Raw genomic sequence first — 56,952 nt, 5'->3', positions numbered from 1 at the left:
TCACGTTTTCTGTAGTGGCCGCAGCGGATTTTACCCAACCGACGCTGGAGCGCATCAAGGAAACCGGGAAAATCCGTATTGGCTACGGATCGACCGCCCCGTTTTCGTTTACGACTGACGATGGCCAGATCAGTGGCTATTCGATTGATCTTTGCAAACGCGTTGCGGAGACGCTGAAAACGCGGCTCGACATGGCGACGATCGATGTCGTTCTTCTGCCGCGCACTCCCAGCAACCGCGTTCAGTTGCTGAACAACGGTGAAATCGACATTGAATGCAACACCAGTACCAACACTTCAGAGAGACGGAAAAGCGCGAATTTTGCGCTTAGCCATTTCTACGGTGCCACGCGTTATGTGTCGCTGACGAAGAACAACTTGAATACGCTTGACGATTTGAAGGGGCGCTCCGTGAGCGTTGCACTGGGCACCGTCAATGTCAGTGATATCAATGAAGCCAATCGCACGAAAAAACTGAACGTCTCCGTCGTGCCGGTCGATAGCATTCAGGGCGCTTTCGACATGGTAACCGATGGGCGCGTTTCCGCCTTTGCGATGGATGAGGTTTTGCTGCGCACCATGATTGCGCGGGCGAAAAATCCCGATGAATACCGGATTTCGACGGACAAATTGACCGAGGCGCAGCCTGTCGGCTTCATGATGCGCGTGCATGACAAGGAGTTCGCTGCGGCAGTGAACGGGGCCCTTGCCGAAATCTACAAAAGCCCGGAAATGTCTGAGATCTACAAGCGTTGGTTCGAAAGCCCTGTGCCCGGAATAGGCGTTAACATCAACCTACCCATGAGTGACAGGTTGAGAAGCGCGTTTGCAAATCCGACCATGGAACCATAAGTCGTCCAAACCACAGGGTCGGGACGCGACCCTGTGGTATTTATCCGTGCTTAAACGCTTTCAAGTGCAATCGCGATGCCCTGTCCGACGCCAATGCACATTGTCGCCAGCGCCTTGCTTTTACCGGTCAGACAAAGCTCAATTGCAGCCGTGCCTGCAATGCGGGCACCGCTCATGCCGAGCGGATGCCCAAGCGCGATGGCTCCGCCGTTGGCGTTCACGCGCGCATCATCATCGGCAATGCCCAGTTGACGTAGTGTAGCAAGCCCTTGTGACGCAAAGGCTTCGTTCAACTCGATGACATCAAGTGCTTCTTGGCTCCAGCCCAGCCGTGCCAGGAGCTTTTGTGAAGCCGGTGCCGGTCCGATGCCCATCACACGCGGAGGAACGCCTGCGGTCGCGCCACCGACTATGCGGGCGATGGGTGTCAGACCATACTTCTCGACCGCCGCCTGCGACGCAATAATCAAAGCCGCTGCACCGTCATTGACGCCAGACGCGTTTCCGGCGGTAACCGTTGCGCCTTCCATGCGGTTGACTGGCTTCAACTTGGCTAGAGCCTCAATGCTCGTTTCGCGCGGATGCTCATCCTTGCTGACAATGATTGGGTCGCCTTTGCGCTGGGCAATGCTGACGGGCGTTATCTCCTTGGCCAGCCTGCCATTTGCCTGTGCTTTCGCGGCCTTTTGCTGGCTGTGCACTGCAAATGCGTCCTGAGCGTCTCGGGAGATGCTGTAGTCAATGGCAACGTTATCACCTGTCTCAGGCATGGAATCCACACCATAAAGCGATTTCATCGCCGGGTTTACAAAGCGCCAGCCGATGGTCGTGTCGTAGATTTCGGCTTTGCGGGAAAATGCGGCGTCTGCCTTGGGCATCACAAATGGCGCGCGGCTCATGCTTTCGACGCCGCCCGCGATCATCAGTTCCGCTTCACCGGCCTTGATGGCCCGAGCCGCGGTGATGACCGCATCCATGCCGGAGCCGCAAAGACGGTTCATGGTGGTTCCGGTGACAGATACCGGCAAGCCAGCCAGGAGGAGCGACATGCGCGCCACGTTGCGGTTGTCTTCACCGGCCTGGTTTGCGCATCCGAAAATCACATCATCGACCGCTTCCCAGTCCACTCCAGGGTTGCGGGCCATCAGTGCTTTCAGTGGTACAGCGCCGAGATCATCAGCCCGAACCGATGATAATGCCCCGCCAAAACGGCCAATGGGGGTTCGAATATAATCGCATATGAATACGTCAGTCATCGTTCTACCTTACAATTCGGGTGCGACAAGATCGGCAACGTCGCCATCAACATGCAGCTTGGCGCCGGTCATAGCTTGCAGGTCGTCAAAGCTTATGCCGGGAAGTTTCTCACGAAGGACAAAATGGCCGTCCGTTACGTCCACCACCGCATGGCTGGTGTAAATGCGCGTGATGCAGCCGACGCCGGTCAGGGGGAATGCGCATTTTTCCACGAGCTTCGGCTCACCTTTCTTGGTGACATGCTCAGTGATGACAAAGACCTGCTTTGCCCCGTGCACAAGATCCATAGCACCGCCGACGGCGGGAACACCTTTGGAACCCACCCGCCAGTTTGCGAGGTCTCCGTTCTGCGCCACCTGATAGGCTCCCAGAATGGCGACATCCAGATGGCCGCCGCGCACCATCGCAAAACTATCCGCATGGTGGAAGAATGCAGCGCCGGGTTTCAGAGTGACGGCCTTCTTTCCGGCATTGATCAGATCCCAGTCTTCCTCGCCCTCTGCAGGCGCTTCACCGAAATTCAGGATGCCGTTTTCCGTATGAAAAATCGCTTCTCTTCCAGGTGGCTGGTACTGCGCCACCATTTCAGGAAAGCCGATGCCCAGATTGACATAGGCGCCATCGGCAATGTCTTGCGCGGCACGCCATGCGATCTGTGCGTTGGAAAGCTTGATGTCTTCAAATGTGTTGAGTGGCTGAGCTTCGGTCATGCGTAGGACGCTCCTGCACGGATCAGAATTTCTTCCTGTTGAGGGTTCTCAATCTGTACGACGCCATCCACAAATATTCCTGGCGTCACCACGTGCTCCGGATCGATCCCTCCGGCGGACACCAGTTCTGATACCTGTGCGATCGTCGTCTTTGCCGCCATGCACATCAATGGATTGAAGTTGCGGCCAGCCTTGGCATAGGTCAGGTTGCCGTGGGTATCGCCGACTTGAGCCTTCACGATGGCAAAATCTGCTTTCAGCCAGCGTTCCTGCACATAATGGCGTCCATCAAACTCGGCTATCGGCTTGCCATTCGCAAGTTCGGTGCCGTAGCCGGTGGGGGTGTAGAATGCCGGAATGCCGGCCCCTGCGGCACGAATGCGTTCGGCAAGCGTGCCTTGCGGCACGAGTTCAAGCTCAATCTCTCCAGCCAGATATCTGTCTGTAAAGGCCCGTGGATCAGAGGAACGGGGGAAAGAGCAGATCATCTTGCTCACCATGCCCGCGTCAATCATCGCCGCAATGCCGATCCGTCCATTTCCGGCGTTATTGTTGATGACGGTCAGGTTTTTCGGCCCCTTGTCGATCAGAGCGTGGATCAACTCGATGGGTGCGCCGGACCCGCCGAAGCCACCGATCATCACCGCCGCTCCATCTCCGATACCAGACACCGCATCGGCTGCGCTCCTGATGGTCTTGTCCATAAAATCCTCCCAAACAGCTTTGAAACCAGTTTTGGCTTTGGAGCAGGTAAGACCGAAATATCCTCGACCGCAAATGGTTTGTGCGTTATATGATATTTGTTCGTATATCGCACAAATGGATTGCTGCCATGGCCAATGAAAGAGACTTGATGAGTGGGCTGGCAAAGGGCCTTCGCGTTCTAGAAGCCTTCAGGGTTGAGCAGCCTCGCTTGTCGATTTCACAGGCGGCCGATGCTGCGGGTCTGGACCGTGCCACGACCCGACGCTGCCTGCTGACATTGGCTGAGCTAGGTTACGCTGCTTATGACGGCAAATATTTCACGGTCACGCCAAAGGTCTTGCGGCTGGGTACAGGCTGTCTTGCAACCATGCCCCTGCCACGCATCGTTCAGCCGGTTCTCGACAAATTGTCCGAAGCGATAGGCCAAAGCACCTCTGTTTCCATTCTGGATGAGACAGAAATTGTCTATGTCGCCCGGGCAGCACAGCGCAGCGTCATGTCTATTTCGCTTATGCCCGGCTCACGATTGCCAGCCTACTGCACGTCCATGGGGCGCGTCCTGTTGGCCGCGCTGGATCGTGAGGAGCAAACAGCCGTTCTGGAGAAATCGGACCGACGAGCCAGAACTGCGCTGACATTGATCGAGATCGATGCTTTGATGGAGGAACTGGTTTCGACCCGCCAGCGCGGTTATGCGCTGATCGACCAAGAGGTCGAACTGGGTTTGCGCTCGATTGCCGTGCCGGTCCACAATATCAGGGGACAGACGGTGGCGGCGCTGAATGTGGGGCTGTCTGCATCGGCGGCGTCCATGGAAGACCTTGTCGAGCGTTATCTGCCAGCGCTGCTGAGCGTTCAGTCCGAGCTCGCCAGAATGCTGGCCTGATCTGCTGATCCCGCCCTATTTGAGACGGAATACTGCTCTGCAAGTCGCCAGGCCCGTGGCGTCATGCCGGTTTCCCGCAGGAAAAAACGAGAGAAATAGGCAGGGTCGCTGAAGCCGAGTCCACTGGCGACCATCTGCACCGTCGAGACGGTAAACAGCAATTCCTGTTTGGCAATATCCAATTGCCGTTGGGCGATCAGTCTCTGAAGGCTCACTCCGAATTGCTGTCGCAAAAGGCGGTTCAGGTGGGTCTGGGATAGGCCAAGTTTGTCGGCATAAAACTGTGTGTCCTTATGTTCGCGCACGTGACGGGCAATCAGGCTGAGCAAAAGATCCAGGCGACCGCTGGTCTTGTCCGTTTCCTTGTCTTGAAAACTCAGTTGTACGCCGCGTGACAGATGGACGATCAACGTCGTGATCAGCCCCTCCATCATTGCATGCCGTGCTGTGTGGCCGCTGGAAAATTCCCCCCAGATCAAATCGCAGCAGTCCGTTATCCTCTGTTGTTGCGGGTTGCCGATGAGTGACAGGATAGATGGCCGCGCCAGATACTGACGTGCGGCCGCCTGCGCTGACGGTGAAAGCGCGGTTGGAATAAGGGTAATAATGATGCCCGCAATATCACGGGAAAAACGAAAGCCGTGTTCGAACCCTGGCGGGACGATGGCGATGGAGGGCGGCTTGATGGCTATGACGTCGCCGTTCAGCGTGGCGTCGCCCTCTCCCCCGGAAACGCAGAGAATCTGCAAGAAACTCTCATGGCGGTGCAGGCCGATTTCGAACCGATGCAGGCTGCTGCGCGAAAAAAGCGTTTCGCAATGGAAGCGAAACGGCACCTGTTGCGCGGTCGCTTCACCGTAAAGCTGGTCGTGTATCTGTCGTGTCATCGAAACAGGCCCGTAGTCCGTAATGGTCGAATAGTGCAATGCTTGATCTAAAATGTCCATTGATCGTGAGGCTTGGAAGCCGCAATTTCGGAGCAAGAGATCAAGTGGGAGGAAGCAATGCGCACACAGGTCGTCATTATCGGCTCCGGTCCAGCCGGACTGCTGCTCGGGCAAATCCTGTCCGGTGCGGGCATCGACAACATCATTCTGGACCGTGCCGGCAAGGATTACATTTTGAGCCGCGTCCGCGCGGGCGTGCTTGAAGAAGGCACAGTCCATCTGTTGGAAAAGGTCGGGGTAGCAACGCGGCTTCACGCCGAGGGCCTGCCGCATGATGGTTTTGCGCTGGCATTTGATGGTCGCGACCATCGCATTGATCTGCATGATCTAACGGGCGGCAAACGGGTCATGGTCTACGGTCAGACGGAAGTCACGCATGATCTGATGGATGCGCGGGACAAATCCGGAGCGCAAACGATCTATGAGGCTGCCAATGTCGAGCCACACGACTTTGATGGCAAAAAGCCCTATGTTACCTATGAAAAGGATGGAGTAACCCACCGTATCGACTGCGACTTCATCGCTGGATGCGACGGCTTCCACGGCGTAAGCCGCAAAGCTGTTCCGAAAAATGCGATCCAGGAGTTCGAGCGGATCTACCCTTTCGGATGGCTTGGCATTCTCGTCGACGCGCCGCCGGTCGATCACGAACTGGTCTATGCAAACCATCCTCGCGGATTTGCACTGTGTTCCATGCGATCTCCAACCCGCAGCCGCCATTATATCCAGTGTTCACTCGACGATAAGATCGAAAACTGGAGTGACGATCTTTTCTGGGATGAGCTGAGAAAGAGGTTGCCCACGCAACACGCAGAGGCTTTGATAACCGCTCCGTCATTCGAAAAATCGATCGCGCCGCTTCGCTCCTTTGTTGCCGAACCCATGCGCTTCGGGCGCATGTTTCTGGCCGGGGACGCAGCTCACATAGTGCCACCGACGGGTGCAAAGGGTCTCAACCTCGCAGCAAGCGATGTGCATTATCTAAGCGAAGCTCTGATCGAATATTACAATGAACGCTCCGAAGCGGGTATCGATGGCTATTCGGCGCGTGCCCTGTCGAGAGTATGGAAGGCAGTTCGTTTCTCCTGGTGGATGACCAACATCATGCACCGCTTTCCAGACACTGGCGACTTCGGTCAAAAAGTTCAGGAGGCAGAACTGAACTATCTTGTTCAATCACGGGCTGCCTCTACCGCGCTGGCTGAGAACTACGTTGGCCTGCCCTATTAAGAGCGTGCCGATAACAGCGCGGCTGCCGCTTCACGGATAGTCTGCATCAAGAGAGCGAGTGGCAGGGACGGCTGCGTGTCGGCGCGGATGGTCAATCCAACCGGCCCGCTCGTGTCAGCCGTATCCAGTGGCAGCGCAGCAATGGTGCCGTCGGCAATGTCGGCGGCCACCACACCTTCCGAGATAATCCAGATAGCGTCTGTCGCACGCAAGAATGCGCGGCCGAACGCGTCGGAAACCGTTTCAATTCTGGTTGGTAAGGCAGCAACTCCGTGGGCCAGCAGAAACTGGTCGACGATGGGGCCGATCACAGAATTGCGGGTGGGGGTCAATATCGGAAACTCATGGAGCTTTTCGAAGATGTTTGCGGTGTCCACTAGGAGGGGATGGCTGGCCCGAACCGCAAAGCGCACTTTTTCCGAATAAAGATGCTCGAATGAAAATCCCGTCATCTTCTCAGGTGCGGCAAGACGCCCGACCACAAGATCAAGATCGCCAAGGCGGAGTTGCTCTAGCAGGACAGCGTTTTCGCCGGTTACGATTTTGACGGTGCTGCCGGTACTTTCCTTCAAAAAGCTGACCATCGCCTCAGGCATGATGCTGACGGATACGGTTGGCAGCGCTCCGATCCTCACGGGCGTCCCGATCTTTGCAGCCTCGGGTGAAACGGAATCGACTGCTTGGCGCAGCGCTGTCACCGTTGCGCCAGCATGTTTGAGAAAAATTTCGCCAGATCGGCTGAGCTTGATGCCCCGGCCATCGCGCTCGAAGAGGGAGACCCCGAGAACCTCTTCCAATTCACGAACAGTTTTTGTGATCGCTGGCTGGCTCACGCTGAGAATAGCGGCAGCCCGCCCGACGCTTTTCTGCCGCGCTATTTCCACGAACGTTCGGATATGCCGAAACTTCAAGCGTGCATCGATCATGAATTATAATCTACTGGTTATGATTACTGCCAATAAACTCATTTTACTTAACCGTTCGGATCTTGCAATGTCTGAACAGGAGGAACGTGACATGCAGTTTTTGTTGTCGGGAAGCCGTGCGATCCATTATCGCGCACTCGGTTTGGGCGAGGGCAAGCCTGTCATCGTTTTCATCAACTCGCTCGGTACAGATTTCCGCATCTGGAACGCCGTCATGGGCGAGCTTGGCGATCACTACGGCTATGTGCTTCATGACAAGCGCGGCCACGGCCTGTCCGATCTTGGCTCCACGCCCTATTCCATTGATGATCACGTCGATGATGTCGTCGCGCTGCTGGGTCATCTCTCTGTCGATAAGGCCATCATCTGGGGTCTTTCCGTCGGTGGCCTGATTGCGCAGGGTCTTTATGCGCGGCGTCCCGATCTCGTCTGCGCCCTTGTGCTCAGCAACACGGCCCATAAGATTGGCAGTGCCGACATGTGGAACGACCGCATCGCGCACATCCATCGTGACGGTATTGCACCGCTTGCTGATGGCGTAATGGAGCGGTGGTTCACGCCAGCATTTCGGCGGGAAGACAATGCCGATTTTCTCGGCGCGCGCACCATGCTCGTGCGGCAAGACCGGCATGGCTATGCCGCCACATGTGCCGCCATCAGAGATTGTGACTTCACCGATGTGGCGAAAACCATCTCGGTTCCCACGCTTTGCCTGGCGGGGGACGGGGATGCCTCCACACCGCCGGAGCTTGTTCGTGCGCTTTCCGCGTTGGTGCCGGGCAGTCAGGTCACCATGATTGAAAACTGCGGGCATATACCGTGTATCGAGCAGCCGCAGGCCTATTCCAGCGCTGTCGACGCTTTCCTGAAATCCTTGCCGGAGGTTTGACCATGGCAGACGCGGATAAGACAAACAGGTTTGACGATGGAATGAAGACGCGCCGCAGCGTGTTGGGAGATGCCCATGTCGACCGGGCGCAGAAGGCCGCGACGCCCTTTGATGAGCCTTTCCAACGGCTGATAACGGAATCTGCCTGGGGCAATGTCTGGTCCGGTACCCATTGGACGAAACGTGAGCGTTCGATGGTGACGATCGCCTTGCTAGCAGCCCTTGGGCATGATGAAGAGGTCGCCATGCATGTGCGCGCCACTGCCAATACCGGTGCGACACAGGAGGATATTCGCGAGGCCTTAATGCATGTCGCGATTTACGCAGGCGTGCCCGCAGCCAATCATGCGTTTAAAATTGCCAAGGGCGCTCTTGCCGAAATGCAGGCCGCGTCCGTTCGTGAGGAGGAGACGAAATGACCAACAAGCCACCGGAAACCGGCCCCTTTTTCGCCAGAGATCGCAGCATTCACCCGCCCGCATTCGCACCGGGATATAAGACATCCGTTCTGCGCTCGCCTCAGCGTGCCTTGATCTCACTGGAAGGCACCAAGAGCGAGATCACTGGCCCCGTCTTCGGGCACAGCATGCTCAATCCGCTGGATAATGACCTTATTCTCAATTACGCCCGCCCGGGAGAAATGCCCATCGGGCCACGCATTCTGGTGCATGGCCGGGTCATCGATGAGCGCGGCAAGGGCGTTGAAGGTGCATTGGTGGAGTTCTGGCAGGCCAATGCCGGCGGTCGGTATCGCCATAAGAAAGAGTCATATCTCGCCGCAGTCGATCCCAATTTCGGCGGTGTTGGTCGTACCATCACCGATGCGGATGGTTATTACTGGTTCAAGACAATTCAGCCTGGAGCCTATCCCTGGCCAAACGGCGTCAATGACTGGCGTCCCGCGCATATTCACTTCTCCGTTTTTGGTCACGGCTTTTCGCAGCGCCTCATCACGCAAATGTATTTCGAAGGCGACCCGATGATCTGGCAATGTCCAATCGTGAAAACGATTCCAGATAAGGCGGCCATCGAAGGCCTTGTTGCGGCACTCGACATGTCGTCTGCAATCCCCATGGATATGCGTGCCTACAAGTTCGATATCGTGCTGCGCGGGCGTCGCTCCACCCTGTTTGAAAATCGCATGGAAGGCAATTGAGATGGTTCAGCCGCTTTATTACTTCAAGGAAAGCGCCTCGCAGACCGCCGGGCCTTACGTCCATATCGGTTGCACGCCCAATTTCGTGGGGATCGAAGGGGTGTTCCCGAAAGATCTCGGTTCTGGCGCTCTATATAATGACAGTGCCAGAGGTGAACGCATCACCATCCGTGGCACCGTCTATGATGGTGGCGGAAATGCGCTCAAAGATGCTCTGATTGAAATCTGGCAGGCCGATGCCGCGGGGCTTTACAACAGTCCAAGCGAAACACGCGGCACGGCAGACCCGAATTTTACAGGCTGGGGTCGTTCGCCCGGAGATATGGACACGGGTGAATTTACGTTTGAAACCATCAAGCCAGGCAATGTGCCTTTCAAAGATGGTCGCCCCATGGCGCCGCACATCACCTTCTGGATCGTTGCGCGTGGTATCAATATCGGACTGCACACGCGCATGTATTTTCCTGAAGAGGTTGATGCGAATGCTGCAGATCCTGTTCTTGCCCGCGTTGAACACAAGTCACGCCTCGCAACACTGATTGCCAGGAAAGAGGAGGGGAACGTATACCGGTTCGACATCCATCTTCAGGGTGAACGCGAAACGGTCTTCTTCGACATCTGAGGTGAAAATGAGCCTGTCCCCTTTCGAACACCCGTTTCTGGGTGGCCTTTTTGGTGATGCTGAAATCTCCGCGCTTTTTGGCGCGGAGGCGGATGTGCAGGCAATGCTTCGGTTTGAAACGGCGCTGGCTGAAGCGGAAGCGGCGGTCGGGATTATTCCAGAGCCACATGCGGCACGCATTGTTGCCGCTATCGTAACTGCCTCGATTGATTACGGCGCATTGCGGGACGGTGTCTCTAAGGACGGCGTTGTCATCCCCGAACTGGTTCGGCAATTGCGGGCGGCGGTTGGGACAGACGCCGCTGCCAGCGTGCATTTTGGTGCCACTAGCCAGGACGTAATCGATACAAGTCTGATGCTTCGGCTCAAGGTTGCCGCAGAGATTCTTCAGCGCCGGCTCTCTGGCTGTATTGCAGGGCTAGAGAGTGTTGGCATACGCGATGGCTCAAAGGCTCTGATGGGCCATACGCGCATGCAGGCGGCCATTTCAATTACTGTTGAGGATCGGCTGGCGAGCTGGCGGCATCCACTCACCCGCCACCGTCTGCGGCTTGCCAGTTTCGGCCAGGCCGGCTTTTGCCTGCAATTTGGTGGTGCTGCGGGTTCGCTCGAGAAATTTGGCGTCAAGGGCGCTGAGGTCCGTGCCGAACTGGCGCGGCGACTTGAACTGGCGGATACGCCACAGTGGCATAGTCAACGCGATGGCATTGTGGAATTTGGCAATATACTGTCACTCATAACGGGCTCGCTTGGCAAAATTGGCCAGGATGTCGCGCTTCTTGCCCAGTCGGGACAAGAAATCCGCCTGTCGGGCGGCGGGGGGTCGTCGGCCATGCCGCACAAGCAAAATCCCGTTCTCGCAGAAACACTTGTAACGCTTGCCCGTTTCAACGCTGTCCAGATATCGGCGCTGCATCAATCCATGGTGCATGAGCAGGAACGGTCAGGTAGCGCATGGATGCTCGAATGGCTGATGCTTCCTCAAATGGTTGTTGCCACCGGCACCGCGTTGCAAATAGCCGATAGGCTTCTGGGTCAGGTTCAGGTTCTCGGCGCTTGAGCGTTCCATATTTTTCCAAATGAAATTTAAGGAACTATTCCTCCAGGGTGACGTTCACTTGGCAGGAGAGACACCGTGTCAAACGGACATGATGGTAGCGAAGAACACCAGGATTTTTCCGTTTTCTTCTGGTGGCCAACGAAATGGCAGACGAGCTTCTATCCCATCCGGTGCTCTCCACACCTGAAACTCCAGCCAGTGGGGACGTTATGGAAAAGACCGAAACGCGAAAGCTTGCGGAAGAATACATGCTCCTCGGCGGAACCCGTCAGGTGATGATAGACGATAATAAAACCTTCGTCCGTCAATATGACGGAGAACCTGAAGAGGCAGAGCGCTTCTGGCAGGAAAAGATCGAAGTGCTCGAAAAGTCGCGCCGCGACGATGTCGAGTTCTTCTTGCCGTCGGTCAATTCCGACGAGGAAAACTGAGGCCTAGCCTCTATCAACACATTTTAAGGAGACAGCCATGACAGCTATCAACGCTGCTAAAATTGTGATTCTCGCAACAGACGGTTATGAACGCTCTGAGCTTCGCGTTCCCTACGAAGAACTGAAGCGTAAAGGCGCGGACGTAAAGATCGCGTCCATCGAGAACGGCGAAATCAAGAGCTGGGATGAGAAAGACTGGGGTGACGCCATTAAGGTTGATCTTCTGGCGAAAGACGTGCGGGTCGATGACTTCGACGCGTTGGTACTCCCCGGCGGCCAGATTAACCCGGATGTTTTGCGCACGGATGAATCGGCCATGCGAGTTGTGCGTGAATTCGTGAAGTCCGGAAAGGTCGTCGCCGCCATCTGCCACGCACCATGGCTGCTGGTTGAGGCGGACGCCGTCAAAGGTCTTGAACTGACATCCTACGGGTCGATCAAGACGGACGTGAAAAATGCCGGTGGCATCTGGAAAGATGCAGAAGTCGTCACAGACAAGGGCATCATTACCTCGCGCTCGCCTGACGACCTTCCAGCATTCGTTGCGAAGATTGTCGAAGAGGTCGAAGAAGGCCGACACGACCGCCGGGCCGCCTAATTCCTTTCTTCTGCAAGAGCCGTCATGAAAATGGCGGCTCTTTTTTTGGCTTGTTGAGAAGGCAGCTATACGTGTTTTGATCCGCGCACCACAAAATACCGGAATCACGAGAAATTCACCTGCGCAATCGATTAAATAAGAATATGAGAACTCGCCGAACATAATTGACAGCTTGGCAAAATCAATTTGCCACAATATTGCCTTATTTGGGTCACGATTGCGTCTATTTTCCGCGACTTTTGCGAGTTTTTGCAAACGAGATGAATTTTTCTTTGCGAATTTTGGAACATTGCATGTCTTTTTGAGTGTGCGTCGCCGCAATTTTATTGCGCTGCACAATAGCACTTTCACCTTGAAAATCGTTGTTTTGGACCAGATTGCCTCCCGATTTTCGCCGGTATTGAGCAAGCTATAAGCATAAATCGAATCTATCTATGCAAGTAATACATAAGTCGACTTCACCGTTACGGAGATCGTTTAGGTCGGTGGCAAACTGTTTGCTGATGCCATGTATTTTAATATTAAAGACTGATCTTTTGTGAGTATTTATGGGGAGGTGGCAACCGGGAACTAAGGCGGGGTGCCCCATAAAAAATTCAAAAGCACCAAATTCTGGTCACAGCATTGCTGGATGATCCAACTTGAAATGACGCGCCCAACGGGTACCGACCAATCGCAAACATAAATGGAGTCCTCTCTATGAAGTCCGCGACTCGATCGGCTGTTTCGCCGCTTAGTGGTTCAGATGAGTTTGATCTGAGCTTTCCGATCGGAGGAATCGCTAAACGCAGCTTTGACGTTTCGTCAGCCCTGCTAGCAATCCTCATCCTCAGCCCGATCTTTCTTATGATCATGGCTATGGTGAAATTTACTGACCGCGGCCCTGCCTTTTACGGCCACCGCCGCGTTGGACATAATGGACGCATGTTCCATTGCCTGAAATTCCGCACGATGGTGACGAATGGCGATGAGGTTCTGCGACAGTACCTTGCCGCCAATCCAGAAGCTGCCGAGGAGTGGAAGGCAACGCGCAAGTTGAAGAACGACCCGCGTGTGACCGCAATCGGCAATGTTCTGCGCAAGCTGAGCCTTGATGAGCTTCCGCAGCTTATCAACATTATTCGTGGTGAGATGAGTGTCGTTGGTCCACGTCCTGTGGTCGATGAAGAGCTCAACTATTACGAAGGCGCTGCTTCCTATTATCTCAGTACCCGTCCAGGTTTGACAGGTCTGTGGCAGATCAGTGGACGCAACGACGTTTCCTACAAGGAGCGCGTCGATTTCGATACGCAGTACGTACGCACCTGGTCGATGATGCAGGATGTTTCGATTATCTTTAAAACAATTCCCGCCGTGTGCATGTCACGCGGTAGCTATTGAACCAATTTCGTATTCTTGCGTTTTGCAGCACGATAATATTGCGGCCATCTAACGGTGGCATTTACGACCAGCTTCCACGCTGGTCGTAACCCGGTCGCTCTCAGCGGTCGTTTCAATGGAGTATAGTATGGTTGGCACTGCCGCCGAATTTTGCCTTAATGGTGCGTTGCGCAAGGTTGCCACGCTTCTTGTGGCTGGAACTTTGCTCGCCTCAAGCCCCCTTCATGCCCTCGCACAGGACAATCAGTACCGGCTCGGCACTGCCGATAAGCTGCGTATCCGTGTTGCGGAGTGGCAGCCTGCAGATGGCACCATCCGCAATTGGGATGTTATCAATGGTGACTATTCCGTTGGTGCTTCCGGGTCTCTCTCTTTGCCTTTTATCGGTCGGCTTGATGTAGCAGGAAAGACCATTGATGAGGTGGGTGAGCAGATCGGTGCACAGTTGCAAGCCAAGTTCGCGCTTCGCAATCTGCCTTCCGCATCGGTGGAAATTGCCCAGTTCCGCCCGGTCTTCATGACCGGTGACATTGAGACGCCTGGCGAATATCCCTATGCACCCAATCTGACTGTTTTGAAGGCCGTCAGCCTTTCGGGTGGTTTGCGCCGCTCCGAAGCGGGGCAGCGTTTCGCCCGCGATTTTATCAATGCACGTGGTGATGCCGCTGTCTATGATGACCAGCGCGGCCGCCTTCTGGCACGGCAGGCTCGGCTTCAGGCAGAGGTTCGGGGCGATACGGAAATAGCCAAGACGCCCGCGCTTGAAAAGATCCTGAATATCGACGCTCTTCTGGAGAGCGAGAATGCTTTGATGAAGTCGCGCAGCGAACGCTACACGCTTCAGCTCAAGGCTCTGACAGATCTTAGGCAGCTTCTGGAAACAGAGGTGGAGTCCCTGCAAAAGAAGGCCGAGACCCAGAATCGCCAACTTCAACTGGCCAATGAAGACCGCGAGAAAGTAAACCGGCTCAACGAGCAGGGGCTCGCCCTTGCCCAGCGGCGCATTTCGGCGGAAGAACGCTCAGCTGATGTGGAGTCGACACTTCTCGATATCGACACCTCCATGCTTCGTGCCAAGCAGGATATCAACAAGGCCATGCAGGACGAGATCAACCTGCGCAACGACTGGGTCGCACAACGTTCCAAGGAACTGCAGGATACCGAGGCTGAATTGCAGAAACTCAACCTTCAGCTGGGCACAAGCCGTGAGTTGATGTCCGAGGCATTGGCGCAGTCAGCTGAAGCCATTCGCTTCGACCCATCGGGCAAATCCGCATCCATCACCTACATCATTGTTCGTGAGGAAGACGGTCAGTCCAAGGAAATCAAGGCTGACGAAACGACAACGGTTCAGCCTGGCGATGTGATAAAGGTCTCATCAGACGTTCTGATGCAGTGAGGCCCGCATGCGGATTGCCAAATCGGCCCTGATCGACCCGGATAAAAATGGCCTTTACGGAACGGCAGCTATCGCGCTGTCGTTCTTCGTCTTCGCCTATTCCTCAAAATTCGGAATGGTGTCCGTGCTCGCCTATTACGGCGTATGGCTACCATTGGTCGTCGTTGATTACCGCCGTGTGCTGGGCAACTATACCCGCTACTGGTGGATTTTCGGTTTTGGCGTTCTGGCGATTCTTTCCAGTTTCTGGTCGGACGCCATGTCGGTCACGCTGCGTGCATCAATCCAGTATATGACGCATATCATCTGCGCGCTCATCGCCATGCGCGTGATATCCATAACGACGCTCACACGAGGTGCCCTGATCGGCATCATCGTCGTGCTTCTTTATTCTTTGCTGTTCGGTATCTACCTGTTTGATGCTCTTGATGGCACGTTCAGCTTTGTGGGGGCTTTCTCTTCCAAGAACCAGTTGGGCTTTTACGCGTCGCTGGGTGTCATTTTTGCCGCATCCTCTGTGCTTGTGTTGCGGCAGCGCGACATTCTCTGGCTTGGCATTGCCGGTTTCGCAGGGCTGATATCAGCCTATTGTTTGCTTGCGTCGCAATCTGCAACGTCTGTTATCACCACCGCCGCTGTGGTTGCCCTGGTCATTGGTTTCCTGCCGATGGGAATGCTGTCACCAGCCAACCGAAAGATGATTTTTCTGGCACTTGTGGGTGTGGGAGGCCTGTTTGTTGTAGCAGCACTTCAATTCGGTCTGCTCGATGCAATCCTTGGAATTTTCGGCAAGGATTCAACGCTGACAGGGCGGACTTACCTCTGGCAGCAAGGCATAGAAGCGGCCAAGGCGTCACCCATACTGGGTGTTGGCTATCAGGGTTTCTGGGTCATGGGCTTTTTTGATGCCGAGCGCCTATGGAACGACTTCTTCATCACCACGCGAAGTGGCTTCCACTTTCACAATACCTATATCGAAACGACCGTGGAAAATGGTTTTGTAGGCCTTTTGCTGCTTGTCATCGTCCTCTATGGCACCCTGATCGGGCATCTACGTTCCATTCTGATAAAAAGACAAGACCCACAAGGGCTGATCCTGTTTGCGCTTTGCGCGCTTTTCGTCGTGCGCTCCTTCGTGGAAATCGATATTATCTTCGCCTATCAGATCGGCTCATTCCTGCTCTATTATGCCGCCGGAAAGCTGACATTGCCGAAGCGCTTAGACGTTAGCAGCACGGTCTTGTCCCGTGTGGTCATGCGGCCGATCTCGTGATGCGATAGGCTCTGAAGCGGTAGCTCCCAATACATTCTTCATCTTGTCCACAAGCCATATGAGACTCTTCTTGACTCTTTTTTGGAAAAGGAACAAAAAGTGAACAAGTAATCTTTTAGCGTGAAATGCTTTTGAAGAGTTCTCAGTCATGCATAAACGCGCCGAACAGCTTGTTGTAGAGGAATTGCGGGAAAGGCTTGAGCGGATCACGCAAGGCCTGACGCGCCACCATGATAATCTGCCATTCGGAATTCCCGCCATCGACAACCATCTGCCAGGCGGAGGTTTGAAGATGGGGAGCCTGCACGAGGTGAGCGGAGGCGGCAATGGTGCGGTTGATGGGGCGGCATCCGCTTTGTTTTCGGCAGGAATTGCTGCGCGCGTGACGGGTAAAATTCTCTGGTGCGTCACCCGGCCTGACCTTTTCATGCCCGCATTGACACAGGCCGGTCTCTCGCAAAACCGTCTGATCATGGTGGAGTGCCGTGATGAAAAAGGCGTGCTGGATTGTTTTGAGGAAGGTCTGCGCTGCAACGGCTTTGGTGCTGTCATCGGTGAGGTGTCCAGACTGCCGATGAATATGTCCCGTCGGCTGCAACTGGTGGCGGAAAATTCCGGTGTCATCGGTCTTGCCATCCGCCGTTGGCGTCATTTGTCCGGTGCTGCCGAATTCGGGCAACCGACGGCCGCCGTGACACGGTGGAGAATTTCCGTGCGTCCTTCCACGCCGCTGCCTGTGCAGGGCGTTGGGCGCGCGCGCTGGTTTCTGGAGCTTTTGCGGTGTCGTGGCGGCGAATGTGCAACATTTGAAGTGGAAGCCTGTGATGCAAAGGGTCGTCTCGCTCTACCTGCCAACATGGTCGACAGATCGCTATCGCAGGGCGCTTGGCAACAAGGCGCCACCGGTTGACCAACCGGTCGTCATGATTGCCCGTCAAGGCAATCGCCGTGTCATTGCAGCGCAGGATGCTGCCGCAATGGCTGCGGGCCTGCGGCTCGGCATGCCCGTCAGCAAAGCACAGGCCATTCTGCCCGGGCTGATCGTTGAAGATCTGCAAGCGGGTGATGATCTTAGGGCGCTTCGCGATCTCGCATTCTGGTTTTTGCGCGTTTACGCGCCCATCGTAGCACCCGACCCGCCAGACGGACTGGTGCTGGATACAACGGGTGCAGATCATCTGCATGGCAATGAACTGATGATGATAACGGGCATGATCAACCGCCTTCACGGACTTGGCTTCAGGGCGCGTGCGGCCATTGCCGATAGCTGGGGGGCAGCGCACGCACTTGCGCGCTTCGGAAAAGATGAGGCGACCATCGTCCCGCAAGCGGGTGCCTCCGCGGCGCTTGAAAACTTGCCATTGGCAGCCCTTCGGCTTGAACCCAGAACCGTGGCAGATCTGAAAGTTCTCGGCTTTCGCCGTATCGGAGAGTTGATGGCAACGGCGCGTTCGCCGGTGACACTGCGGTTTGGGCCACAGGTCGGTCGCAGACTGGATCAGGCTTACGGGCTTTTGTCTGAGCCGATCGAGCCAATCCGCGTGCCGGAGCTTGTGGAGGCCCAGCGTTTCTTTGCCGAACCCATCGGCGCTGCAGAAACCATTGCACGCTATGCCGATAAGCTTGTTCGCCAGCTCTGTCTTGAACTCGAAAAACGCGGCCTTGGCGCACGGCGGGTCGATCTGGTCTTTCACCGTGTGGATAGTGGGGTGCAAGCTATCCGGGCCGGAACATCCAGACCCGTGCGGGATATCAAGCAGCTGTCCCGCCTGTTGACGGACAGGATCGATACGATCAATCCGGGCTTCGGCATCGAGAAAATGATCCTGACTGCGACCCATGCGGAGCCTCTGGTCGTCCGGCAAACGCGCTCGACGCTTCTGGAGGATGTCAGGGGCGATATTGGTGAAACCGTTGATGTCATCATCAACCGTGGCCACAAGGTCTACCGCTATGCAGCTGTCGCCAGCGATGTGCCAGAGCGCGCCGTTCAGATGGTTGCTGCGCAATCGGCTGACGATATGCTTGGCTGGCCCGATCAATGGCCGCGCCCTGTGCGCCTTCTCAGCCGTCCCGAGCCCATTCAGACGATGGCGCTGCTGCCTGATCATCCGCCAAAGAGCTTCACATGGCGCGGCGTTCGGCGTCTGGTAAAACGCGCTGATGGGCCGGAGCGCGTGTTTGGCGAATGGTGGAAACGCGAGCGTGAGCAGGCCGCCGTTCGTGACTATTTTACGGTGGAGGATGAGAACGGCGAGCGGTTCTGGATTTTCCGCTCTGGCGATGGGGAACATGCCAATACGGGGTCGCAAGGCTGGTTTCTGCACGGTATGTTCGGATGAGTATCGAGCCCCGCTATGCCGAGCTTCAGGTCACAACCCATTTTTCCTTTCTGCGCGGCGTCAGCTCTTGTGAGGATCTGTTTGCGCAGGCCAAGGCACTGGGCATTGAGGCGCTAGGCATTGTGGATCGCAACACGCTGACGGGCATACCGCGTGCATTCGAGGCGGCGGAAAAGACCGGTATCCGGCTTATTGTGGGATGCAGGCTTGATCTCGCCGACGATGTTTCCGTGCTGGTCTATCCCACCGACCGTGCCGCCTATGGTCGTTTGTGTCGCCTCCTGACCCATGGCAAACGATATGCGCCCAAGGGAAAATGTGATCTGCAATGGAGTGATCTGGTTGCCTATGGTGAGGGGCTGCTGGTGATCCTGTTGCCGGATGGCGTGGATGAGGCATTGGCCATAAGGCTGAGGCGTCTAAAGGCAGATTTTGGGGATCGTGCCTATGTGGCGATGAGCCTGCGCCGCAGACCGAACGATCATGTGCGGCTGCATGATCTCTCGCGGATGGCAGAGCAAGTTGGTGTTGCGACTGTGGTGACCAATGATGTGCTGTTTCATGAACCGGAGCGGCGCATGTTGCAGGATGTCGTCACCTGCATTCGCCACAATTGCACCATTGACGATGCCGGTTTCAGGCGGGAACGGCATGCCGACCGCTATTTGAAGCCGCCACAGGAAATGCACCGCCTATTTCGTGCCTATCCCGGAGCCTTGAAGCGCACGCTGGATATCATGCGTCGCTGCCAATTTTCGCTCAAGGAATTGCAATATCAATATCCTGAAGAGAACAATGAACCGGGATTGAGTGCCCAGCAAGCCCTTGAGAAAGCGGTTTGGGACGCGGTTCCGGACCGCTATCCAGAAGGCTTGCCTGCGAAGGTGGAAAAGACGCTCAGGCATGAATTGGCCGTTATCGCCAAGAAAAAATACGCGCCTTATTTTCTCACCGTCAATTCCATTGTCCGTCAGGCGCGGAAGATGAAGATCCTTTGTCAGGGGCGTGGATCTGCTGCCAATTCGGCCGTTTGTTTTGTCCTCGGCATCACGGCCATCGATCCCAAGGAAAGCGACCTTCTATTCGAACGGTTCGTTTCTGAAGACCGCGATGAACCGCCGGATATTGATGTGGATTTCGAGCATCAAAGGCGCGAGGAGATTATCCAGTGGATCTACAGTCATTACGGGCATGACAAGGCGGCGTTATGTTCCGTTATCAGCCGTTACCGGGGCAAGGGCGCCATCCGCGATGTCGGCAAGGTTTTAGGCCTGCCTGAAGACCTGACCAAGCTCATGTCCTCGCAAATCTGGTGGTGGACGGAAGGGGTGGGCGAAGGAGAAGCCAAGGACCTCAATATCAACCTCAATGATCGTCGCGTGAAGCTGGCCTTTGATCTGGCCAGGCAATTGATCGGCACGCCGCGCCATCACAGCCAGCATCCGGGTGGCTTTGTGCTGACGCATGACCGGCTGGACGAACTCGTGCCCATATTGCCTGCCGCCATGGCTGATCGCCGCATCATCGAGTGGGACAAGGACGACATCGAAGTCGTTGATTTCATGAAAATGGATTGTCTTGCGCTGGGCATGCTGTCCTGCATGCGACGGGCTTTCGATATGCTGGAGGAGCGCGAGGGTAAGCGGTATGAGCTCGTCACTGTGCCGCAAGGCGATGCAAAAACCTACGACATGATCTGCAAGGCCGATACGATCGGCACGTTCCAGATTGAAAGCCGGGCGCAGATGTCCATGCTGCCGCGTTTGCGACCGCAAGAGCTTTACGATCTCGTCATTCAGGTTGCCATTGTCCGGCCCGGACCCATTCAGGGCAACATGGTGCATCCCTATCTCAAGCGGCGGCAGGAGAAAGCGCAGGGCAAGGAGATTGTGTACGAGCACCCCAAGCTGAAGCAGGTTTTACACAAAACACTAGGTGTTCCGCTCTTTCAGGAGCACGCGATGCGTCTCGCCATTGATTGCGCCGGTTTCACACCCAATCAGGCCGACCAGTTGCGCAGGGCAATGGCGACATTCAAGAATGTCGGCACGATTTCCACCTTCGAAAAGCAACTGGTCGAGGGCCTCATCGGCAATGGCTTTCCGGAAGAGTTCGCCAGGCGGCTTTTCGAGCAGATCAAGGGGTTCGGCAGTTACGGCTTCCCGGAAAGCCACGCAGCTTCCTTCGCGCTGATTGCCTACGCATCCGCCTGGGTGAAATGCCATCACCCGGATATTTTCTGCGTCGCTCTTTTAAACTCCCAGCCCATGGGCTTCTACGCGCCTGCCCAACTGGTTCGCGATGCCCGCAATCATGGTGTTGTCGTGCGCCCGGTATGCATCAACACCAGCCGCTGGGATTGTGCGCTGGAAGAGCCAGTCGCTCGGGAGCGCAATGCGGTTCGGCTGGGAATGTGCCTCGTCAAGGGTCTGTCCAACAAACATGCCAGCCGCATCATCGCTTGCCGCGAGGACCGGCCCTTCGTATCGATTGATGATCTGTGGCGAAGGGCAGGTGTTCCGGTGGATGCGCTTGTCTGCCTTGCGGAAGCGGATGCCTTCCTTCCATCACTAGGGCTTTCTCGTCGTGAAGCATTATGGGCCATCAAGGCGTTGCGGGATGAGCCGTTGCCTTTGTTCGTTGCCGCTGCCGCGAGCCAAAAAAGCGTCATTGCAGAACAGAGCGAACCGGAGGTGCAACTGCTGCCCATGACAGCAGGTGCCGAAGTGGTTCAGGATTACGGCCATATGGGCCTCACTCTTCGCCAGCATCCGATGGCTTTTCTGCGCGAAGACCTAGCCCGAAGGCGTATTTCCACCTGTGCTGAAGCGGGCGAGACGAAAGATGGGCGATGGGTGGAAATTGCAGGGCTGGTGCTGATCCGCCAAAGACCGGGCTCTGCCAAGGGCGTCATTTTCATGACGCTGGAAGATGAAACCGGCATTGCCAACGCAGTTGTCTGGGTCAAGATTTTCGAGAAGTTTCGTCCCGTTATTCTGTCAGCCGGAATGGTGGGTATCTACGGCAAAATCCAGCGCGAAGGCGAGGTAGTTCATCTCGTCGCCCACCGCATTACCGATCTTTCAAATGAGCTGCGCAGTGTTGGCGAAAGGGAAGGGCCGTTCCCGTTGCCCCACGGCAGAGGCGATGAGTTTCACCACGGCATTCCGTCAACAGACCGCCGGGGCCTGCCAAAGCGATCGGAGATCGTGGAAGAGAGCGAAGCGCACATCACCGTCAAAGGCCGTAACTTTCACTGATGGTGAAAGAGTGGTCACTCGCAGATCGCGTTCTTTATCCGGTCTTTGCCGACTTCGATCACGTGCCTCATGGCCTTGATGGCGGAGCTTTCGTCGCGCGCAGCAATGGCGTGGACGATGCGCAGATGGTTTGCGGCGATTTCTGAAATGGTCTCTGGTGCCGAGGCGGGAGATGACAATTGGAACGATATGGCCAGCGCCGCCTCTATCAAGCCACTGGCCGACCGCATTAATGGGTTGCCGGAAATGCGGGCGACGGCAAGGTGAAATTCAAGATCCACCTTGGCAATGGTTTCCGGGCTGTGGGCCGGATTGTCGAACCGGGCCGCAATGGCATAGAGCGAAACAATGTCTTCGCTGGAGGCATGGCGCGCGGCAGCGGCAGCGGCTGCCGGTTCCAGCGCCAGCCGGATATCAGCCAGATGATTGATGAATTCAGGGTCCAGCCCCGCATCGCACCGCCAGCCCAGAACATCAGGATCGAAAAAATTCCAGCTGGATTTTTCCAGAACGCGTGTGCCAACCTTGGCCTTCGGCTCCACCAGTCTCTTGGCTGCCAGCGTTTTCATCGTTTCGCGCAGCACCGTGCGGGAAACACCAAAGCGTAAAGAAAGCTCTGCATCATTCGGCAGCAACGAGTTTTCAGGAATGCGACCGGAAACGATGGCGCTGCCAAGCTCAGCCACGACATGCGCGTGGCTGCTGCGTCGCTTCCGTCCGGTAATTGTCGTTTCCAGCAAGCCCAAAAAAATCTCCGATTCCCTTATGCCGGATGTCCCCCGGATAATCTTCTGTTTGAATACCAGATGATAGCGCGTTGCAACACGATGAAGATGAACAACAGTATGCCGATCACGATTTTCGTCCACCAGGACGAAAGTGTACCTTCAAAAACAATATAGGTCTGGATCAATCCCTGGATCAAAAGGCCGACAAACGTTCCGGCCACTAGTCCGGTGCCGCCGGTGAGCAATGTGCCACCGATAACCACGGCTGCAATGGCGTCCAGCTCCATGCCGACGGTTGCCAGAGAATAACCGGAGGATGTGTAGAGCGTGTAGACAATGCCAGCCAGACCGGAGAGAAATCCTGAGAGCGCGTAAATGCTGATGATCGTCTTACCGATGGGAACGCCCATCAGCTCCGCAGATTGTTGATTGCCGCCCAACGCATAGATATTGGCACCAAGCCGGGTGCGGCTGGCAACGATGCCGCCAACGATAAAAACGATGAGCATGATAATGGCGAGTGCCGTCAATCGACCGCCGCCCGGAACCCGGAAATAGAAGCCCTGTATGGCATCGATGACAGGATGTGAAATCGGTACGGATTGTGTCGAGATGAGATAGGCGGCCCCGCGCGCCAGAAACATTCCGGCCAGAGTCACAACAAAGGGCGGTATCGACAAAAACCGGATCATCGCGCCCATCAGGCAACCGAAGATGGTGGAGATGATCAGTACGGCGGCGAAGGCGACAAGCGGGTGCACATTATATGTGCCCACCAGCACCGCCACGAACACGCTGGCAAAAGCAATGACCGAACCAATCGACAGATCAATGCCGCCCGAGAGGATGACGAAGGTCATTCCAACAGCTGCGATACCCAGAAAGGCATTGTCAGTCAGCAGGTTGCCGACAACCCGCGTCGAGAACATGGCCGGGTATTGGACAACGCAGAGGATATAGGCGACGATGAAAACCGCGAGCGTTGTCAGGAACGGAAGGTTGCGGGTATGGATCATCGCGCCGTTCCCTCATTGTTGACTGTGGTTGAGGGCGTGCCGGGATTTGGCGCCTTGCGTGATCTCGCAAAGCCGATCAGCGTGCCGATGGCCGGTGATTGAAGTGTCAAAACGACGATGATGATGCCTGCCTTGATGATGAGGTTGAATTCTGGCGGGAAGCCTGAAACGAGAATGCCGGTGTTGATCGTCTGGATGATCAGCGCGCCGATCAGCGATGCGGTGATGGAGAAGCGTCCACCGTTGAGCGAGGTTCCGCCGATGACGACGGCCAGAATGGCATCGAGCTCCAACCACAGACCAGCATTGTTTGCATCAGCACCTCTAATATCGGCGGTCACGATCAGGCCAGCAACAGCGGCGCAGAGGCCCGAAATGGCATAGACAAAGAACAGCAGGAAGCGGGCGCGCACGCCAGCAAGGGCTGCGGCACGACGATTGATGCCGGTAGCTTCAATGAGGAAGCCAAGTGCCGTTTTTCGCACAAGAATGCCCACCAGCAATGCTGTCACCACCCAGATGATGATGGGCATGGGAATGCCCGAAAAAGCGCCTATGCCGATGGAGGAAAAACTGTCGTCGTTGAATGTCAGGATCACACCTTCGGTGATCAGCTGCGCAATGCCGCGCCCGGCCACCATAAGGATCAGCGTTGCGATAATTGGCTGTATGTCCAGCATGGCAACCAGAATGCCGTTCCAGATGCCGCAGGCGATGCCAACAGCCAATGAGACGGCGATGACGACCGGAATCGACTGACCGCTGCTGATCAGCGTTGCCGCGACCGCGCCACAGATGGCAATTACGGCCCCGATGGAGAGGTCGATGCCCTTGGTTGCGATGACCAGCGTCATCCCGATGGTCAGCAGTGCCACGGGTGCTGCTCGGACCATAATATCTATAACGCTGCCGTAAAGCCGCCCATTCTGAAACGATACGTTCAGAAAGCCCGGCGAAATCACGGTTATGGCGGCGAGAATGATGAAAAGGGCAACAAGCTGCGGTGCAAGTCGCTTCAGGCGTGCTGTGATGCTTCTCATTATGCGGCCTCCGTCCTGGCCGCACTGGCAATGGCCTGCATGATGTTGTCGGCGGTCACGTCACCTCCCTTGAGTTCAGCGACATGTTTGCGGTCAGACAGCACGATCACCCGGTGTGCGACAGCCGTCAGCTCTTCCAGTTCAGACGAAATGACGATGAGAGACATGCCTTGCAGACAGAGCCGCTCGATCATTTTCAGAATTTCCGCATGCGCGCCGATATCGATGCCGCGTGTGGGCTCATCCAGAATGAGAAGCCGAGGCTCGGTCGCAAGCCAGCGTGCCAGAATGGCCTTTTGCTGGTTACCGCCGGATAGAAACTTGATAGGCCGCTCAGGGTCAGCTGGCCTGATATCGAGCGAGGTGATGAAGCCTTCCGTCAATGCCAGTTTCTGGCGCTTCGATAGCGGCCGCATCCATCCCTGCCGGGCTTGCAAGGCAAGGGCAATATTGTCGGCAACCGAAAAATCTCCGATAATCCCGTCCGTCTTACGCTCTTCCGGACAAAAGCCGAAGCCGTTCTCAATGGCCGCTTCGGGCGAGGTGATCTCGACCGTCTTGCCATCAATGGTGGCTTGACCTCCATCGGGCTTGTCGATGCCGAACAGCAGGAAAGCCGTTTCAGTCCGGCCTGATCCCAAGAGACCAGCAATGCCGACGACTTCGCCGGGCCGGACATCGAGGTTGAAAGGCTCGACGCTGCCGCGCTTGCCGTAGTCCTTGAAACGTATCGACGCTTCGCCTTCCGCGGGCGCAGCGTCGTGGGCCTTGCGCTCATGGGTAACGCTCAGCAGCTCGCGCCCCAGCATCATCGAGATGAGGTCGGCGCGCGGCAATTCGGAAATTTCGCGGGTGCCAACCAGTTTGCCGTTGCGCAGCACCGTAACGCGGTCGGCGATGTCGTAAACCTGATTGAGAAAATGGGTAATGATGACAATGCCAAGGCCTTCTGCGCGCAGTTGCCGCAAAACGGTAAAGAGCATCTCGACTTCATGACTGTCGAGGCTGGCTGTCGGCTCATCCAGCACCAGCACCTTGCCGGAAAGATCGACGGCTCGGGCGATGGCGATAATCTGGCGGATCGCAACGGAGTAACTTGACAGGAGCGCATCGACATTGATCGAAAGGCCGTAGCGCGTCAGCAATTTTGCCGCCCTTGCGCTCATCTCGCGCCGGTCGATCATGCCAAAACGACGGGGCTGCCGCCCGAGAAACAGGTTTTCGGCAACGGTCAGATTTTCGAGCAGGTTCACTTCCTGATAGACGGTGCCAATACCGAGGTCTTGCGCCTCTGCAACGGTCTTGGGTGAAATCTCTGTGCCATCCAGACGGATCGTGCCACGGTCGCGGTGGTAGACGCCGGTCAGAATTTTAATGAGCGTCGACTTCCCGGCTCCATTTTCACCGAGCAAGGCATGCACTTCGCCACGGCGGAGGGAAATATCGACATTGTCGAGAGCCGCAATGCCGAGAAATGACTTTCCTATGGCGCGAGCTTCCAGAAGGGGGGTGGTTTCGGGCATGGTCAGGTCCTGCACGGAATATGGGTGGGAACGGCGCCTTCGCGCCGCTCCCGAAGATGAAACCGGCTTAGTAGCCCAGTCCCTTCTTCTCCTCATAAACCTTCATCGGGTTATCAGATGCCGTGTAGAGCTTGGATTCCGTCTGGATCCATTTCGCAGGCTCTTTCTTGTCCTTGAGATAGGCTTCAAGAACGTCGAAAGCCGGGCCAGCCATGTTTGGCGTCAGTTCTACAGTCGCGTTGGCTTCACCGGCAGCCATGGCCTTGAAGATATCAGGAACCGCATCGATGGATACGACCTTGATGTCTGTACCTGGCTTCAGGCCAGCTTCCTTGATGGCCTGGATTGCACCAACCGCCATGTCGTCATTATGAGCGTAGACGGCGCAGATATCCTTGCCGCCGCCTTCGGCCTTGATGAAGCTTTCCATGACTTCCTTACCCTTGGTGCGGGTAAAGTCGCCGGTCTGTGAACGAACGATCTTGATATTGGCGTGGGACGCGATGCCTGCCTCAAAACCCTTCTTGCGGTTGATGGCAGGTGACGAACCTGTCGTGCCCTGCAACTCGACAACCTTGCAGTCCTTGGAGCCAACATCCTTGGCAAGCCATTCGCCAGCGACCTTGCCTTCATGAACCTGATCAGATGTTACGGCTGTCAGGTAAAGGCTGTCTGGAGCTTCGATCTGACGGTCGAGCAGGATAACCGGGATTTTCTCTTCCTTGGCTTCCTTCAACACGGCATCCCAGCCGGTTGCGACAACGGGTGCGATGAAAATGGCATCGACGCCCTGTGCGATAAAGCCCCTGATGGCCTTGATCTGATTTTCCTGCTTCTGCTGCGCATCGGCGAATTTCAGCGTCACACCGCGCTTTTCAGCCTGCTGTTTGGTAACAGTGGTTTCAGCAGCGCGCCAACCGGATTCGGAGCCGATCTGCGAGAAGCCAACGGTGAGGGTTTTTGCGGAAACGCCTGAAGCCAGACATGCGGAAAGAGCGACGGTAACCGCCGCGAGTGCTTTTTTCATCTGTAATCCTCCCAGAGATGAATTCGGCTAAGACGAGCGGATATGAGCATATAGTATTACCTTTGAAAAGTGCTCTGCGAGTATTTTCTTTCTCTGAACGATGAGCCAGAGTTGTAAAAAATTAAAATTAGTGAGGCTTTACAATAGAGAATCGTCACGTAATATTTTTTTAACGGATGCGAAACGGTACCCGCACTCGCCTTGACAAGCGACCTTTGCGCAAATTAGTAATACGAATATAGACTGCTGATCGTGACGATTGACGGCTCACGTCAATTGTCGCAGATGAGAGCAGACAAAAGAAGAATTCAGGGCGGAAATTTCGTGACCATCGTCATCGACTGTCTTCAAAAGGTCGACCTAAACAGGGGCTTTTCAAAGCCATACCTGCTTTGCGCGTCTTATGGCCGTATTTCTCTCTTTTCCTCATCATAAGGTCGTCGCATCCTGTGTCGTACCCATTTGCCATTTCTGCTGGAGACCAAAGCTATGAAAGACCTGACCAACCCACCCGCAACGCAGGCTAAGGGCGGTAAGCTGCGTTCTCGCGCATGGTTCGACAATCCCGACAATGCTGACATGACGGCGCTTTATCTGGAGCGTTACATGAACTTCGGTCTCAGCCAGGCCGAATTGCAGTCGGATCGCCCCATCATCGGCATCGCGCAAACGGGTTCGGATCTTTCTCCGTGCAACCGCCATCATCTGGAGCTGGCCCACCGTCTGCGCGAAGGTATCCGCGAAGCAGGTGGCATTGCCATCGAGTTTCCGGTTCACCCTATCCAGGAAACCGGCAAGCGCCCGACAGCTGGTCTCGACCGTAACCTCGCCTATCTCGGCCTCGTGGAAGTGCTTTACGGCTATCCGCTCGACGGCGTTGTGCTGACAATCGGCTGTGACAAGACCACACCTGCCTGTCTCATGGCGGCGGCTACCGTCAACATTCCAGCTATCGCGCTGTCTGTCGGCCCCATGCTCAATGGCTGGTTCCGTGGTGAGCGTACAGGTTCCGGCACAATCGTCTGGAAGGCACGTGAACTGCTGGCAAAGGGTGAGATCGACTATGCCGGTTTCGTCAAGCTCGTTGCATCCTCCGCGCCGTCCACAGGCTATTGCAACACAATGGGTACGGCCACGACGATGAATTCGCTGGCTGAAGCGCTTGGCATGCAGTTGCCAGGTTCTGCCGCCATTCCGGCTCCATACCGCGACCGTCAGGAAATTTCATACCTCACGGGACTGCGTATCGTTGAAATGGTCAGGGAAGACTTGAAGCCTTCCGACATCATGACAAAGGATGCGTTTATCAACGCTATCCGTGTCAACTCGGCCATCGGTGGCTCCACCAATGCACCAATCCATCTGAACGGTCTGGCACGTCACCTTGACGTCGAGCTGACGGTGGATGACTGGCAGAAATATGGCGAAGAGGTTCCATTGCTGGTCAACCTTCAGCCCGCCGGTGAATATCTCGGTGAAGACTATTATCACGCGGGCGGCGTTCCAGCTGTCGTCAACCAGTTGATGGGCCAGGGCCTGATCAAGGAAGACGCGATGACCGTCAATGGCAAGACCATTGGCGAAAACTGCCGTGGCGCGATCATCGAAGATGAAAAGGTCATTCGTCCGTTCGATCAGCCGCTCAAGGAACGTGCTGGCTTCCGCGTTCTGCGTGGAAACCTGTTCTCTTCCGCCATCATGAAGACCAGCGTTATCTCACCGGAATTCCGCGAACGTTATCTTTCCAACCCCAACGATCCCGAAGCTTTCGAAGGCAAGGCTGTGGTGTTCGACGGTCCGGAAGATTACCACCACCGCATCGACGACCCGTCGCTGGGCATTGATGCCAACACGGTTCTGTTCATGCGTGGTGCCGGCCCAATCGGTTATCCGGGTGCGGCAGAAGTCGTCAACATGCGTGCGCCTGACTACCTGCTGAAGCAGGGCATCACCTCGCTGCCTTGCATCGGCGATGGCCGTCAGTCCGGCACATCGGGCAGCCCGTCCATTCTGAATGCGTCACCAGAAGCTGCTGCAGGTGGCGGTCTTGCCATTCTCCAGACGGGCGACAAGGTTCGTATCGATGTAGGCAAGGGCAAAGCCGATATCGTGATTTCCGCTGAGGAGTTGGCTGCGCGTTACGACGCACTGGCAGCGGCTGGAGGATACAAGTATCCAGACCACCAGACGCCATGGCAGGAAATCCAGCGCGGCATCGTCGGCCAGATGGAGTCGGGCGCGGTTCTCGAACCTGCCATCAAGTACCAGCGTATTGCTCAGACAAAGGGCGTGCCACGCGACAACCACTAAACACCACGTGAAAATGGTTATCACCGGCTGAGGTTCAGCCGGTGATTGTGTGTGAAGCGTACAGTTTTTTCGCTCTGTGGCGCTGGGCTGGATTGCGCTTCCCGCCGCAGTCTCTTACAAAAAACCAAGACGGAGAATTCGTCCATGGGAAGGACAGAATTCTAATTCTTTTGCCTAAATTAGTATCAAAATCACGCGAAGTTAAACTTTTGAACAAAAACTACTGTGAAGGCTCCGCGTGCCCGCTTGAGTATGTGCAAAGTTTCTTATAACCACGTCGCATCGGTAGTCGCAGAATAAGCGAGCCGAATACAAAAATTGGGAGCTCATTGATGAGATATAAACTTGGCCTAATCGCTGCAGCCTTGCTTTCGGCGACATGCTTTGCGCCTGCCGCAAGCGCGAAGACATTTGTATATTGCTCGGAAGGTTCGCCAGAAGGTTTCGATCCGGGCCTCTACACCGCAGGCACGACATTTGATGCCTCGGCCCACACAGTTTACAGCCGCCTGCTGGAATTTGAACCAGGCACAACCAAGCCTGTTGCCGGTCTTGCCGAGAGCTGGGAAGTGTCTGAGAACGGCACTGTCTACACGTTCAAGCTCCGCAAGGGCGTTAAGTTCCAGACCACAGAATTCTTCACGCCAACGCGTGATCTCAACGCAGACGACGTCATCCTGTCGATTGATCGCCAGATCAAGACCGACAACCCTTGGCACCAGTATGTACCTGGCACGTCCTGGGAATATGCTGAAGGCATGGGCTTCCCCAAGCTGATCAAGTCTGTCGAAAAAGTTGACGACATGACGGTCAAGTTCACGCTGAACCGTCCTGAAGCACCTTTCCTCGCCAACTTGGCAATGCCATTCGCTTCGATCATCTCGAAGGAATACACGGACAAGCTGGCCGCTGATGGCAAGCAGGCTCAGTTGAACCAGATGCCAGTTGGCACCGGTCCTTTCGCCTTCGTTGCTTACCAGCAGGATGCCGTAATCCGCTTCAAGGCAAACAAGGAATATTGGGGCGGTGCACCAAAGGTTGACGATCTCGTTTTCGCGATCACCACCGATGCTGCCGTTCGCTACCAGAAGCTCAAGGCTGGCGAATGCCACCTGATGCCTTACCCGAACGCTGCTGACGTTCAGTCCATGAAGGCTGACAAGAGCCTGACGATCCTGGAGCAGGAAGGCCTCAACGTTGCCTACCTCGCCTACAACACAACGCAGGCTCCTTTCGATAAGCCGGAAGTCCGCATTGCGCTGAACAAGGCCATCAACAAGAAGGCTATTGTTGACGCCGTATTCCAAGGCATGGCAACACCTGCCAAGAACCCACTGCCACCAACAATGTGGTCCTACAACGACAAGGTACAAGACGACACCTACGATCTGGAAGCAGCCAAGAAGATGCTGACAGACGCAGGCGTCAAGGACCTTTCGATGAAGGTTTGGGCAATGCCGGTTTCGCGCCCATACATGCTGAACGCCCGCCGCGCTGCTGAAGTCATCCAGGATGATTTCGCCAAGATCGGCGTTAAGGTTGAGATCGTTTCCTACGAATGGGCCGAATATCTCGATCGTTCCAAGGCAAAGGACCGCGACGGTGCTGTGTTCCTCGGCTGGACCGGCGACAATGGTGATCCAGACAACTTCCTTGACACGCTGCTGGGTTGCGATGCCGTTGGCGGCAACAACCGTGCGCAGTGGTGCGACAAGGAGTTCGACGCTCTTGTGAAGAAGGCAAAGGTCACCACTGACCAGGCCGAGCGTACCAAGCTTTACGAAGAAGCACAGGTTGTCTTCAAGAAGCAGGCACCTTGGGCCACCATCGACCACTCCCTGTCTGTTGTTCCAATGCGCAAGGAAGTCACTGGTTTCGTGCAGAGCCCATTGGGTGACTTCACATTCGAAAACGTTGATATCGCCGAGTAATATTCAACGCATCTGAAAATGCCGCGTGTCTTGTCTCAAGGCGCGCGGCACTTGCGTTCTGAAGTATCTCTAAACAACAAAGAAGCAGACCGAAAAGGTCGCTACTACCAGCGCATAGGTTCCAGGCGGAACAGATCGAAGGTTTTTCATGATTGGCTTTCTCGTGCGGCGCATAGCCGTGCTCATCCCGACATTCATCGGGGTTTCTATCATCGCATTCATGTTTATCCGGCTCTTGCCGGGCGACCCTGTCGCCCTGCTGTCGGGTGAACGGGTCATGTCTCCAGAGCGACACGCGCAGATCAGCGCCGCTCTTGGCATGGACCGCCCCATGGTCATCCAGTATCTGGATTACCTGAAGGGCATCCTTTCAGGTGATTTCGGAACATCCATCGTTTCCAAGTCACCCATTATCGACCAGTTCTTCGCGCTGTTTCCAGCGACCGTTGAATTGTCGCTCTGTGCTATCCTCCTGGCCATCGCCATTGGTGTTCCGGCCGGTGTTATCGCAGCCATCAAGCGTGGTTCGTTCTTTGACCAGACGATGATGGGCGTTTCGCTTGTCGGGTACTCCATGCCGATCTTCTGGTGGGGGCCGCTGCTGATCATCCTGTTTGCGGGCATTCTGCAATGGACGCCGGTATCGGGACGCATCTCGCTGATGTTCTACTTCCCGCCCGTGACCGGCTTCATGTTGATCGACTCGCTGCTGTCGGGCCAGAAGGGTGCGTTCTCTTCGGCGGTCAGCCATTTGATCCTGCCATCGATCGTGCTGGCAACGATACCGCTCGCGGTCATCGCGCGTCAGACCCGTTCTGCCATGCTGGAAGTATTGTCGGATGATTATATTCGCACCGCGCGCGCCAAGGGCCTTTCGCCTTTCCGTGTTGTGGGTCTTCATGCCCTTCGCAATGCGCTGATACCCGTCATCACCACGATTGGTCTGCAGATCGGTGTCATGCTTGCAGGCGCGATCCTGACCGAAACCATCTTTTCGTGGCCGGGAATTGGGAAGTGGATGGTCGACAGTGTCTTCCGCCGCGACTACCCCGTCATTCAGGGTGGATTGCTGCTCATCGCCGGTATCATCATGTTCGTCAATCTGATTGTCGACGTGCTGTATGGCTTGATCAATCCGCGCATCCGCCACTAGAAGGTTGAGTATTCCCATGGCTGAAACCACTCAAAGCCAGCCGGTGAGCAGCGCGGCAATGCGCCGTCAGATGCTTTCCGAATTCTGGCACTATTTCTCCGAAAACCGCGGCGCCGTTATCGGTCTCTATGTTTTCGCAATCATCGTCTTCGTCGCCATCTTCGCGTCGTTGATTGCACCTCATTCGCCCTTCCAGCAGTACCGTGAAGTCATTCTACTTCCGCCGGCCTGGCTTGAAGGCGGCAACTGGAGCTATCCTCTGGGTACGGACCCGCTGGGCCGTGACATTCTGTCTCGCCTCATCCACGGTGCGCAGTACTCGCTGTTCATCGGTGTTTTCGTAACCACCCTATCTTTGTCCACCGGCATCGTCATCGGCGTCATTGCCGGTTATTATCGCGGCTGGCTGGATACGGTCATCATGCGGTTGATGGATATCATCCTGGCATTTCCATCTCTGCTTTTGGCACTGGTTCTCGTCGCCATTCTCGGCCCGGGCCTCACCAATGGCATGATCGCCATCGCGCTCGTTCTCCAGCCGCACTTCGTGCGACTGACGCGTGCAGCCGTGATGACGGAAAAGGAACGCGACTACGTTACCGCCGCACGTCTGGCCGGTGCCGGTCCGCTGCGCCTGATGTTCAAGACCATTTTGCCGAACTGCATGGGTCCGCTCATCGTTCAGGCAACGCTGTCGTTTTCCAATGCCATTCTCGATGCAGCTGCCCTTGGCTTCCTTGGCATGGGCGCGCAGCCGCCAGCGCCAGAATGGGGCACAATGCTTGCCGAGGCGCGTGAGTTCATTCTGCGCGCATGGTGGGTCGTCACTTTCCCTGGTCTTGCCATCCTGATCACCGTTCTTGCCATCAATCTGGTGGGCGATGGTCTGCGTGATGCGCTCGACCCGAAACTGAAGAGGTCCTGATATGGCACTTCTGCAAGTCGATAATCTCACTGTCGAGTTTGAAACCGCCAGCGGCTGGTTTCGTGCAGTCGACGGTATTTCCGTCTCCGTCGAAAAGGGCGAGGTTCTTGCCATCGTCGGAGAATCCGGTTCAGGCAAATCGGTCTCGATGCTTGCCGTCATGGGGCTTTTGCCCTGGACGGCAAAGATCACCGCTGACCGGATGTTGTTTGAAGGCAAGGATATCCAGAACATCGGTGCGTCTGAGCGCCGCAAGCTGATTGGCAAGGATATTGCCATGATCTTTCAGGAGCCCGTGGCAAGCCTCAACCCGTGCTTTACGGTTGGCTTTCAGCTTGAGGAAGTCCTGCGGATCCATATGGGCATGGACAAGAAGACGCGTCACGCACGCGCTATTGAATTGTTCAAGCTCGTCGGCCTGCCGGACCCGGAAGAGCGTCTCAAGCACTTTCCGCACCAGATGTCCGGTGGCCAGTGCCAGCGCGTGATGATTGCTATCGCGATTGCCTGCAATCCGAAACTTCTCATCGCCGACGAGCCGACAACAGCGCTTGACGTCACGATCCAGAAGCAGATCCTCGATCTCTTGATGAAGCTTCAGACCGAAAACGGCATGGGCCTCATCATGATCACCCACGATATGGGTGTTGTGGCCGAAACCGCCGACCGCGTGGTGGTGCAGTACAAGGGCAAGAAAATGGAGGAGGCCGATGTGCTTTCGCTGTTTGAAAACCCCAAGAGCAATTACACCAAAGCACTTCTGGCGGCTCTGCCTGAAAATGCGACGGGTGATCGCCTGACCACTGTGTCGCAGTTCTTCGATGGCACGCCCACACCGGCCTCCAGCACAGCAGGAGAAACGGCATGACCACCAACAACACCATGCTCGAAATCCGCAACATGAAGCGTGATTATCGTCTTCCCGGCGGTTTCATGAAGCCTGAAAAGATCATTCATGCGGTGAAGGGTGTTTCCTTCGCGCTTGAAACCGGCAAGACGCTCGCCATCGTTGGTGAGAGCGGCTGTGGCAAGTCAACACTTGCCCGCATGCTGACCTTCATCGACGAGCCCACATCGGGCGACTTGCTGATCGACGGCCAGAAGGTGGATACGCGTCCGGGCCACCTGACGCCAGAAATGCGGCAGAAGGTGCAGATCGTGTTTCAGAACCCCTATGGTTCGCTGAACCCGCGCCAGAAGATCGGCGATGTGTTGGGTGAACCGCTGCTGATCAACACCAAGCTGTCGGCTGCCGAGCGGCGTGAGAAGGCCAACGATATGCTGGTGCGTGTGGGTCTCGGCCCAGAGCACTATAATCGCTATCCGCACATGTTTTCCGGCGGCCAGCGCCAGCGCATCGCCATTGCGCGCGCGTTGATGCTGAACCCAAAGCTTTTGGTGCTGGACGAGCCCGTTTCGGCACTCGACCTTTCCGTTCAGGCGCAGGTTCTCAATCTGTTGGCCGATCTGCAGGACGAGTTTGGCTTGACCTATGTCTTCATCTCGCACGATCTGTCGGTCGTGAAATACATCGCGGATGAGGTCATGGTCATGTATTTCGGTGAGGCTGTTGAATACGGCTCCCGCGAAGAGGTGTTCAGCAACCCGCAACACGCCTACACACGTTCGCTGTTTGCCGCGACGCCCAAGTCCGACGTGGAATCCATTCGTGCGCGCGTCGCTGCCAAGAAACTGGCGAAGGCTGGATAAGATTTGCGTGCTTCCGGTTCTGCCGGGTTGATTATACGCTCATCAAACACTCGACGCCGCGAAGGAATTACCCCTCGCGGCGTCGAGAACAATAAACTTAGTTTTTAACCGAAATCAGATCACTGGATAAAGCGACCAGAAGAACAGCTCATGTTCCTGATCACGGTCCTTCTGTTCCGATGAGTTTTCTTCTGATTTTCGCTCAGACGTGACACCACGCTCGCGGTTGAGCTTGTCTTCTCTGGCCTTGCGACCAAGTCCGAACAGGTCGAAGGATAGCATATCGAAGCCAGCAATCATTTTTGTTCCTCTTCGTCACAGTGATTAACGAGAGGTAAAGTTTTGCGCATCGCCATGTTTTCGTCAAGTTTGCTGCGGGGATTCCTTTCCTGAACATCGGGTCCGTCCAGATAAAACTATTTCGACCCGCGCCTGATCGTCGTTGCTTCATTCCAGAGCCCTGATTCAGTGACTCAAACAGCGCCTCTAATTCGGTAAGCATCCACTGCGGCCAGCAGCGCATAATCAAGATTGGTGGAGTGTCCCCCGGCCTCAAGTGCTTTCGCGTATGCGGCAAGATTTGCCAGAACCGCTTCTTCGCAAGCGCGTTGCCCCGTGTGGTTTAACCGAACCAACATCTCTGTTCCGGGGCCAACGCCTGCGCTGAGATCCGCACCGGCTGTTGTTCGGCGTGATAGAAACGCTGTGCGGTCAATATCAGCAGGCAGGATTGCTGTGGTTACGAGCGCAGAGGCGGACATATCCTGCGCCCATAGCTGTGCGCCGAGTGCGCGCAGGCCCGACCGGGTTGCAGCGCTTGCCCGTTGGTGGCGACTGATCGCCTGATGCATGCCTTCAGTCTCGATGCGATCAAGTGCTGCTTCAAGCGCAAAGAACTCCAAAGGTGCTGGCGTACCCGGCAAGGCTAAGCGACCGGTGTCCAGCCAGTGTTCCTTCTGGTCCATGAGCGAGAGAATGGAATTCCTCGGTGCCTTGTCATGTGCGAGCGCCGTCCATGACCGCTGGCTGATGGACATGGCAGACACTCCCGCAGGTCCGGCAAGGGATTTTTGCGGGCCGATCACAGCAATATCGATGCCGAGGCTATCTACATCAAGTGCATGGCCACCTATGGATGCCACCGCGTCCACAATGGTGAGAATGCCGCGCTCGTTGGCCAGCGCAACAATGTCTTCCAGTGGGTTGAGAATGCCGCTGGCCGATTCCGCATGAACGATTGCAAGAGCTGAAATATCTGGGTTGGCATCTAGCGCCGTCCTGACCGCCTCAACGGTGATGGGTTCAGCCGGTTTCGCGGAGAGATTGACCACATCGGCACCTCCGCGTCGAAGCCAGTTTCCAAACCACGTACCATAGGGGCTGGTAACGATATTGAGGGCACGGAGACCCGGCCGAGCCAGACTGGTCGCAACCGCTTCCAGCGCAACAACAGCTTCGGCCTTCACAAGGATGACATCGTTTCTCGTCCCCATCAGGGCTGCAAGGCGGTCCGCCAGCGATCCGTAGCGATCAACTGGGAAGGAGGGGATGTCGAGCAGGTGACCCCAGTGACGATCAGGCATGATGGTTCTCCTTATCGATTTGAAATTCTGGAACCGCTGCGATCAGCCGCTGCGCCATCTCCGATTGAGGGGCAGAGATAACCTGCTGCGTATCGCCATATTCGACCATACGGCCTGCTTCCATGATCGCAACCCTGTGGCAAACGGCGCGGATAACCGCAATGTCATGTGAAATGAACAGGCAGGAGAGACCGGTGTCTCGCTGGATGGATACCAGCAAGGAAAGGATCTGAGCGCGTACAGACACATCAAGCGCCGAGACAGCTTCATCCATAACGAGCAGGGAGGGGCGGCTGGCAAGTGCGCGGGCGATTGCGACGCGCTGCCGTTGCCCGCCGGAAAGGTCAAGTATCGGCCGAGGGGATAAGTCTGCTGGCAAACCGACGCGATCGAGAAGTCTTTCGACCTCATGCACCAACGCTTTTGCGGCGAAGAGACCGTGAATGCGCAGCGGCTCGGAAATGACGGACGCGACTGTGGATTGCGGGTTGAAGGCGGCATGGGAATCCTGAAACACCATCTGCATGTGCCTTCGCGCCTGTCGAAGTTGGCGGCCATGAAGTGCCAGCCAGTTCTCTCCACGAAAGGAGATGGTACCCGCGTCTGGTTCTACCAAGCGCATGATGAGACGAGCGAGCGTAGACTTGCCGCATCCTGATGGCCCTGCAAGGCCTAATGTTTCGCCCTGCGAAAGCGTGAAGGAAATTTCGCGAACGGCGTGTTTTACCTGGCCTTGGCCACGGTAGGTCTTGGAAAGCGTCTCGACCGATAAAAGAGGAGCCATCGCTACAGGCTCCCTATCAGTGGCGGTGTGGAGAGGTCGAGATGGGCTTCAACAAGCTGCCTGGTATAGGGTGTTTGCGGGTTGGTCAGGATGGATCCTGCTGGCCCGGCCTCCTGCATACACCCTGATTTCAGCACGGCGATATCATCCGCGAGCGAGGAAGCCAGCGCAATATCGTGGGTAATGAAGATCAGTGTCATCCCGTTCTGCTGCACCAGCCGGTCCAGCAACCGCACGATTGCAGCTTGTGTAATAGTGTCGAGCGCACTTGTCGCTTCGTCCGCTATGAGGATTTTCGGCCCGGCAGAGATGGACGCCGCAATCGCGACACGCTGGCGCTGCCCTCCGGAGAGTTGGTGTGGGTAGACGTTGAGAAGCGTGGCAGAGGCTGGAAGCTCGACCTGGTCGAGCATGATACGCGCATGCGCAAAGCCCTCCGCCCACGACATTCCGAGATGATGAACTGCGCTTTCGGCAACCTGTTCGCCGATGGTCAGGACCGGATTGAGGCTGGCACCCGGGTCTTGAAAAACATAGGCAATATCGCGACCGGGTTTGGGCGGGGAGGCGTCCGACCTTCCTTCTGGCTGCATGTTCCAGATGACATCACCCAAGACTTTGGCGCCTTTGGGCAGAAGCCTTGCAAGTGTCTTTGCAAGTGTGCTCTTGCCAGAGCCGCTTTCGCCGATAATGGCCAGACGCTTGTTGGCACGGATTGTCAGCGAGATATTTTCCAGTGCGGGCGTATTCATCTCCGCATAGGTAACGGAGAGGTTTTCCACGGTGCAGATGGGCCGTAATCTCATGGCATCTTTCCCGGTTTGGCCAAAGCCTGGTTGATGCCTTCTGCCAAGAGGTAAACACCTAGCACCGTTGCCAGAAGCCCGAGGCCGGGGATCACAGACAAATAGGCAGCCGAGCGGAGAAGGTTGCGCCCTTCGGCAATCATTGAACCCCATGTGACGACATTGGGGTCCCCAAGGCCTAGAAATGAAAGTGCGGCTTCGGTCAAAATGGCAGCCGCGACGATAATGGCTGCCAGCGCCAAAACCGGTGGCAATGCGTTTGGAAGGATTTGCCGAAATGCAATTTCCAGCGGGTGCATGCCAATGGCACGGGCGGATGCGACATAGTCCCGTTCGCGAATGGAAAGCACTTGCGCCCTAGTCAGGCGGGCGGGATCCGCCCAGGCGCTGAGCGCAATCGCCACGATAACAATGGGCGTGGAGGGGCCGACGGTGCTGACGAAAGCGAGCGCCAGCAGGAAGCCGGGTACGATTTGAAAGGCGTCCGTCACGCGCATCAATGCCTCATCGATCATCCCGCCTGCAAAGCCCGCCAGCGTGCCAACGACCATGCCGATGAAGAGTGCAGCCGCAGCAGCGATCATGCCAACGGTTAGCGAAACACGTGCGCCATGCACCAGCCCGGCCAGCATATCCCGGCCCAAACTATCTGTTCCCAGCGGAAAATCTGCATTGGTAAAGGGCCTGATCAGCGGCGATGCGACGATCGACAGCGGATCTTGAGGGAAGAGGAGGGGGGAGGCGAGGGCCAGGCTGGCTATAAAACCGAGAATGGCTATACCCAGCAGGCCTTCGACACTCCTCGTGACGGATCGCAAAAAAATCATGTGCTGCCGCCCTGCGCGCCGATCCGCGGATCAAGCACTGCATACAGCAAATCGACAACAAGATTGATGATGATCACAAAGACCGCGCTCGATAAAATGATTGCCATCAACAATGGCGTGTCTCTGCCGCTGACGGCTTCATGGGCCAGTCTGCCGAAACCGGGAATGGCAAAGACGCTTTCAACGACCACGCTTCCACCCAGCATGGCCGCAGATTGCAGGCCAAGGACTGTGATGAGCGACAGGGCGGCGTTGCGCGCCACATGGCGCAGAACGATGCGTCTGTGTGCGAGACCTTTCGACTGGGCGAATGCCACGAACTCCAGAGGCCAGATGTCTGCCATCGCATTGCGCATGACCCGCAGAAACAGAGCCAGATAGATAAGCCCTAGGCTTGCCACTGGAAGAATGAGGTGACGGCCTATATCAAGCGCCCGATCTATGCCGTGTTTGCCAGATGCGATGGTCTCAAGACCCGATGTCGGCAACCAACGGAAACTCACGGAAAAGACGATGACGAGCACAAGCCCGAGCCAGAAACCCGGCATCGCATAAAGCGCGAGTGATAGGGTCGACAATGTCCGATCGCGAACACCGCCGGGTCTTGCCCCTGCGACGATGCCAAGTGCAGAGCCCACCACGAATGATAGTGCCGTGGCGGTTGTCATCAACAATAGAGTATTGGGAAGCCGTTCGAGAATGAGCGTCAACACCGGTCGGTCAAACGCGACAGACCAGCCAAGATCAAGCCGAGCCACAGACGAAAGATAGAGCCAAAGCCGTGCCAGCATGGATTGATCCAGGCCATATTGACTGCGTAACGTGTCACGCAGGGAAGCATCTCCGCCGCCAATCGACACAAGGTAGGCGTCCACTGCATCGCCAGACGCATTTTCGAGCAGAAGAAATGTCGCCAGCAGAACGATGACCAGCACAGGAACAGCGCTGAGCAACCTGCGCCGGATTATTCTTGCGGCACCACTCACTGGTCCGTCCACAATGCCGTATCCGCCCAGTTGGAAACGGCCCAGCGCGGATTGCTGGCGACATTCGCTACGCTGTCGCGCGCAACGGTTATGAAGCCCCATTCCGCTACATTGATAAGCGGCAGATCGCGCGTGACCTCTTTCTGGAACTCTTTGTAGAGCTCCGTGCGCTTGGTCTCATCAATCGTCTCCGCTGCCTTGTCGATCAGCGCATCCAGAGCCTTGTTTTCGTAACCGCCCTGGTTGGAAAAGCCGACACCGGCGGGTGTGCCCGATCTAACGAGGATGGTTGTGGAGATGGCTGGGTCACCACGGAAGACCGGAGGTGCAATGGCGAGATCGAAAGCATGGTCGGTATAGACCGCCTTCTGATGAGCGGCGGAATCGTTGTTGATAAGCTCGGCCTTTATGCCAATAGCGGCCAGTGCCTGGCGCAGATATGCCCCGAACTGGCGCGTTTCGTTGAAATAGGGCGCGGGCAACAGCTTAAGAGAGAACCGGTTGCCGTTGCCGTCACGCGTGTAGCCAGCCTCGTCGAGCAGCGCATTCGCCTTGGCCACGTTAAAATCGTAGCGATCGACATCTACGGTGTAAAATTGCGATGCGTTTATCGGCACTGGCCCGGTGGATGCCGTTGCGTAACCTAGAAACACAGTGTCGATCACCAGCTTTTTGTCTATAGCGTGGGCAATGGCCTGCCGAACCTTCAGATCGGCCAACTCCTTGCGGCGATGATTGATCTCGACAACAAGCTGATAGGTCAACGCCTCATAGCCATCGGCAATGACTTTGATGCCGGGCTCTTTGGCAATGCGGGCAAGATCAGACAGCGGGACGGCTGAAAAAGCGGCAAGCTGGATTTCTTCCGCCTCAAGTGCCGATGCCGCGCCAGCACGATCTGGCAGGATGCGATAGATGATTTCGTCGAGTTTCGGAGCGTTTTTTTGCCAGTACGACGCGTTGCGGGTCAGGCGGTAATATTCACCCGGCTTATATTCGGCAAAAACAAAGGGGCCCGTGCCGATTGGCTTCGTGTTTGCGGGGTTCGTGGCAATATCCGTGCCTTCATAAATATGTTTTGGAATGACGCTGGTCACCACGGGCAGAGCGTTACGCAGGAGCTGGAACGGGGTTGGCTTGGAAAACCGGAAGATGGCCGTGTGTTGGTCAGGCGTATCGACTGACTGGAGATTGGCGAACACTAACCGCCCGAGATTTTGCAGTGGTTTCCACACGGACATAGCAGAAAAGGCAACATCTGCCGATGTAAAAGGCTTTCCATCATGCCATGTCACGCCTTCCCGCAGCTTGAAGGTAGCGCTGAGACCATCGTTCGAGCCTTCCCAAGAGGTTGCAAGCCGTGGCTCCAGTCCGTCCTTTCCTTGGTACGAAGCTTCAGCCAGCGGCTCGATGACTTTACTGGAAATGTAGAAAACGCCGTTGGACGCAACGATGGCTGGGTTGAGGTTTTTCGGCTCTGAATCAGCTGCAACCACAAGGCGCCCGGTACCCTGCGCTGCCCAGGCGGACTGCGGACGCGAGAGTGCCGTTGAAGCGACCAGCAGGGTTATCGTTTGCAGAAGAGTGCGTCGTGAAAACTGCGTTGTGGGCATCGATAACTCCGAAGTGGAAAGGGCAGCGTCAGCGCGCAGAGAAACAGGCGCAGTTTAGGGCCGAGTGACGCCAAGTGTCCACGAGATTCGATGCGCGCGACAGCAACGGATTTCCTCTGCATTGACAGGAGAAAAATGATTGTTGCAGACAAGCTCGTGACTGGGGAATTCTGATCCAGGGGTCTGGTCTATAGCAGATCTTGGCCCAGTCTGTTCCATTCAGAACCATATGGAAAAATGCGGGCAATTAAATATTAGGCATCACTTAAATATAAGACTTCTAAAATAAAGGGATTGCTTATATATTAGTCCCTCCAGTGGGTTAGAGGACTGTCCATGTTTAACGCACCCACTTGAGGAGGAGAGACCATGAGAAAAGTAGCATGTTCTTTATTCGTGTCCGCCTGCGTTACACTACCATTTCAGGCGTTTGCACTGGATGTTAGCGTCGGCGGAGTCAGTGCCAGTGTCGGTGGAAATGACAGAGGCGGTCTAAGCGCCAATGCTTCGGTTGGAGGAAGTGGTGGCATCAATGCTGGCGCTGACGTGGGAGGACGAAGCGGCGGCGGATTGGGTGCTGACGTAAACGCCTCGGTGGGAGGGCGTGGTGGCATTAACGCCAATACGAGCGCCAGCGTCTGGGGACGCAACGGCCTGAATGCGGATGTTAATGCATCGGTCGGTGGCAGCCGGGGCCTCAACGCAAACGCAAATGTCGGTGTTGGAGGAAAGACCGGTGTAGACGTGAATGTCGGCGTGGGTATTGGCACCCCCGGAACGCCTACTGGGCCTATCAGCCCAGGAACAACGCCACCCGGCGCCGTGCGGGATGCCATTGTATCCTACAACAATATGTCACGGTCACAGCAGGTGAGGCTGGTAAAGCGGTGTGCGGATATTCTGAACGGGGGCTATGATGCGGCATTGACGCAACTTTGCCGGATGATTCAGACAGCGTCACGCTGACATGAATTTCCATAAAAAGGGGTGCACCGTCGCCCCTTTTTACTGGAGAGTTAGGCAGCACTCCCGGATTTGCGGCCAATTGACATAATGCGTTCACGCAGTGCTTTGGCAAGGTTACGGGTATTGCGGTACATGTGAACCTGCGCTGCGACTTGTCGCACATCGCGGTCGCTGTTTTGCGCAAGGCCGATGATCAGCGTGCCCATTTCAGCCTTTTCAGACCAGAAGCTGGACAGCGCTCCGGTCTCATCCGCGCCACAACTGTCTGTCTTCAAGATGTTGGCGTCATCCAGGTGCCATTCGGTCAGGCGCTCCAGCAAAAGCTGATCAATGGCGTGGTGCTGATAATCTTCATTCACCGCCAGCTTCCAGACATAGGCTTCACCCATTGTCATGAAGACCACCGCTGATGCGATGGCGACACCATCAAGATTGAGAGTGTGAATACGGACAGCGTCAATTTCCGCAAGATTCGTAATAGCTTCACGGGCAAAGGCCGCGCGGTATCTGTCGCTGGCAAGCGCAGAGCGCCTGCGCCCTTTTGAGCCGCTGGCTTCCAAGGCCAGAAATTCTTCCGTCCGCAGGCGAATATCCTGCGATTGGCGGGCGATATCGTGCGTGAGAACGCCACCTGCGCCCAATTTTTGCCAGTGGTTGCGCAAGGTTTCAATTTGTGACGTAGGAAGGTTGTTTTGCAGATAGAGGCTCGCATCTATCTTGCTCTCAAGCATCATCCGTTGGTGTGGCTCTGCGGTTGCCAGTGGCAAGTTACGGCTGAGTGCAATGGCCTTGATCATTCGTACAAATGCACCATCTAGCCGAAGCTGAGGCAGAACGAGAATGTCAGGCAATCGAAGCTCAGGCTGCGCCAAAGCGTCAAGAAGATTGTCGATGGTTTCCGCCGCGCCTTCTGCATCAATAAGCGGGGTGCCCAGCGGTCCGAAGGGATTGGCCCAACCGCGCAAAATAGATGGTCCAACAGAAAAACCGGGCTTCTCGACGGTAAACGGCATCAGGAACCGCATGCGGCTCCGGGCACCATTTTCATCTCGCATCAGAGCGAAACGCACCGACTTTTCATCAACGCGTGGCATCGCTGGTGCCAGAAGTTTGCCGGTGAAAAAAATGTTGGGTTCCAAAACCCTGTTGGATAGGAAATCCAGCTCTTCCTGGAGATCGTAGCCAAGTTGCGCCGGATAAATGCAAAATTCTCGCCCAGTGCGGCCAACACGGATACTGCTATCTGCAACGGGACGCTCCGGCAGCGGTGTCGATAGCAGCATGGCGAAACGGCTATCTCGCAAATCTGTATCATTCGGATCGCTTGCCATGCCTGCCTATACCATCCCTGTCACACGGTCCGTGACATTTTAGTTGCTGAAAGCCGCGTGTTAATTAGGCACGTTGCCGCAATCTGGCAACCGATGAATACCAATTTTTAGAAATGAGTCTTTCAATTATACATCGAAACGTCGGAAATGTTGAGTGCATATTGGTAGTAAAACAGCTATTTCAGAAAAGCTTCATCTTCAGTTCATTCAAGGCAAGATCATCGCATCTCTGCGTTTTGGATAAAGTCCCAGAACCAGTGCGCATCCTGAAAGTATGATGACGGTCCCGAAAAGCTGCATGGCTGAGATGGGTTCATCCAAGACAGAAGCACCGATGATGACGGCAATCACCGTCACAACATACTCGACGCTAATGGCCTTCGTTGCACCGATCTGCGATACCAAACGAAAATAGGTTACATAGGTTAAAGAGCTCATAAAGACCGCCAGTCCAGCAAGATAGGCGATATCAAAGAAGCTTGGTTGACCCGGCACTGGAACAATAAGCAGTAATGGCAGTGTCAAAATACCGCCAGCAAGAAACGAGCCGATCGTGATTTCCCATGCATCTGAACCTTTAAGGTGGCGATTGGCATAGTTACTTCCGAAAGCGGCGCAGATACATCCTAGAATGACAGCAAGGCAGCCACCTAAAAAGCCGGATGTGATCGGTACGGCAGGGAAACCCACGAGGACGACGATGCCGCTGAAGCCGAGAATCATACCTAGCAGGCTTTGAAGAGAGATTTTTTCAATACCCCATAACTGCCCGATCAGCATGGAAAACAGAGGTATGCTGGCGACCAGAATGGCAGCCATCGCAGTGCCGATGATGGGCGTGCCATAGGACAGGCCGATGAGTTGACCGGCGACTGTCGTTGCGCCCACAGCGGTGAACGCTCGCCAACCAGCGCTGAAATCAAGTTTCCGTTTTGAGATCCGGGCTATGACAAGCAAAGCTGCGCTCGCAATGAAGCAACGCAATGTGACCGCGCCCACCCAGCCAAAAGCTTCCACCACATGCAAGACGAGCAGAAAAGAGAACCCCCACGCTATTGCGAGAAATAGATAGGCAGCGAGTTGTGCGGGTTTCATATGTTCCTGTCCGGCGACGGATGAAGCGAAGCGAACGGTTACGAAAGAGCACTTATGACGTCAAACGAAATGTAGAGTGCAGTGCGTATGTCGCAGTTGTAGGTGGATTTGCTTAAGTGGCAGACCACTATTGGTCGTGGCAAGGGTTATGTTCCCATAAAATAACGGTCCACAGATGGGATCTGTGGACCGTTAGGATTTAGTCAGTTGATTTTACGACCATCAAGCCTGGTCGAAAATCCCATGGCAATGCTTGTACTTCTTGCCGGAACCGCAGGGGCAGGCTTCGTTTCGGCTGATTTTGCCCCAGGTGGACGGGTCATCCGGATTGCGCTGCTCTGGTGGAACGAATGCAACGGGTGCTGGCTGGTTGTTGCCGAACTCGTCCTCACCGGTCAACGGATCGATATGGTGGGGCGTCATCTCGGGCAGCTCTGGCTCTGGCTGGTCGCGTACGAGTTCAACACGCATCAACTGTGCCGTCACCGCTTCACGCAGGTTCGCAAGCAGCGCCTGGAACAGCTCGAAAGCTTCGGCCTTGTATTCCTGCAATGGGTCACGCTGGGCGTAACCACGGAAACCGACGACGGAGCGAAGGTGATCGAGGTTCACGATATGCTCGCGCCACAAATGGTCGATCGTCTGCAAGATCACGGAGCGCTCAACATAGGTCATGACTTCGGGGCCGAACCGCTCAGCCTTTTCTGCCATCACCTTGTCTGCTGCTTCGGTAATGCGCTGCAAAATATCGTCTTCGGCAATGCCTTCTTCTTTCGCCCATTCATCGACTGGGAGATCAAGATTGAGAGACTGCTCGAGGCCAGCCTTTAGGCCAACGATATTCCATTGCTCCGCATAGGCGTTCTCTGGGACGTGCTTGGTTACAAGCCCCTCGATGACCTCATTGCGCATATCTGTCGCGGTCTCGCCGATATTATCGGCTTCCATCAACTCCAAGCGCTGCTCGAAGATCACCTTGCGCTGATCGTTGAGAACGTCATCGTATTTAAGAAGGTTCTTGCGGGTTTCGAAGTTACGCGCTTCCACCTTCTTCTGGGCACGCTCGAGCGCCTTGTTGATCCAGGGGTGGACGATGGCTTCGCCTTCCTTGAGGCCAAGCTTTTGCAGCATGCTGTCCATCCGGTCGGAGCCGAATATCCGCATCAGATCATCCTGAAGCGAAAGATAGAATTTCGAGCGACCTGGGTCACCCTGGCGACCGGAACGACCGCGCAGCTGGTTGTCGATGCGGCGGCTTTCGTGGCGCTCAGTGGCGATGACGAAAAGACCACCAGCGGCGAGTGCCTTGTCCTTAAGGACTTTTATCTCTTCGCGGATGCGTTTTTCGGTCGCGTCGCGCTCTTCGCCGGGCTCCATGCCTTCAAGCTCGCGGTCAAGACGCATCTCGACGTTGCCGCCCAGCTGAATGTCGGTACCGCGGCCAGCCATGTTGGTGGCGATGGTCACGGCGCCGGGAACGCCGGCCTGCGAAACGATGTAAGCCTCCTGCTCATGGTAACGCGCGTTTAGTACCTGGAAGTTTTCAAAGCCCGTCTGGCGGAGCATGGTGGCCAGAAGCTCGGACTTTTCAATCGAGGTGGTACCGACAAGAACAGGCTGGTCGCGCTCATGTGCCGCCTTGATCTGCTCAATGATGGCCTTGAACTTCTCTTCGCCTGTCCGGTAGACCTCGTCGTCTTCATCGATACGCTGGATTGGCAGGTTCGTCGGAACCTCGATCACATCGAGACTATAGATGTTGTTGAACTCTTCCGCTTCCGTTGATGCTGTACCGGTCATGCCGGCCAGCTTCTTGTACATGCGGAAATAGTTCTGGAAGGTAACAGAAGACAGCGTCTGGTTTTCAGGCTGAATCTGCACCTGTTCCTTGGCTTCAAGAGCCTGGTGCTGACCTTCCGAATAACGACGGCCCGGCATCATGCGGCCGGTAAACTCGTCAATGATGACGAGTTCGTCGTTACGGACGATGTAATCCTTGTCGCGCTGGAACAGCTTATGGGCCTTCAACGCATTGTTGATGTGGTGAACTATCGACACGTTTTCGATGTCGTAGAGTGATTCGCCCTTAAGAAGACCTGCCTCACGCAACAGGTTTTCAAGCTTTTCGGTGCCGTCTTCGGAGAAGTTGGCAGAACGCTGCTTCTCGTCGATTTCGTAATCTTCGGGCGAAAGCATCGGAATGAAGGCGTTGATCGTGTTGTAGAGATCAGACCTATCATCCAATGGACCAGAGATGATCAGAGGCGTGCGTGCCTCATCGACAAGGATCGAGTCGACTTCATCGACGATGGCATAATGGTGGCCACGCTGCACCATTTGCGGCTTGTCGTATTTCATGTTGTCGCGCAGATAATCGAAGCCGAGTTCGTTATTCGTCGCGTATGTGATGTCGCATGCATAAGCTTCGCGGCGCTGGTCATCGTCCAGTCCATGAACGATCACGCCGGTGGTGAGGCCTAGGAAATTGTAAAGCCGCGCCATGGTGGCGGCGTCACGCTGTGCAAGATAGTCGTTGACGGTCACAACGTGCACGCCCTTGCCCTCAAGGGCGTTGAGGTACACGGCAAGGGTCGCAACCAGCGTTTTACCTTCACCCGTTTTCATTTCGGCGATATCGCCGGAATGAAGAATCATGCCGCCTGTCAGCTGAACGTCGAAGGGGCGCATGCCGAGAACACGGCGCGATGCTTCGCGTGCCACGGCGAAAGCCGGAACCAGGATGTCGTCAATGGTTTTGCCATTGGCAAGCTGCTGACGGAATTCTACCGTCTTTGCTGCCAGTGCCTCATCGGAGAGTGCTTTCATCTCCGCCTCGAGTGCACCTATTGCCGTGATGTTGCTACGATAGGAGCGGACACGGCGCTCATTTGCCGAACCGAACAACTTGCGGGCTATTCCGCCGAGACTGACCATCTTAGTGGCCCTTTCTGAAATTCCGTTTACCGAGGCATCGTAGTCTGCGTTCGCAATTTCGTGCAAATGACAGACTTGACCCTCAAACGTATCTGGACGCGAGGTTGAGCGACAGATAAGAGGGGGGGCAAATGATGTCAACGGTTCTGCCCGTTACAGAATGGCCACATTCCGGTGTTTGGAAGTTTTTTCAGCCGGAAAACCACGTCTGGAGCCGGCATTGTCTCCGAAAGGTTTAATATGTTGCGCTATAATAGAATTGCGGCGGCTGTCATCGTGGCGACGCTCGGTCTTCAGTTTCCTGCCTTCGCGCAGGAAGATGCCGTTGTTGCCAAGGTTGGCGATCTCGAGATTCGCCAGTCTGAACTGGATCTTGCCATGAGCAATCTTGATCCGCAGCTCGCACAGCTTCCCGATGAGCAGAAGAAAGTTGCCGCCCTGTCCGGCGCGATCGACGTGAAGCTGCTGGTGAAAGATGCGACTGCTGAAGGTCTCGAAAAAACCGAAGATTTCAAGAAGCGCCTCTCCTTCATCACTGACCGCGAACTTCATAATGCCTATTTCCGCAAGCACGTCGTTGACGCTGTGACCAATGAAGAGGTCAAGGCTCGCTACGACAAGGAAGTCGCCGCGCTGCCGCAGGAAGAAGAAATCAAGGCTGCTCACATTCTCGTTGCGACCGAAGAGGAAGCAAAGGATGTGATCAAGCAGCTGGACGCTGGCAAGGATTTTGCAGCGCTGGCCAAGGAAAAGTCAACAGATTCCAACAAGGATGACGGCGGCGATCTCGGCTGGTTCGGCAAGGGCCGCATGGTTCCTGAATTCGAAGAGGCTGCCTTCACGCTTGAAAAGGGCGCCTACACGAAAACCCCGGTCAAATCGCAGTTCGGCTTTCACGTGATCAAGCTTGAAGACAAGCGCGTTGCACCGCCACCAGCCTATGAGCAGGTTGAAGCGCAGGTTCGTCAGCTTGTCATGCGCGACAAATATGTCGCCCTAATCGAAAAGGCCAAGGCCGAGCAGAAGATCGACATTCCTGACGCTGCAATGCGCAAGGCCTATGACGATGCCAGCAAGCAGCAGGCAGCCGAGCCACCTGCGCAGCAGTAGTCCGCAATTGACGGGGCGGCTTTAGAGCCGCCCTGTTTCATTTCAACTTTCCGCAAATATGCAGGTTCTTGCCCATGTCCGCTGCCGTCTCTCCACTCGCCCCGAAATCCTATCCAGATATGCCCGCTTTACGCGGTGTGCGAATGGCAACGGCGGCTGCAGGTATCAAGTATAAGGGTCGCACCGACGTTTTGATGATGGTGTTCGATGAGCCTGCGGCGGTAGCCGGTGTTTTCACAAAATCACGTTGCCCGTCGGCTCCAGTAGATTTTTGCCGCGCTAACCTGCCAGCAGGCGTTGCGCGTGCAGTGGTGGTGAACTCCGGAAACGCCAATGCCTTCACAGGCGTAAAGGGCAGAGCCGCGACAGAGCTGACGGCGAAGTCTGCAGCTGAAGCTGTTGGTTGCTCGGAAAGTGAAGTGTTTCTGGCGTCCACAGGCGTGATCGGTGAGCCGCTTGACGCCACCAAATTTGCCGGTGTTCTTGGCCAGATGAATGCCGATGCCACAGGCGATTTCTGGACAGAAGCTGCCAAGGCCATCATGACAACCGATACCTATCCGAAGGTTGCCACGCGGACCGCCGAAATTGACGGTGTCACTGTTACAATCAACGGCATAGCCAAGGGTGCGGGTATGATCGCGCCCGACATGGCGACCATGCTGTCTTTCGTCGTCACTGATGCCGATATCTCAGCAGCTGCCTTGCAGGACCTCCTGTCTGCGGGCGTTGGTCCGACGTTCAATTCGGTCACAGTCGATAGCGACACCTCCACATCCGATACTCTGATGCTGTTTGCAACCGGCGCTGCCCGCGCTGACGGACAGACGCATATCGACAATGCGAATGATCCTAAGCTTTCCGCCTTCCGCGATGCTCTGAATGATCTGCTGAAAGATTTGGCGCTGCAAGTCGTTCGTGATGGCGAAGGTGCGCGCAAGATGGTGGAAATCACCGTGACGGGTGCCGAGAGCGATGTGGCTGCCAAGCGCATCGCGCTTTCCATTGCCAACTCGCCGCTGGTCAAAACAGCCGTTGCTGGCGAAGACGCCAATTGGGGCCGCGTCGTGATGGCTGTCGGCAAATCCGGCGAGCTGGCGGATCGCGATCGCCTCGCAATCTGGTTTGGACATGTGCGCGTGGCCGTCAATGGCGAACGTGACCCTGACTACTCTGAGGCAGAAGCCACCGCTGTGATGAAGAACCAGGATATTCCGGTGAAAGTCGAGATCGGTCTTGGCAACGGCACCGCCACAGTGTGGACCTGCGACCTGACCAAGGAATATGTCGAAATCAATGGCGACTATCGGAGCTGATGTTGGAGACGTCCGGTATGCAAAGTGTCGCCACCAACCTTCCTCTTGTCCGTCGTCTGGAAGCTGTCAGTTTTCGGGCATGGCCTGCATCGTCAGTTGTCTATGATGGCAGCTGGCAGATAAGGCTGACGGGCTCGCATCCGTCCAAACGGATCAACTGCGTGGTGCCGCTCGATCCTTCCGACTACGGCAATTGCGACCTTCGCCTTGAGAAAGCGCGCAAGCGCTTTGAGGATTTCGGACGCCAGCTCATAATCAGGGAAACGGTGCTGATGCCACCGCAGCTGCGCCAGCACCTGACGGATAATGGCTGGAGCGTGTTTGAAAATGTTGAAGTGATGACCGCCGACATTGCCAATGCGGAATTGCCGGAAACCGTCTCCCACATTCCAAGCCACGATATTGGTCGCTTTGTGGAAGCAAGTCTCAAGGTCAGCGGTGTAGACCCGTCATTGCGCTCACCGATCGCCGAGATTGTCAGTTCCATCAAGCCGACGCTCGGGCTGTTTACGATGGAAGAGATTGAAGGTGAGCCTCAGGCCACGTTGATCTGTGTGCAGGATAATGATCTGGCAGGCATTCTGTCGCTGGATGTGGCGGCACCGTTGCGGCGGCAGGGAACCGGCACACAAATCCTGACCTCCGCACTTCGTTGGGCCCGCATCAGTGGCGCATCGACCGCGTGGCTTCAGGTCGTTTCCACCAATCGCCCCGCCATCGCACTGTATGAAAAATTCGGTTTTCAGACGGCCTATACCTATCGCTACTGGCGCAAAGAGGTGGAGTGATGGAGGGTTCAGGCCGGAAGATACTGCTCGTTGCCGCTTGCGCGCTGATCGATCAGGATGGACGTATTCTTCTGGCGCAAAGACCAGAGGGTAAATCGCTTGCTGGCCTTTGGGAGTTTCCGGGCGGCAAGGTTGAGAACGGCGAGACGCCGGAAGAAACCCTGGTTCGCGAACTGGAGGAAGAGCTCGCTATCAAGACGAAGATAGCGTGTCTGGCGCCGCTGACATTTGCCAGCCACTCATATGAGACATTTCACCTCCTGATGCCGCTTTATGTTTGCCGCCGCTTTGAGGGCATTCCACGTGGGGCCGAGGGCCAGGCCATAAAATGGGTGAAGCCTCAGGCGCTGCGGGATTATCCAATGCCACCGGCCGATGAGCCGCTCATTCCCTATCTTCAGGACCTGCTGTAAACAATATAGTGAATAAAGGCTTTCAGGCGCCTGTGATGCCTCAAAACGGGCCGCTATTAACCTTTCGTTTATCACCCTCTGGCACATTAAAAGGCTGAAGAATTGGTAAATGGCGCGTAGCGAGGCCTGATATGAACGAGGATTTTTGGAAAACAGTGGAGGGCCGTCGGTCCTATTCTGAAAAATCGCGCAAGATCGGCGTATTGAACGTCGCTCTTTTGTTCGGCATGGTGGCAATCGCTCTCTCGCTCATCGTTACGCCGATGCTGGCTGGCAAGATGCCACCCGCGCGTTTCGCTCAGATCCCTGACAATCTCGACATGATCTCCACGGGTTCGATCAACCGTGTCGAACAGCCGAAGAAATCCTACAGCATCCGCCGCAGCGTCACACAGCCTATGCCCGGCTCGGTGTGCATTGTCGACGGTTATGCAAATGGTCGGGACTGCTGACAGGAGCCTTATGAGCCTTCACGCAATGAATATGAAAACGCCGCAGATTTTGGTCTGCGGCGTCTTTGTTTTTACGGTTCTACCGTTCTACCGTCTTTGCGTCTTCCGGGGTGACTTTCTCCTCCGGTCTTTTCGTTCGCATCAGCTTCAGAACGAAGACGAAGAATGCAGGGACGAAGAAGACGGCAAGGATTGTGGCTGAAATCATACCCCCGAGAACGCCGGTGCCGATGGCATTCTGGCTTGCCGCACTTGGGCCGGTCGCGATGGCAAGCGGCACGACACCGAGTGTGAATGCAAGCGAGGTCATGATGATCGGCCGGAAGCGGATACGCGCCGCCTGTACGGCTGAATCGAGCAGCGTCTTGCCTTCCGCATAATAGTCCTTGGCAAATTCCACGATCAGGATCGCGTTCTTCGCAGAGAGGCCAATGATGGCAATCAAGCCGACCTTGAAGTAGATATCATTGGGCATATCCCGAAGAAGAACAGCCAGCACGGAACCAATGATGCCAAGAGGAACGACCAGCATCACGGCAAGCGGGATGGACCAGCTCTCATAGAGCCCTGCGAGCAGCAGAAACACGAAGAGAATGCTGAGGCTGAAGAGGAATGGTGCCTGAGACCCGGACTTGATTTCTTCCAGAGCCTGGCCTGTCCATTCATAGCCGATGCCAGCGGGCAGTTCGGATGCGATACGCTCCATTTCCGTGATGGCGACGCCGGTGGAGTTGCCAGGAGCAGGTTCGCCCGAGATACGGATGGTCGGATAGCCATTGTAGCCGACAATCTGTGGAGAGCCCTTCTGCCACTGCGCGATTGCAAAGGAACTGAGAGGCACCATGCCGCCGCTGGCATTGCGGACGTTTAGCTTCAGCAGATCTTCGACCTGCAGGCGGTCGCGGTCCTGCGCCTGTACAACAACGCGCTGCATGCGTCCGGCGTTCGGAAAGTCGTTGATATAGGATGATCCGAGATTGGCCGTGATGGTGTTGTTGATATCGGCAAAGGTGATGCCGAAGGTGTTGGCCTTTTCCCGGTCTATGACCAGCATGATCTGTGCAGCATCGGGCAGGCCTTCGATGCGCATGCCAGCGAGGATTGGGCTTTTGCTGGCCTTCTGTATCAACTCCCCTGCGGCGGCCGAAAGGGCTGCCTGGCCGATGCCGTTGCGATCCTGCAGGCGGAAGGAGAAGCCACCTGAGGTGCCGAAGCCTTCGATAGGCGGCGGCGACAAAGCAAATGTCTGCGCATCTTTCAGGCCGAACAACTGCATGTTGGCGCGATCGGCAATGTCTTGAGCCGAACTGCCGGCACCGCGTTCGCTCCAGTCCTTCAGGGTGATGAAAGCAAGTGCGGCATTGGCGCCGTTGCCGGAGAAGCTGAACCCCTGAATGGCGACGATGTCCTTCACCGCCGGATCGGCCTGGAAGATCTTCTCGATTTGCTGGATGGATGCGTTGGTGCGGTTTGCGCTCGCCTCAGGTGGACCCTGAATGTCAACGATCAGGAAGCCCTGGTCTTCCGCAGGTACGAAGCCGCTCGGGAGATTGATGAAGAGGTAACCCAGCCCGGCAACCAGTGCCAGATAGATGACCATCATACGGCCCGCACGGCGCGCGCCACCGGTTGCCACCCTCGTATAACCATTTGTCAGGCCATCGAACTTGCGGTTGAACCAGCCGCCAAGACCACCTTTTTCATGGTGTCCCTTCTTGATGGGCTTCAGGAACGTTGCGCAAAGTGCCGGTGTGAGAGACAGCGCCAAAAAGGCCGAAAACAGAATGGAAACAACCATCGTCAGGCTGAACTGACGGTAGATGATGCCGGTGGAGCCGGGGAAGAAGGCCATAGGAATGAACACACAGGCAAGCACCAGCGTGATGCCAAGAATGGCGCCGGTGATCTGGCTCATGGCTTTCTGGGTGGCTTCCTTCGGTGGAAGTCCTTCCTCCGCCATGATGCGCTCAACGTTCTCGACCACCACGATGGCGTCATCGACCAGAATGCCGATCGCCAGCACCATGGCAAACATCGTCAGAACATTGATGGAGAAGCCGGTGACATACATCACCGCACAGGTTCCGAGCAGTGCGACCGGCACGATCAACGTCGGAATGACGGTGTATCGGAAATTCTGCAGGAAGACGAACATCACAACGAAGACGAGGATGATCGCTTCGATGAGTGTGTGCAGAACCTTCTCAATCGATGCCGAAACGAAGGGGCTTGTGTCGTAAGGAACGGAATAGGCAACGCCTTCAGGGAAGAAGCGTGACAACTCCTCCAGCTTGGCCGTCACGGCCTTGGACGTTGCGACAGCATTGCCCGTTGAAGAAAGCTGAATACCAACAGCAGCGCTCGCCTGCCCATTCAGGCGGCTGGACAGGTTGTAGGTTTCCGCTCCCAGCTCAATCCGGGCGACGTCTTTCAACCGAACCGTACTGCCATCCGGGTTGGCGCGCAGAACGATATTGCCAAACTGCTCGGTGTCGGTCAGTTGACCCTTGACGAGTACGGTCGCTGTCAGGTCCTGGCTGATCGGGTTCGGGGCTGCTCCGATCTGGCCAGCCGCAACCTGCGCATTTTGTGCGGTGATGGCGGCGTTGATATCTGCCGTGGTAAGATTGAGGCCAACGAGCTTGTCGGCGTCGATCCAGACGCGCATGGCGCGTTGGGCAGAAAACAGTTGTGCACGACCCACGCCGTCAATGCGGCGCAATTCACCCAGCACGTTGCGGTTGAGGTAGTCTCCCAGCCCCACTTCGTCCATTGTGCCATCTGTCGAAGTGAGCGTGATGAACATCAGGAAGCCTGAGGCCGCTTCTTCCACCGTCACACCCTGTGCAGCGACAGCGGATGGCAGACGGGCCTCAACACGCCTGATCGCATTTTGCACGTCGACCGACGCCTGATTGATGTTGGTGCCCGCTTCGAAGGTCGCATTGATCGAGACCTGGCCTGACGTATCCGAGGTGGACTCGAAATACATCAATCCTTCCACGCCATTCAACTCATCCTCGATGAGCCGGGTGACGCCTTGGTAGATGTCCTGAGGCGAGGCACCCGGATAGCTGGTCGAGATTGTCAGCTGTGGTGGCGCAACCTTTGGATATTGCGCAATGGGGAGAAAGGGCAGGGCTATGACGCCCGCGATGGAGATGAACAGCGCAAAGACCCAGGCAAGGATCGGCCGTCTGATGAAGAGCTGTGCCATGAGTGGACCTTATTGCTTTGGTGCTTGCGCGGGTGCGTCAGCCGCTTTTTCAGCCTGCCAGGGTTCTGGCTTGATCTTGCCGCCGGGTTGAACCTTCTGTGCGCCGTCCACGACCACTCTGTCGCCAGCATTCAGACCTTTTTCAACAACCCATTCCGTTTCCAGCGCCTGTCCGAGCTCGACGGGCCTTGCCTCTGCAGTATCATCGGCCTTGACCACATAGACGAGAGGCTTGCCATCGGCTGCGCGAACGATGGAACGTTGCGGAACGACGACCGCATTTTCCCGAACCGCCTGTTCGATTCTCACCCGAACATACATTCCGGGGAGGAGGTCACGGCGGGCATTGGGAAATTCAGCGCGCTGCGTCACCTGGCCCGTGGTAGAATCCACGCTGGCGCTGGAAAACAGCAGTCGGCCAGCATCGGCATAGACAGAGCCATCATCGAATACCAGCCGTACGCTGGCCTGATCAGGCGCCGGGCTTGCCAGCTTGCCTTCGTCTACTGCACGCCTCAGCGCCATCATGTCCTGTGCGGACTGGGTGAAATCGGCGTAGCTTGGATCGATCTGCTGGATCAAGGCGAGGTTTTGGGTCCCGTCGGCCGTGACCAGTGCACCTTCAGTGACCAGCGCAGCTCCGATGATGCCGGAGATGGGTGCGCGAACCTCGGTATATTCGAGGTTGATGCGGGCTTCATCGAGAGCCGCCTGCTGGAGTGCAACATCTGCATCGGCCTGAGCCAGATTGACCGCTGCCGTATCAAAATCGATGCCGGTTGAAACGTTGCGTTCGCGCAAGCTCTTTTGACGCTCGAGTTGCTGACGCGCATTGGATTGGGTCGCCACGGCGCGTTGCAAAGAAGCTTCGGCACTGGCTACCCGGACTTTGAAGAGCCGAGGGTCAATCCGGTAGAGGACGTCATCCTTTTGAACCAGCGTTCCTTGTTCAAACACGCGTTCTAGCAAGATGCCGGAAACCCTTGGACGCACCTCTGCAACCCGTGTCGCAGCAATGCGGCCGGGAAGCTCGTTGATGACGGGAACGGATTTGGCGGTCAGTTCGAGCACGCCCACTGCGGGCGGAGGCATCTGCATTCCCTGAGCAGACAGACCTGTCGGCGCCATTGCCAGGAAAGCAGCAGTCATCATGGGTAGGAGTCGCGGCAGAGTTATTCTGCTTTGCATGGTCGGGTCCTCATCGCATCACCCAAGGTGATCGTCATGTTTCGTCGGGAAATGTTGTGTATATCGCGCGGATTCCATCAAGTATCGCCAGTCTTTCCTCTGGCTCCCATTGATGAAAATTGAAATATTCTGTGCAGTAGAAGCCTGAAAGCGCCAGATAGGCGATCAGGGCCGCTTTCGGTTTCTTGCTGGTTTCCATGGCGGCGAGATCTTTTCTGGTCCACTCGCTCATCCTGTCATGAATATTCTTCTCGCTTG

The 56,952-nt window shown here is 55.9% G+C and carries 51 protein-coding genes (2 of these 51 cut by a window edge); 28 read left to right on the top strand and 23 right to left on the bottom strand.

The annotated features are described in order from the left end of the window. Nucleotides 1–851, top strand: partial view of an amino acid ABC transporter substrate-binding protein gene (locus ACQZ51_RS13405; protein WP_448777884.1) — the 3' portion only. Its footprint begins 49 nt before the window's first position; 851 of the gene's 900 nt are visible here — the last part of the coding sequence; the start codon falls outside the window, past its left edge; the stop codon is at nt 849–851. A gap of 50 nt (nt 852–901) precedes the next feature. Here the strand turns inward: ACQZ51_RS13405 and pcaF are convergent, their stop codons facing one another. Genes pcaF through ACQZ51_RS13390 form a run of 3 tightly spaced genes read right to left on the bottom strand, consistent with a single transcriptional unit; the run spans nt 902 to nt 3,522 of the window. Then, on the bottom strand, nt 902–2,107 hold the full coding sequence (gene pcaF, locus ACQZ51_RS13400; protein WP_448777882.1) for a 3-oxoadipyl-CoA thiolase: 1,206 nt from the start codon (nt 2,105–2,107) through the stop codon (nt 902–904). A 9-nt stretch (nt 2,108–2,116) separates the two neighbouring features. Continuing rightward, complete coding sequence (locus tag ACQZ51_RS13395; protein ID WP_448777880.1) at nt 2,117–2,818, bottom strand: CoA transferase subunit B; 702 nt, start codon at nt 2,816–2,818, stop codon at nt 2,117–2,119. Further along, on the bottom strand, nt 2,815–3,522 hold the full coding sequence (locus tag ACQZ51_RS13390; RefSeq protein ID WP_448777878.1) for a 3-oxoacid CoA-transferase subunit A: 708 nt from the start codon (nt 3,520–3,522) through the stop codon (nt 2,815–2,817). Before ACQZ51_RS13390 ends, ACQZ51_RS13395 begins: the two co-directional genes overlap by 4 nt. Before the next feature lie 128 nt (nt 3,523–3,650). On the opposite strand from ACQZ51_RS13390, the gene ACQZ51_RS13385 reads away from it, so the two are divergent. Beyond that, nucleotides 3,651–4,409, top strand: coding sequence for an IclR family transcriptional regulator domain-containing protein (locus tag ACQZ51_RS13385; protein WP_448777876.1), 759 nt, complete (start codon nt 3,651–3,653; stop codon nt 4,407–4,409). On the opposite strand, the gene ACQZ51_RS13380 is transcribed toward ACQZ51_RS13385, so the two are convergent. After that, on the bottom strand, nt 4,379–5,296 hold the full coding sequence (locus ACQZ51_RS13380) for a helix-turn-helix domain-containing protein (RefSeq protein ID WP_448777874.1): 918 nt from the start codon (nt 5,294–5,296) through the stop codon (nt 4,379–4,381). The genes ACQZ51_RS13385 and ACQZ51_RS13380 overlap by 31 nt on opposite strands. Nucleotides 5,297–5,413: 117 nt before the next feature. Here ACQZ51_RS13380 and pobA point away from each other — a divergent pair, with 117 nt between their 5' ends. Then, a complete protein-coding gene (gene pobA / locus ACQZ51_RS13375) occupies nt 5,414–6,586 on the top strand; it encodes a 4-hydroxybenzoate 3-monooxygenase (protein ID WP_448777872.1) in 1,173 nt (390 codons plus the stop codon). Here pobA and pcaQ read toward each other — a convergent pair. Next, a complete protein-coding gene (pcaQ, locus tag ACQZ51_RS13370) occupies nt 6,583–7,512 on the bottom strand; it encodes a pca operon transcription factor PcaQ (protein WP_448777871.1) in 930 nt (309 codons plus the stop codon). The two genes, pobA and pcaQ, sit on opposite strands and share 4 nt — an antisense overlap. A 91-nt stretch (nt 7,513–7,603) precedes the next feature. Here pcaQ and pcaD point away from each other — a divergent pair, with 91 nt between their 5' ends. The 13 genes from pcaD (at nt 7,604) to ACQZ51_RS13305 (ending at nt 21,922) form a co-directional block, all read left to right on the top strand. After that, a complete protein-coding gene (gene pcaD / locus ACQZ51_RS13365) occupies nt 7,604–8,401 on the top strand; it encodes a 3-oxoadipate enol-lactonase (protein WP_448778327.1) in 798 nt (265 codons plus the stop codon). 2 nt (nt 8,402–8,403) lie between these two features. After that, on the top strand, nt 8,404–8,820 hold the full coding sequence (gene pcaC, locus ACQZ51_RS13360; protein ID WP_042616561.1) for a 4-carboxymuconolactone decarboxylase: 417 nt from the start codon (nt 8,404–8,406) through the stop codon (nt 8,818–8,820). Next, entirely contained in the window at nt 8,817–9,557 is a 741-nt protein-coding gene (gene pcaH / locus ACQZ51_RS13355; RefSeq protein ID WP_448777868.1) for a protocatechuate 3,4-dioxygenase subunit beta, read from the top strand. The genes pcaC and pcaH overlap by 4 nt, the downstream gene beginning before the upstream one ends. Nucleotide 9,558: 1 nt before the next feature. Further along, entirely contained in the window at nt 9,559–10,179 is a 621-nt protein-coding gene (gene pcaG / locus ACQZ51_RS13350) for a protocatechuate 3,4-dioxygenase subunit alpha (RefSeq protein WP_448777866.1), read from the top strand. A 7-nt stretch (nt 10,180–10,186) separates the two neighbouring features. Continuing rightward, nucleotides 10,187–11,239, top strand: a complete 1,053-nt coding sequence (locus ACQZ51_RS13345) for a 3-carboxy-cis,cis-muconate cycloisomerase (protein WP_448777864.1) — start codon at nt 10,187–10,189, stop codon at nt 11,237–11,239. Nucleotides 11,240–11,448: 209 nt separating this feature from the next. Next, a complete protein-coding gene (locus ACQZ51_RS13340) occupies nt 11,449–11,670 on the top strand; it encodes a hypothetical protein (protein WP_042616557.1) in 222 nt (73 codons plus the stop codon). Nucleotides 11,671–11,707: 37 nt separating this feature from the next. Beyond that, a complete protein-coding gene (locus tag ACQZ51_RS13335) occupies nt 11,708–12,268 on the top strand; it encodes a type 1 glutamine amidotransferase domain-containing protein (RefSeq protein WP_042616556.1) in 561 nt (186 codons plus the stop codon). A gap of 699 nt (nt 12,269–12,967) precedes the next feature. Continuing rightward, nucleotides 12,968–13,648: a sugar transferase gene (locus ACQZ51_RS13330; protein WP_192064731.1), complete on the top strand. Its 681-nt coding sequence runs from the start codon at nt 12,968–12,970 to the stop codon at nt 13,646–13,648. Between the two features lie 127 nt (nt 13,649–13,775). Further along, a complete protein-coding gene (locus ACQZ51_RS13325) occupies nt 13,776–15,047 on the top strand; it encodes a polysaccharide biosynthesis/export family protein (protein WP_448777862.1) in 1,272 nt (423 codons plus the stop codon). 7 nt (nt 15,048–15,054) lie between these two features. Beyond that, nucleotides 15,055–16,320, top strand: coding sequence for an O-antigen ligase family protein (locus tag ACQZ51_RS13320; protein ID WP_448777860.1), 1,266 nt, complete (start codon nt 15,055–15,057; stop codon nt 16,318–16,320). A 148-nt stretch (nt 16,321–16,468) separates the two neighbouring features. After that, a complete protein-coding gene (locus tag ACQZ51_RS13315; protein WP_448777859.1) occupies nt 16,469–17,230 on the top strand; it encodes an ImuA family protein in 762 nt (253 codons plus the stop codon). Then, nucleotides 17,145–18,662 carry a Y-family DNA polymerase gene (locus ACQZ51_RS13310; protein WP_448777858.1) on the top strand — a complete coding sequence of 506 codons (1,518 nt, stop codon included), beginning with the start codon at nt 17,145–17,147 and terminating at the stop codon, nt 18,660–18,662. The genes ACQZ51_RS13315 and ACQZ51_RS13310 overlap by 86 nt, the downstream gene beginning before the upstream one ends. After that, the gene (locus ACQZ51_RS13305; protein WP_448777857.1) at nt 18,659–21,922 is read left to right on the top strand and encodes an error-prone DNA polymerase; all 3,264 of its coding nucleotides are present in this window, start codon (nt 18,659–18,661) and stop codon (nt 21,920–21,922) included. The genes ACQZ51_RS13310 and ACQZ51_RS13305 overlap by 4 nt, the downstream gene beginning before the upstream one ends. Nucleotides 21,923–21,936: 14 nt before the next feature. On the opposite strand, the gene ACQZ51_RS13300 is transcribed toward ACQZ51_RS13305, so the two are convergent. The 5 genes from ACQZ51_RS13300 to ytfQ form a co-directional block, all read right to left on the bottom strand. Further along, entirely contained in the window at nt 21,937–22,668 is a 732-nt protein-coding gene (locus ACQZ51_RS13300; RefSeq protein WP_448777855.1) for a FadR/GntR family transcriptional regulator, read from the bottom strand. Nucleotides 22,669–22,685: 17 nt separating this feature from the next. Further along, the gene (yjfF, locus tag ACQZ51_RS13295; protein WP_448777854.1) at nt 22,686–23,666 is read right to left on the bottom strand and encodes a galactofuranose ABC transporter, permease protein YjfF; all 981 of its coding nucleotides are present in this window, start codon (nt 23,664–23,666) and stop codon (nt 22,686–22,688) included. Then, entirely contained in the window at nt 23,663–24,706 is a 1,044-nt protein-coding gene (locus tag ACQZ51_RS13290; RefSeq protein WP_448777852.1) for an ABC transporter permease, read from the bottom strand. The genes yjfF and ACQZ51_RS13290 overlap by 4 nt, the downstream gene beginning before the upstream one ends. Continuing rightward, the gene (locus ACQZ51_RS13285; protein WP_448777850.1) at nt 24,706–26,229 is read right to left on the bottom strand and encodes a sugar ABC transporter ATP-binding protein; all 1,524 of its coding nucleotides are present in this window, start codon (nt 26,227–26,229) and stop codon (nt 24,706–24,708) included. Before ACQZ51_RS13285 ends, ACQZ51_RS13290 begins: the two co-directional genes overlap by 1 nt. Nucleotides 26,230–26,296: 67 nt before the next feature. Beyond that, on the bottom strand, nt 26,297–27,256 hold the full coding sequence (gene ytfQ / locus ACQZ51_RS13280; protein WP_448777849.1) for a galactofuranose ABC transporter, galactofuranose-binding protein YtfQ: 960 nt from the start codon (nt 27,254–27,256) through the stop codon (nt 26,297–26,299). A gap of 489 nt (nt 27,257–27,745) precedes the next feature. On the opposite strand from ytfQ, the gene ACQZ51_RS13275 reads away from it, so the two are divergent. From ACQZ51_RS13275 to ACQZ51_RS13250, 6 genes are all read left to right on the top strand, one after another. Next, nucleotides 27,746–29,566 carry an IlvD/Edd family dehydratase gene (locus tag ACQZ51_RS13275; RefSeq protein ID WP_448777847.1) on the top strand — a complete coding sequence of 607 codons (1,821 nt, stop codon included), beginning with the start codon at nt 27,746–27,748 and terminating at the stop codon, nt 29,564–29,566. 332 nt (nt 29,567–29,898) lie between these two features. After that, a complete protein-coding gene (locus tag ACQZ51_RS13270) occupies nt 29,899–31,497 on the top strand; it encodes an ABC transporter substrate-binding protein (protein WP_448777846.1) in 1,599 nt (532 codons plus the stop codon). A gap of 148 nt (nt 31,498–31,645) precedes the next feature. Beyond that, nucleotides 31,646–32,650: an ABC transporter permease subunit gene (locus ACQZ51_RS13265; RefSeq protein WP_192064720.1), complete on the top strand. Its 1,005-nt coding sequence runs from the start codon at nt 31,646–31,648 to the stop codon at nt 32,648–32,650. Between the two features lie 16 nt (nt 32,651–32,666). Next, nucleotides 32,667–33,575, top strand: a complete 909-nt coding sequence (locus tag ACQZ51_RS13260; RefSeq protein WP_192064719.1) for an ABC transporter permease subunit — start codon at nt 32,667–32,669, stop codon at nt 33,573–33,575. A gap of 1 nt (nt 33,576) precedes the next feature. Beyond that, on the top strand, nt 33,577–34,443 hold the full coding sequence (locus tag ACQZ51_RS13255; protein ID WP_243257366.1) for an ABC transporter ATP-binding protein: 867 nt from the start codon (nt 33,577–33,579) through the stop codon (nt 34,441–34,443). Further along, on the top strand, nt 34,440–35,285 hold the full coding sequence (locus tag ACQZ51_RS13250; RefSeq protein WP_448777844.1) for a dipeptide ABC transporter ATP-binding protein: 846 nt from the start codon (nt 34,440–34,442) through the stop codon (nt 35,283–35,285). Before ACQZ51_RS13255 ends, ACQZ51_RS13250 begins: the two co-directional genes overlap by 4 nt. Before the next feature lie 114 nt (nt 35,286–35,399). Here ACQZ51_RS13250 and ACQZ51_RS13245 read toward each other — a convergent pair whose 3' ends face one another. The 7 genes from ACQZ51_RS13245 to ACQZ51_RS13215 form a co-directional block, all read right to left on the bottom strand. Continuing rightward, a complete protein-coding gene (locus tag ACQZ51_RS13245; protein ID WP_448777843.1) occupies nt 35,400–35,585 on the bottom strand; it encodes a hypothetical protein in 186 nt (61 codons plus the stop codon). A gap of 173 nt (nt 35,586–35,758) precedes the next feature. Next, on the bottom strand, nt 35,759–36,868 hold the full coding sequence (locus tag ACQZ51_RS13240) for a pyridoxal-phosphate-dependent aminotransferase family protein (RefSeq protein ID WP_448777842.1): 1,110 nt from the start codon (nt 36,866–36,868) through the stop codon (nt 35,759–35,761). Then, nucleotides 36,861–37,652 (bottom strand): ABC transporter ATP-binding protein, encoded by a 792-nt coding sequence (locus tag ACQZ51_RS13235; RefSeq protein WP_448777841.1) that lies wholly within the window; start codon nt 37,650–37,652, stop codon nt 36,861–36,863. Before ACQZ51_RS13235 ends, ACQZ51_RS13240 begins: the two co-directional genes overlap by 8 nt. Before the next feature lie 2 nt (nt 37,653–37,654). After that, the gene (locus ACQZ51_RS13230; RefSeq protein WP_448777840.1) at nt 37,655–38,458 is read right to left on the bottom strand and encodes an ABC transporter ATP-binding protein; all 804 of its coding nucleotides are present in this window, start codon (nt 38,456–38,458) and stop codon (nt 37,655–37,657) included. Then, entirely contained in the window at nt 38,455–39,285 is an 831-nt protein-coding gene (locus ACQZ51_RS13225; protein ID WP_448777838.1) for an ABC transporter permease, read from the bottom strand. Before ACQZ51_RS13225 ends, ACQZ51_RS13230 begins: the two co-directional genes overlap by 4 nt. After that, entirely contained in the window at nt 39,282–40,271 is a 990-nt protein-coding gene (locus ACQZ51_RS13220) for an ABC transporter permease (protein ID WP_448777837.1), read from the bottom strand. Before ACQZ51_RS13220 ends, ACQZ51_RS13225 begins: the two co-directional genes overlap by 4 nt. Beyond that, nucleotides 40,268–41,884 carry an ABC transporter substrate-binding protein gene (locus ACQZ51_RS13215; protein WP_448777835.1) on the bottom strand — a complete coding sequence of 539 codons (1,617 nt, stop codon included), beginning with the start codon at nt 41,882–41,884 and terminating at the stop codon, nt 40,268–40,270. Before ACQZ51_RS13215 ends, ACQZ51_RS13220 begins: the two co-directional genes overlap by 4 nt. Before the next feature lie 369 nt (nt 41,885–42,253). Here ACQZ51_RS13215 and ACQZ51_RS13210 point away from each other — a divergent pair, with 369 nt between their 5' ends. Beyond that, the gene (locus ACQZ51_RS13210) at nt 42,254–42,850 is read left to right on the top strand and encodes a polysaccharide biosynthesis GNAT family N-acetyltransferase UppQ (protein WP_448777833.1); all 597 of its coding nucleotides are present in this window, start codon (nt 42,254–42,256) and stop codon (nt 42,848–42,850) included. Nucleotides 42,851–42,900: 50 nt separating this feature from the next. On the opposite strand, the gene ACQZ51_RS13205 is transcribed toward ACQZ51_RS13210, so the two are convergent. From ACQZ51_RS13205 to secA, 3 genes are all read right to left on the bottom strand, one after another. Then, nucleotides 42,901–44,181, bottom strand: a complete 1,281-nt coding sequence (locus tag ACQZ51_RS13205; protein WP_448777831.1) for a GNAT family N-acetyltransferase — start codon at nt 44,179–44,181, stop codon at nt 42,901–42,903. Between the two features lie 207 nt (nt 44,182–44,388). After that, entirely contained in the window at nt 44,389–45,276 is an 888-nt protein-coding gene (locus tag ACQZ51_RS13200) for a DMT family transporter (protein WP_448777829.1), read from the bottom strand. A 222-nt stretch (nt 45,277–45,498) separates the two neighbouring features. Further along, on the bottom strand, nt 45,499–48,210 hold the full coding sequence (secA, locus tag ACQZ51_RS13195) for a preprotein translocase subunit SecA (protein ID WP_448777827.1): 2,712 nt from the start codon (nt 48,208–48,210) through the stop codon (nt 45,499–45,501). A gap of 240 nt (nt 48,211–48,450) precedes the next feature. On the opposite strand from secA, the gene ACQZ51_RS13190 reads away from it, so the two are divergent. From ACQZ51_RS13190 to ACQZ51_RS13170, 5 genes are all read left to right on the top strand, one after another. Continuing rightward, complete coding sequence (locus tag ACQZ51_RS13190) at nt 48,451–49,320, top strand: peptidylprolyl isomerase (RefSeq protein ID WP_192064705.1); 870 nt, start codon at nt 48,451–48,453, stop codon at nt 49,318–49,320. 74 nt (nt 49,321–49,394) lie between these two features. Further along, nucleotides 49,395–50,636 carry a bifunctional glutamate N-acetyltransferase/amino-acid acetyltransferase ArgJ gene (gene argJ, locus ACQZ51_RS13185; protein ID WP_448777825.1) on the top strand — a complete coding sequence of 414 codons (1,242 nt, stop codon included), beginning with the start codon at nt 49,395–49,397 and terminating at the stop codon, nt 50,634–50,636. 17 nt (nt 50,637–50,653) lie between these two features. Beyond that, nucleotides 50,654–51,424, top strand: a complete 771-nt coding sequence (locus ACQZ51_RS13180) for a GNAT family N-acetyltransferase (protein WP_448777824.1) — start codon at nt 50,654–50,656, stop codon at nt 51,422–51,424. Beyond that, complete coding sequence (gene mutT / locus ACQZ51_RS13175) at nt 51,424–51,837, top strand: 8-oxo-dGTP diphosphatase MutT (RefSeq protein WP_243257688.1); 414 nt, start codon at nt 51,424–51,426, stop codon at nt 51,835–51,837. The genes ACQZ51_RS13180 and mutT overlap by 1 nt, the downstream gene beginning before the upstream one ends. A gap of 131 nt (nt 51,838–51,968) precedes the next feature. Beyond that, nucleotides 51,969–52,289, top strand: coding sequence for a hypothetical protein (locus ACQZ51_RS13170; RefSeq protein WP_448777823.1), 321 nt, complete (start codon nt 51,969–51,971; stop codon nt 52,287–52,289). Nucleotides 52,290–52,368: 79 nt separating this feature from the next. Here the strand turns inward: ACQZ51_RS13170 and ACQZ51_RS13165 are convergent, their stop codons facing one another. From ACQZ51_RS13165 to ACQZ51_RS13155, 3 genes are all read right to left on the bottom strand, one after another. Continuing rightward, entirely contained in the window at nt 52,369–55,506 is a 3,138-nt protein-coding gene (locus ACQZ51_RS13165) for a multidrug efflux RND transporter permease subunit (protein WP_448777821.1), read from the bottom strand. 9 nt (nt 55,507–55,515) lie between these two features. Then, complete coding sequence (locus tag ACQZ51_RS13160; protein ID WP_448777819.1) at nt 55,516–56,658, bottom strand: efflux RND transporter periplasmic adaptor subunit; 1,143 nt, start codon at nt 56,656–56,658, stop codon at nt 55,516–55,518. Between the two features lie 70 nt (nt 56,659–56,728). Continuing rightward, nucleotides 56,729–56,952 carry the final stretch of a TetR/AcrR family transcriptional regulator gene (locus tag ACQZ51_RS13155; RefSeq protein WP_448777817.1) on the bottom strand. It continues 334 nt past the right edge of the window, so only the last 224 of its 558 coding nucleotides appear in the window; its start codon lies off the right edge, out of view — the gene reads right to left on this strand; the stop codon is at nt 56,729–56,731.

The organism is Agrobacterium sp. CG674 (genome assembly GCF_053521645.1).
Note: the sequence above shows the minus strand (reverse complement) of the source record. Positions and strands in the feature narration are given on the sequence as shown.

What these genes read in the sequence shown, in the direction of transcription:
- yjfF (WP_448777854.1), bottom strand. Translation starts at nt 23,666, where the DNA reads ATGATCCATACCCGCAACCTTCCGTTCCTGACAACGCTCGCGGTTTTC.
- ACQZ51_RS13310 (WP_448777858.1), top strand. Translation starts at nt 17,145, where the DNA reads ATGCAAAGGGTCGTCTCGCTCTACCTGCCAACATGGTCGACAGATCGC.
- ACQZ51_RS13255 (WP_243257366.1), top strand. Translation starts at nt 33,577, where the DNA reads ATGGCACTTCTGCAAGTCGATAATCTCACTGTCGAGTTTGAAACCGCC.
- pcaQ (WP_448777871.1), bottom strand. Translation starts at nt 7,512, where the DNA reads ATGATCGATGCACGCTTGAAGTTTCGGCATATCCGAACGTTCGTGGAA.
- ytfQ (WP_448777849.1), bottom strand. Translation starts at nt 27,256, where the DNA reads ATGAAAAAAGCACTCGCGGCGGTTACCGTCGCTCTTTCCGCATGTCTG.
- mutT (WP_243257688.1), top strand. Translation starts at nt 51,424, where the DNA reads ATGGAGGGTTCAGGCCGGAAGATACTGCTCGTTGCCGCTTGCGCGCTG.
- ACQZ51_RS13190 (WP_192064705.1), top strand. Translation starts at nt 48,451, where the DNA reads ATGTTGCGCTATAATAGAATTGCGGCGGCTGTCATCGTGGCGACGCTC.
- ACQZ51_RS13335 (WP_042616556.1), top strand. Translation starts at nt 11,708, where the DNA reads ATGACAGCTATCAACGCTGCTAAAATTGTGATTCTCGCAACAGACGGT.
- ACQZ51_RS13275 (WP_448777847.1), top strand. Translation starts at nt 27,746, where the DNA reads ATGAAAGACCTGACCAACCCACCCGCAACGCAGGCTAAGGGCGGTAAG.
- ACQZ51_RS13210 (WP_448777833.1), top strand. Translation starts at nt 42,254, where the DNA reads ATGAGAAAAGTAGCATGTTCTTTATTCGTGTCCGCCTGCGTTACACTA.
- ACQZ51_RS13230 (WP_448777840.1), bottom strand. Translation starts at nt 38,458, where the DNA reads ATGAGATTACGGCCCATCTGCACCGTGGAAAACCTCTCCGTTACCTAT.
- pcaF (WP_448777882.1), bottom strand. Translation starts at nt 2,107, where the DNA reads ATGACTGACGTATTCATATGCGATTATATTCGAACCCCCATTGGCCGT.
- ACQZ51_RS13165 (WP_448777821.1), bottom strand. Translation starts at nt 55,506, where the DNA reads ATGGCACAGCTCTTCATCAGACGGCCGATCCTTGCCTGGGTCTTTGCG.
- pcaG (WP_448777866.1), top strand. Translation starts at nt 9,559, where the DNA reads ATGGTTCAGCCGCTTTATTACTTCAAGGAAAGCGCCTCGCAGACCGCC.
- ACQZ51_RS13180 (WP_448777824.1), top strand. Translation starts at nt 50,654, where the DNA reads ATGCAAAGTGTCGCCACCAACCTTCCTCTTGTCCGTCGTCTGGAAGCT.
- ACQZ51_RS13250 (WP_448777844.1), top strand. Translation starts at nt 34,440, where the DNA reads ATGACCACCAACAACACCATGCTCGAAATCCGCAACATGAAGCGTGAT.
- ACQZ51_RS13215 (WP_448777835.1), bottom strand. Translation starts at nt 41,884, where the DNA reads ATGCCCACAACGCAGTTTTCACGACGCACTCTTCTGCAAACGATAACC.
- ACQZ51_RS13260 (WP_192064719.1), top strand. Translation starts at nt 32,667, where the DNA reads ATGGCTGAAACCACTCAAAGCCAGCCGGTGAGCAGCGCGGCAATGCGC.
- ACQZ51_RS13225 (WP_448777838.1), bottom strand. Translation starts at nt 39,285, where the DNA reads ATGATTTTTTTGCGATCCGTCACGAGGAGTGTCGAAGGCCTGCTGGGT.
- ACQZ51_RS13345 (WP_448777864.1), top strand. Translation starts at nt 10,187, where the DNA reads ATGAGCCTGTCCCCTTTCGAACACCCGTTTCTGGGTGGCCTTTTTGGT.
- ACQZ51_RS13390 (WP_448777878.1), bottom strand. Translation starts at nt 3,522, where the DNA reads ATGGACAAGACCATCAGGAGCGCAGCCGATGCGGTGTCTGGTATCGGA.
- ACQZ51_RS13285 (WP_448777850.1), bottom strand. Translation starts at nt 26,229, where the DNA reads ATGCCCGAAACCACCCCCCTTCTGGAAGCTCGCGCCATAGGAAAGTCA.
- ACQZ51_RS13315 (WP_448777859.1), top strand. Translation starts at nt 16,469, where the DNA reads ATGCATAAACGCGCCGAACAGCTTGTTGTAGAGGAATTGCGGGAAAGG.
- ACQZ51_RS13395 (WP_448777880.1), bottom strand. Translation starts at nt 2,818, where the DNA reads ATGACCGAAGCTCAGCCACTCAACACATTTGAAGACATCAAGCTTTCC.
- pcaD (WP_448778327.1), top strand. Translation starts at nt 7,604, where the DNA reads ATGCAGTTTTTGTTGTCGGGAAGCCGTGCGATCCATTATCGCGCACTC.
- secA (WP_448777827.1), bottom strand. Translation starts at nt 48,210, where the DNA reads ATGGTCAGTCTCGGCGGAATAGCCCGCAAGTTGTTCGGTTCGGCAAAT.
- ACQZ51_RS13340 (WP_042616557.1), top strand. Translation starts at nt 11,449, where the DNA reads ATGGAAAAGACCGAAACGCGAAAGCTTGCGGAAGAATACATGCTCCTC.
- ACQZ51_RS13325 (WP_448777862.1), top strand. Translation starts at nt 13,776, where the DNA reads ATGGTTGGCACTGCCGCCGAATTTTGCCTTAATGGTGCGTTGCGCAAG.
- ACQZ51_RS13290 (WP_448777852.1), bottom strand. Translation starts at nt 24,706, where the DNA reads ATGAGAAGCATCACAGCACGCCTGAAGCGACTTGCACCGCAGCTTGTT.
- ACQZ51_RS13330 (WP_192064731.1), top strand. Translation starts at nt 12,968, where the DNA reads ATGAAGTCCGCGACTCGATCGGCTGTTTCGCCGCTTAGTGGTTCAGAT.
- argJ (WP_448777825.1), top strand. Translation starts at nt 49,395, where the DNA reads ATGTCCGCTGCCGTCTCTCCACTCGCCCCGAAATCCTATCCAGATATG.
- ACQZ51_RS13240 (WP_448777842.1), bottom strand. Translation starts at nt 36,868, where the DNA reads ATGCCTGATCGTCACTGGGGTCACCTGCTCGACATCCCCTCCTTCCCA.
- pobA (WP_448777872.1), top strand. Translation starts at nt 5,414, where the DNA reads ATGCGCACACAGGTCGTCATTATCGGCTCCGGTCCAGCCGGACTGCTG.
- ACQZ51_RS13205 (WP_448777831.1), bottom strand. Translation starts at nt 44,181, where the DNA reads ATGGCAAGCGATCCGAATGATACAGATTTGCGAGATAGCCGTTTCGCC.
- ACQZ51_RS13305 (WP_448777857.1), top strand. Translation starts at nt 18,659, where the DNA reads ATGAGTATCGAGCCCCGCTATGCCGAGCTTCAGGTCACAACCCATTTT.
- ACQZ51_RS13235 (WP_448777841.1), bottom strand. Translation starts at nt 37,652, where the DNA reads ATGGCTCCTCTTTTATCGGTCGAGACGCTTTCCAAGACCTACCGTGGC.
- ACQZ51_RS13380 (WP_448777874.1), bottom strand. Translation starts at nt 5,296, where the DNA reads ATGACACGACAGATACACGACCAGCTTTACGGTGAAGCGACCGCGCAA.
- ACQZ51_RS13270 (WP_448777846.1), top strand. Translation starts at nt 29,899, where the DNA reads ATGAGATATAAACTTGGCCTAATCGCTGCAGCCTTGCTTTCGGCGACA.
- ACQZ51_RS13200 (WP_448777829.1), bottom strand. Translation starts at nt 45,276, where the DNA reads ATGAAACCCGCACAACTCGCTGCCTATCTATTTCTCGCAATAGCGTGG.
- ACQZ51_RS13385 (WP_448777876.1), top strand. Translation starts at nt 3,651, where the DNA reads ATGGCCAATGAAAGAGACTTGATGAGTGGGCTGGCAAAGGGCCTTCGC.
- ACQZ51_RS13245 (WP_448777843.1), bottom strand. Translation starts at nt 35,585, where the DNA reads ATGATTGCTGGCTTCGATATGCTATCCTTCGACCTGTTCGGACTTGGT.
- ACQZ51_RS13320 (WP_448777860.1), top strand. Translation starts at nt 15,055, where the DNA reads ATGCGGATTGCCAAATCGGCCCTGATCGACCCGGATAAAAATGGCCTT.
- ACQZ51_RS13265 (WP_192064720.1), top strand. Translation starts at nt 31,646, where the DNA reads ATGATTGGCTTTCTCGTGCGGCGCATAGCCGTGCTCATCCCGACATTC.
- pcaC (WP_042616561.1), top strand. Translation starts at nt 8,404, where the DNA reads ATGGCAGACGCGGATAAGACAAACAGGTTTGACGATGGAATGAAGACG.
- ACQZ51_RS13170 (WP_448777823.1), top strand. Translation starts at nt 51,969, where the DNA reads ATGAACGAGGATTTTTGGAAAACAGTGGAGGGCCGTCGGTCCTATTCT.
- pcaH (WP_448777868.1), top strand. Translation starts at nt 8,817, where the DNA reads ATGACCAACAAGCCACCGGAAACCGGCCCCTTTTTCGCCAGAGATCGC.
- ACQZ51_RS13160 (WP_448777819.1), bottom strand. Translation starts at nt 56,658, where the DNA reads ATGATGACTGCTGCTTTCCTGGCAATGGCGCCGACAGGTCTGTCTGCT.